The 45,600-nt window shown below is 37.4% G+C and carries 40 protein-coding genes and 1 pseudogene; 16 read left to right on the top strand and 25 right to left on the bottom strand.

Annotated features, from left to right (window positions below; translation table 11 throughout):
* Positions 1-36: 36 nt before the first annotated feature.
* The 6 genes from H5119_RS13905 to H5119_RS13930 all read right to left on the bottom strand — a co-directional run bounded on the left by H5119_RS13905 (position 37) and on the right by H5119_RS13930 (position 3,975).
* On the bottom strand, positions 37-273 hold the full coding sequence (locus H5119_RS13905; RefSeq protein ID WP_182702669.1) for a hypothetical protein: 237 nt from the start codon (positions 271-273) through the stop codon (positions 37-39).
* Positions 274-714: 441 nt separating this feature from the next.
* Positions 715-993, bottom strand: coding sequence for a peptidylprolyl isomerase (locus H5119_RS13910; RefSeq protein ID WP_077535091.1), 279 nt, complete (start codon positions 991-993; stop codon positions 715-717).
* A 101-nt stretch (positions 994-1,094) separates the two neighbouring features.
* Positions 1,095-1,517: a thiol-disulfide oxidoreductase DCC family protein gene (locus H5119_RS13915; protein WP_182702670.1), complete on the bottom strand. Its 423-nt coding sequence runs from the start codon at positions 1,515-1,517 to the stop codon at positions 1,095-1,097.
* A gap of 226 nt (positions 1,518-1,743) precedes the next feature.
* On the bottom strand, positions 1,744-2,271 hold the full coding sequence (locus H5119_RS13920) for a response regulator transcription factor (RefSeq protein ID WP_182702671.1): 528 nt from the start codon (positions 2,269-2,271) through the stop codon (positions 1,744-1,746).
* Entirely contained in the window at positions 2,268-3,509 is a 1,242-nt protein-coding gene (locus tag H5119_RS13925) for a HAMP domain-containing histidine kinase (protein WP_182702699.1), read from the bottom strand. Before H5119_RS13925 ends, H5119_RS13920 begins: the two co-directional genes overlap by 4 nt.
* A gap of 61 nt (positions 3,510-3,570) precedes the next feature.
* Positions 3,571-3,975 carry a DUF4440 domain-containing protein gene (locus H5119_RS13930; RefSeq protein ID WP_182702672.1) on the bottom strand — a complete coding sequence of 135 codons (405 nt, stop codon included), beginning with the start codon at positions 3,973-3,975 and terminating at the stop codon, positions 3,571-3,573.
* A gap of 316 nt (positions 3,976-4,291) precedes the next feature.
* Here H5119_RS13930 and H5119_RS13935 point away from each other — a divergent pair, with 316 nt between their 5' ends.
* Both H5119_RS13935 and H5119_RS13940 read left to right on the top strand, forming a co-directional pair.
* Positions 4,292-5,371, top strand: coding sequence for a ketoacyl-ACP synthase III (locus H5119_RS13935; protein WP_182702673.1), 1,080 nt, complete (start codon positions 4,292-4,294; stop codon positions 5,369-5,371).
* Between the two features lie 89 nt (positions 5,372-5,460).
* Positions 5,461-5,724: pseudogene (locus H5119_RS13940) on the top strand (VOC family protein); the annotation flags it as partial.
* A 43-nt stretch (positions 5,725-5,767) separates the two neighbouring features.
* Here H5119_RS13940 and H5119_RS13945 read toward each other — a convergent pair.
* Entirely contained in the window at positions 5,768-7,132 is a 1,365-nt protein-coding gene (locus H5119_RS13945) for a M17 family metallopeptidase (protein WP_182702674.1), read from the bottom strand.
* Between the two features lie 88 nt (positions 7,133-7,220).
* Positions 7,221-7,643, bottom strand: a complete 423-nt coding sequence (locus H5119_RS13950; protein WP_138583955.1) for a hypothetical protein — start codon at positions 7,641-7,643, stop codon at positions 7,221-7,223.
* 92 nt (positions 7,644-7,735) lie between these two features.
* Here H5119_RS13950 and H5119_RS13955 point away from each other — a divergent pair, with 92 nt between their 5' ends.
* The 3 genes from H5119_RS13955 (at position 7,736) to H5119_RS13965 (ending at position 12,342) form a co-directional block, all read left to right on the top strand.
* The gene (locus tag H5119_RS13955) at positions 7,736-7,912 is read left to right on the top strand and encodes an oxidoreductase-like domain-containing protein (RefSeq protein WP_404936257.1); all 177 of its coding nucleotides are present in this window, start codon (positions 7,736-7,738) and stop codon (positions 7,910-7,912) included.
* Between the two features lie 337 nt (positions 7,913-8,249).
* Entirely contained in the window at positions 8,250-10,826 is a 2,577-nt protein-coding gene (locus H5119_RS13960) for a TonB-dependent siderophore receptor (protein WP_182702675.1), read from the top strand.
* An 85-nt stretch (positions 10,827-10,911) separates the two neighbouring features.
* A complete protein-coding gene (locus H5119_RS13965; RefSeq protein WP_182702676.1) occupies positions 10,912-12,342 on the top strand; it encodes a sulfotransferase in 1,431 nt (476 codons plus the stop codon).
* On the opposite strand, the gene H5119_RS13970 is transcribed toward H5119_RS13965, so the two are convergent.
* Positions 12,339-13,247, bottom strand: a complete 909-nt coding sequence (locus tag H5119_RS13970; protein ID WP_182702677.1) for an alpha/beta fold hydrolase — start codon at positions 13,245-13,247, stop codon at positions 12,339-12,341. The two genes, H5119_RS13965 and H5119_RS13970, sit on opposite strands and share 4 nt — an antisense overlap.
* Positions 13,248-13,375: 128 nt before the next feature.
* Between H5119_RS13970 and rlmF the strand changes: the two genes are divergently transcribed.
* Both rlmF and ltaE read left to right on the top strand, forming a co-directional pair.
* Positions 13,376-14,308: a 23S rRNA (adenine(1618)-N(6))-methyltransferase RlmF gene (gene rlmF / locus H5119_RS13975; RefSeq protein ID WP_182702678.1), complete on the top strand. Its 933-nt coding sequence runs from the start codon at positions 13,376-13,378 to the stop codon at positions 14,306-14,308.
* 23 nt (positions 14,309-14,331) lie between these two features.
* Positions 14,332-15,336 carry a low-specificity L-threonine aldolase gene (gene ltaE, locus H5119_RS13980; protein WP_182702679.1) on the top strand — a complete coding sequence of 335 codons (1,005 nt, stop codon included), beginning with the start codon at positions 14,332-14,334 and terminating at the stop codon, positions 15,334-15,336.
* Here the strand turns inward: ltaE and H5119_RS13985 are convergent.
* The 6 genes from H5119_RS13985 to H5119_RS14010 form a co-directional block, all read right to left on the bottom strand.
* Positions 15,310-15,903: a thymidine kinase gene (locus H5119_RS13985; protein WP_182702680.1), complete on the bottom strand. Its 594-nt coding sequence runs from the start codon at positions 15,901-15,903 to the stop codon at positions 15,310-15,312. The genes ltaE and H5119_RS13985 overlap by 27 nt on opposite strands.
* Positions 15,904-15,951: 48 nt before the next feature.
* Positions 15,952-16,428 (bottom strand): methylated-DNA--[protein]-cysteine S-methyltransferase, encoded by a 477-nt coding sequence (locus tag H5119_RS13990; RefSeq protein WP_182702681.1) that lies wholly within the window; start codon positions 16,426-16,428, stop codon positions 15,952-15,954.
* Complete coding sequence (locus H5119_RS13995; protein WP_182702682.1) at positions 16,428-17,780, bottom strand: DNA-3-methyladenine glycosylase 2 family protein; 1,353 nt, start codon at positions 17,778-17,780, stop codon at positions 16,428-16,430. The genes H5119_RS13990 and H5119_RS13995 overlap by 1 nt, the downstream gene beginning before the upstream one ends.
* 74 nt (positions 17,781-17,854) lie before the next feature.
* Positions 17,855-18,466: a superoxide dismutase gene (locus H5119_RS14000; protein ID WP_182702683.1), complete on the bottom strand. Its 612-nt coding sequence runs from the start codon at positions 18,464-18,466 to the stop codon at positions 17,855-17,857.
* A gap of 12 nt (positions 18,467-18,478) precedes the next feature.
* Positions 18,479-18,985 (bottom strand): hypothetical protein, encoded by a 507-nt coding sequence (locus H5119_RS14005; RefSeq protein WP_182702684.1) that lies wholly within the window; start codon positions 18,983-18,985, stop codon positions 18,479-18,481.
* Positions 18,986-19,064: 79 nt separating this feature from the next.
* Entirely contained in the window at positions 19,065-19,544 is a 480-nt protein-coding gene (locus H5119_RS14010; protein WP_077535072.1) for a GNAT family N-acetyltransferase, read from the bottom strand.
* A 258-nt stretch (positions 19,545-19,802) separates the two neighbouring features.
* Here H5119_RS14010 and H5119_RS14015 point away from each other — a divergent pair, with 258 nt between their 5' ends.
* From H5119_RS14015 to bfr (H5119_RS14035), 5 genes are all read left to right on the top strand, one after another.
* A complete protein-coding gene (locus H5119_RS14015; RefSeq protein ID WP_182702685.1) occupies positions 19,803-20,681 on the top strand; it encodes a cation diffusion facilitator family transporter in 879 nt (292 codons plus the stop codon).
* A gap of 461 nt (positions 20,682-21,142) precedes the next feature.
* Complete coding sequence (locus H5119_RS14020; RefSeq protein ID WP_182702686.1) at positions 21,143-22,213, top strand: PepSY domain-containing protein; 1,071 nt, start codon at positions 21,143-21,145, stop codon at positions 22,211-22,213.
* 73 nt (positions 22,214-22,286) lie between these two features.
* Positions 22,287-24,422, top strand: a complete 2,136-nt coding sequence (locus H5119_RS14025) for a TonB-dependent receptor (protein WP_182702687.1) — start codon at positions 22,287-22,289, stop codon at positions 24,420-24,422.
* 462 nt (positions 24,423-24,884) lie between these two features.
* A complete protein-coding gene (gene bfr, locus H5119_RS14030; protein ID WP_007375598.1) occupies positions 24,885-25,355 on the top strand; it encodes a bacterioferritin in 471 nt (156 codons plus the stop codon).
* Between the two features lie 12 nt (positions 25,356-25,367).
* Positions 25,368-25,832, top strand: a complete 465-nt coding sequence (bfr, locus tag H5119_RS14035) for a bacterioferritin (RefSeq protein ID WP_182702688.1) — start codon at positions 25,368-25,370, stop codon at positions 25,830-25,832.
* 64 nt (positions 25,833-25,896) lie between these two features.
* Here bfr (H5119_RS14035) and H5119_RS14040 read toward each other — a convergent pair whose 3' ends face one another.
* Positions 25,897-26,091, bottom strand: a complete 195-nt coding sequence (locus H5119_RS14040) for a (2Fe-2S)-binding protein (RefSeq protein ID WP_002960627.1) — start codon at positions 26,089-26,091, stop codon at positions 25,897-25,899.
* A 635-nt stretch (positions 26,092-26,726) separates the two neighbouring features.
* Between H5119_RS14040 and H5119_RS14045 the strand changes: the two genes are divergently transcribed.
* On the top strand, positions 26,727-30,005 hold the full coding sequence (locus tag H5119_RS14045; RefSeq protein ID WP_182702689.1) for a hypothetical protein: 3,279 nt from the start codon (positions 26,727-26,729) through the stop codon (positions 30,003-30,005).
* 434 nt (positions 30,006-30,439) lie between these two features.
* Here H5119_RS14045 and H5119_RS14050 read toward each other — a convergent pair whose 3' ends face one another.
* Both H5119_RS14050 and H5119_RS14055 read right to left on the bottom strand, forming a co-directional pair.
* On the bottom strand, positions 30,440-31,027 hold the full coding sequence (locus tag H5119_RS14050) for a hypothetical protein (protein ID WP_077535060.1): 588 nt from the start codon (positions 31,025-31,027) through the stop codon (positions 30,440-30,442).
* Entirely contained in the window at positions 31,024-31,656 is a 633-nt protein-coding gene (locus H5119_RS14055; protein WP_259399028.1) for an AHH domain-containing protein, read from the bottom strand. The genes H5119_RS14050 and H5119_RS14055 overlap by 4 nt, the downstream gene beginning before the upstream one ends.
* Positions 31,657-32,241: 585 nt before the next feature.
* Here H5119_RS14055 and H5119_RS14060 point away from each other — a divergent pair.
* Complete coding sequence (locus tag H5119_RS14060) at positions 32,242-32,799, top strand: TMEM165/GDT1 family protein (protein WP_182702690.1); 558 nt, start codon at positions 32,242-32,244, stop codon at positions 32,797-32,799.
* Between the two features lie 88 nt (positions 32,800-32,887).
* On the opposite strand, the gene H5119_RS14065 is transcribed toward H5119_RS14060, so the two are convergent.
* From H5119_RS14065 to H5119_RS14075, 3 genes are all read right to left on the bottom strand, one after another.
* Positions 32,888-33,412, bottom strand: coding sequence for a DUF6436 domain-containing protein (locus H5119_RS14065; RefSeq protein ID WP_077535671.1), 525 nt, complete (start codon positions 33,410-33,412; stop codon positions 32,888-32,890).
* Entirely contained in the window at positions 33,396-34,862 is a 1,467-nt protein-coding gene (locus H5119_RS14070) for a methyl-accepting chemotaxis protein (RefSeq protein WP_182702691.1), read from the bottom strand. The genes H5119_RS14065 and H5119_RS14070 overlap by 17 nt, the downstream gene beginning before the upstream one ends.
* A 97-nt stretch (positions 34,863-34,959) precedes the next feature.
* Positions 34,960-35,514 carry an isochorismatase family protein gene (locus H5119_RS14075; RefSeq protein ID WP_182702692.1) on the bottom strand — a complete coding sequence of 185 codons (555 nt, stop codon included), beginning with the start codon at positions 35,512-35,514 and terminating at the stop codon, positions 34,960-34,962.
* Between the two features lie 165 nt (positions 35,515-35,679).
* On the opposite strand from H5119_RS14075, the gene H5119_RS14080 reads away from it, so the two are divergent.
* On the top strand, positions 35,680-40,188 hold the full coding sequence (locus H5119_RS14080) for an EAL domain-containing protein (protein WP_182702693.1): 4,509 nt from the start codon (positions 35,680-35,682) through the stop codon (positions 40,186-40,188).
* A 317-nt stretch (positions 40,189-40,505) separates the two neighbouring features.
* Here H5119_RS14080 and H5119_RS14085 read toward each other — a convergent pair whose 3' ends face one another.
* A complete protein-coding gene (locus tag H5119_RS14085; protein WP_182702694.1) occupies positions 40,506-41,399 on the bottom strand; it encodes a cation diffusion facilitator family transporter in 894 nt (297 codons plus the stop codon).
* A 213-nt stretch (positions 41,400-41,612) separates the two neighbouring features.
* On the opposite strand from H5119_RS14085, the gene H5119_RS14090 reads away from it, so the two are divergent.
* Positions 41,613-43,061, top strand: coding sequence for a diguanylate cyclase domain-containing protein (locus H5119_RS14090; RefSeq protein WP_182702695.1), 1,449 nt, complete (start codon positions 41,613-41,615; stop codon positions 43,059-43,061).
* Between the two features lie 24 nt (positions 43,062-43,085).
* On the opposite strand, the gene H5119_RS14095 is transcribed toward H5119_RS14090, so the two are convergent.
* From H5119_RS14095 to H5119_RS14105, 3 genes are read right to left on the bottom strand one after another with little or no spacing between them, the layout of a single operon-like run.
* Complete coding sequence (locus H5119_RS14095; protein ID WP_182702696.1) at positions 43,086-43,331, bottom strand: hypothetical protein; 246 nt, start codon at positions 43,329-43,331, stop codon at positions 43,086-43,088.
* Complete coding sequence (locus H5119_RS14100; RefSeq protein WP_182702697.1) at positions 43,328-44,923, bottom strand: PepSY domain-containing protein; 1,596 nt, start codon at positions 44,921-44,923, stop codon at positions 43,328-43,330. The genes H5119_RS14095 and H5119_RS14100 overlap by 4 nt, the downstream gene beginning before the upstream one ends.
* A complete protein-coding gene (locus H5119_RS14105; protein WP_182702698.1) occupies positions 44,920-45,207 on the bottom strand; it encodes a hypothetical protein in 288 nt (95 codons plus the stop codon). Before H5119_RS14105 ends, H5119_RS14100 begins: the two co-directional genes overlap by 4 nt.
* Positions 45,208-45,600: the final 393 nt, after the last annotated feature.

Raw genomic sequence — 45,600 nt, forward strand, 5'->3', positions numbered from 1 at the left:
GATTTTGACCCTAAGGGATTTTGACCCTAAGGGATTTTAACCACGTAAGGTGATTTTACTGGTAAACTTAGCTTGGTCGCTGAAATCTCTTGCCCATGTTTTGGCATCACGGCGCGCACCAAAAACATCAAAGCTCATGGTTTGCTCAAGTTTACCATTGGCATCAACAATAACATGAGTTGAGCCTAAATGGTCGTCTAGCATGTAGCGAGTAGTGGCTTGGTTATTCACCGTGGTGACTAACACTTTGCCTGCAATGTAACGCTTGCTCACCCAAATACTTTGGCCACCATAGCGAATAAATTCAACAACAAACTATCGGGGTCAGGTCTTGTTTTTTGCCACTAATTACATAAAGACAAAATGCAAGACCTGACCCTATTTACTTTTCTACTTTTTTAATAGTTAGACTTAAATTCAAAAATTAAGATGACACCCATCCTAATTCTTAGTTCGTCAAAGTTTAAAGTTTAGGATAGGTGATAAGATGAATTCGGGACGGCGTTAAAAATTAAAATGACACCCACTCTAATTACTTTGCAAATCGTTAGCTAAAAATGAAATAAACTAGATTAAAATGGGTGGTTAGATAAACGCTTCCCAAACGGCGTCAATGCCCAAACTGGTCAGTCAAACTCAGTTAAAGGCAACGCATAGCAAGCATTACTACTCTTTTTTATATTTACCGAGGATGACGTATTTAATTGCGAGTAATTAAGTACGATAAAGCACTTTAATGACATGCCAGCCGAATTTTGTTTTAACTAGGTGGGGCTCTAAAATTTCGCCTTTAAACGCAATTTTGTCAAATTGTGGGACCATTTGGCCGCGTCCAAATTCACCTAAGTCACCGCCTTTTTTACCCGATGGGCATGACGAATACTTTTTAGCTAAGGTTTGAAACTTTGCACCTTTGCCCAACTGCTTAATAATATCTTCTGCAATTTCTTTGTGCTTAACCAAAATGTGAAGTGCATGTGCTGTATTTGCCATGAAAAAAGCCTTTTATACCGTTAGCTAAAAATAAACGCGGCGATTTTAACACAACCCCATAAACCTAGCATCTACTTATACTGCAGTGTATAACCACTAATTTATAAATAATGTTTGCCATCATCTGGGTTGGGAATTCTGCAATACTGATACTTTCCAAATAATGTATAACGATTTAAAGCGATTTTATCGTATGACCAATTATTAAACCTATTTGGTAAAACACTAAATATATTTGCGAGCTTGTACGGATAACCAAGCTGCTTAACCACTTCAAAAAAAGCATGACTTTGCGTATACGCTTTACCATTTTCAACATACACCATTGAGGCGTATTCAATTGTTGAAAAACCAAAGTGTGTTAACAGCAATTTACCTTTAGGAGACTGCACGCTGCATAGTTTAAAAATAATCTTCGTATCGCTCGCAATAATAAAATTACACCACGCACTGCAAAGCTTACATTGCGCATCAAATAATATAATTTTTTGATTTTGCATTAGTATAGCTGCATCATCGTTCATAACACTTTCCTTAAATTAAGTAACCTGAACTCAGGATAATAAATCTATCTCGAGCAGTTATTTTAAGCGCTAACTGCGTTGAGTTTACTTGCAATAGGCCCGCTATTGACGCGTAAATTCGCCTTGTTTTCACTGAAAATCTCTGGCTAGAGGAAATAGATTTAAATATCACCACGATTCAATACGTTAGTAAACCTCTTAACCAGAGTTCAAGTTAAGTACTAAGTTACTGCTGCACCGGCTTTTTTTGTAGCTTGCGCTGTAAAGTGCGCCGATGCATATTAAGTTGCCTTGCGGTAACCGACACATTGCCATTATTACTGTGTAATACTTGCTGAATGTGTTCCCACTCTAAGCGCTCTGGCGACATAACAGTATCATCAATAGCACTAGGCGCAGACGTTACAGCCTTTGTGTTAAGCGCTTTTAATAGGGTCGTCATATCAACTGGTTTAGTAAGGTAATCGTTTGCACCTAAACGCATTGCCTCTACTGCGGTCGCAATACTTGCAAACCCAGTGAGTAAAACAATATGAGTTTGGGGGAGCAAACTACGCAGTGGCTTTATGAGTGCAAGTCCGTTATCGTCGCCTAGTTTCATGTCTAATAAAACAAAGTTCGGTAATAGTTTGCGTGCAGCGAGTAACGCATCACTTTGATTATGTGCTACTTCGCAAGTAAAGCCCTGCTTAGTTAAGCGCCTTGCTAGTGTGTTGGCTAAATTTATATCGTCTTCAACAATAAGTAACTTCATGAGGCTGTTTTCTCGGTGTTTACAATAGCAAGTTTTACTTTGGCGACAGCGCCACCATCTGTATGATTAAACAAGGTAAGCGAGCCATTTAAACGCTCAAATGTTACATTTGATAAAAGCACAGCAAGCCCCATTCCCTGAACGCTTGGCATAAGTTGCCCGCCCAGCTCTGCTAATTGTGATGCAGAAAAACCACTGCCAAAATCACGAATTAACAAATAAACACATTTGCTATGCAGGTTATCTTGCTGCCAACTTAGCTCTAATTGAGTTTGACCTTGTTTTTGGTTTGCGAGGGTCGCATTTTGTAATAAATTTAAAATTGCAGGCAATAACATAACATCGCTCATTAGTGTTGCAGCGATAGGCGGTGTGATCCACTGAATGTGCTGATCAGGGTATTGCAGTAAAAGAGTATCCGTGATCTGTGTTTGCAGGTGCTTTACAGTTACGTGTTCTTGTGAATTTTTAAGCCGTAACTGCTCCGAAAGCTTCCTGAAATCATTAAGTTGGTTACTACACTGAATCAGCGGCGCTTGCATATGCTTAACAATAGAATTGTTTGGTTGATCTTCTAGTAGCTCTTCAAATAATAACTGCAAGTTTGCGATGGGGGTCGCAAGTTGATGGGTTATTTGTGCAGCAGCTCCATCAAGGGTAACAAGCTGCTCATTACGTAATTGTTTTTCTCGCACGTTTGCAATAATTCGCTCTCGCTCTTTAAGTGCTCTGCTCATTGCGCCAATCACAAGTGCGATTATACTGGCACTTAAAACAAAATTGACCCACATACCAATAAAGTGCCCGCTCATATTCATTTGATGCATACTGTGATCGGGCATCTTTATCAATAAAAAACTGTAAGCTGCAATCGCTAACACAGCGATATACGCCAATCCCTTTTCACGTAATGTAACAGCAGCAATCATTATGGGAAGCAACAACAACGAGACAAACGCATTGGTTGCCCCACCACTTAGCGAAAGCAAAACAGTTAAAAACAACACATCAGCAGTGAGTTGCATTAACATACCAAACGGTTTAGCTTGGCTTACATTACGATAAGCAAATAGGCTAATTAGCTGAAAAATAGCCTCTAACGCAATAACAGTGAGTAAAGGCAGTAACGCAATTTGGTGATCAAGTAAAAAATAAACGCTTAACACTGCGATTAACTGCACAGCAATTGCGCCGCTTCGCAGCATTAATAGTCGACTAATAGAAGGGTCGGTTCGCATTAACAAAAGGTAATTGCCCAATCAAATGTTTAATAAGGTTATGTTAACGGTTATATGATTTTTAATCATCATCCATAGAAATTGTAAACGGTGAACAAGGGGTGCCTTGATGAAACACCATTTGCCATTGCTCACCTTGTTTACGCCAAAGCGACATACGCAATGAATAATTAAATTCACTGCGAGCAGTGCGCCTATAAGCGGCTTGATAACTTAGCTGCGCAACATCATCGCTTAGCATTCGACCTTTAAAATGTTGATTGTAAAACTGTGGCACCACTTCGGTAGGTAAACGGGTAAGCACTTGGTATTTATTAAATGTAGTGCCGTTGGCAGCAATTTCGATAAATTCATCATCAAGTAAAGCATCTAGCGCACGCTCAGATTGGCGAATTTCTGGGTCGAGTAACTGGCGCTCAGCATCAATCAAATGGTTAAATAACGACACTTTTATTTTGTTACTCATATGCTTCCCTATAATTTATAAACTTACCTAGCTATACCAACGTATTGCACAGTATTTGAGCATACGATTACTATTATTAGTTAAGTATCATAATCGCTGATACTGCCTGCCTGTCAACAGCTAAGCAACAAATAACAACCTAAACACTAACATTGTAATTCGCATTTGCTCTTTTTTAAATCAACTTATTTATAGATTGCCTTTCATTACAATTTATTACGGGGGAAAACACCTTATAAACTAGTCTTGAAAGGCAATTTTTGATATAACATCCCTATTAGTAACACACGTCAGACCACTTTTAAGAGAGCATACCATGTCTTACGCACACATCACTGGTTGGGGTAAATGCATTCCACCAGCAAGCATTAGCAACGACGAAATTAGTGAAATAGTTGATACCACCGATGAGTGGATAACCACGCGTACAGGCATTAAATCACGTCGCGTGAGTCATGTAAGTACTGCCGATTTAGCGACCATTGCAGCAAAACATGCAATTGCATGTGCAGGCGTTGATCCAAAAGATATTGATTTAGTGATCTTAGCAACCTGTACACCTTCCACTGTTGTGGCAAATACCGCCTCACAAGTACAAAAAAATATTGGTGCTATAGGCGCAGCTGCTATGGATACTAACGCGGCATGTTCTGGCTTTTTATATGCGATACAAGCCGCTACAGCACAAATTCAAGCGGGTATGATCAAAAAAGCGGTGGTCATTGCCGCTGAGCGCATGACTTGGTATGTGAACTGGGCGCGCCGTGATAGCGCTGTTTTGTTTGGTGATGGCGCAGGTGCAGTCGTACTTGAAGCAGCAGATACACCAGCCGGTTTGCTTGCAACTAAAACAGGGTGCGATAGTGAAGATCGCGATATTCTACACATCACAAATTTTGGTAGCAATTTAAATAAATATGAACCAATTGGCCCATCAGATTTGTTATTTGAAGGGCGTGAAATTTTCAAACGCGCTGTAAAAGGCATGAGTGAAGCGTGTGATGATGTACTTCAGCAAGCAAATTTAAGCTTAGATGATATAAACGTATTAGTTCCTCACCAAGCAAACTTACGCATTATTCAAGCTATTCAGCACCGTTTAAAAGTACCTGATGAAAAAGTGATGGTAAACATTGGTGAGTATGGCAATACCTCAGCTGCAACAATTGCCATTGCACTATGTGAAGCGGTTGAACAAGGGTTAATTAAGCCACATTCTAATATAATGTCTGCTGCGTTTGGAGCAGGTCTTACGTGGGCTGCAAGTTACATAAAATGGGGCGATCGTGTAACGCCTATTAATGTAAGCGATGCAGTATTACCACCGTGTAATAAAACAGGTTTAGAACTTGTAGCGCCAGCCGTTAAAGCGTGTAAAGACGCTGATCCAAGCTAACAAAACATGTAGTAAGCCACATATAAAACGCACTTAATTAAGTGCGTTTTTGCTTTTAATAAGCACCTGTTTTATACACTTGTGGTCGTTCATATAAATTAGATTTAGCCATGCCTGATGGTGGCCAAATTGAGTTGTTTTCGTTTGATGGATCGCCCGCAAGACCAAGCTACCCCGAAGCACAAGGCTTAAGACATTTAGCTTTTAAGGTAGCGGATGTACAGATTGCAAAAACGTATTTAGAGTCGTGCGATGTAAACGTTGAGGATATTAGAGTGGATGAAATAACCGGCAAAAAGTTTACCTTTTTTGCCGTTCCAGACAATTTACCACTTGAGCTGTATGAGGTTTAATACTCATAAACTCAAATTATGCACTTACTATTGAATTAAAAACTTACTTATTAAAACGATTTTGTAGGTAAGTAAATACAGCCCGAATACCTAATGCCTCACCACCGGTTGGACGACCTGGTAATGCACGTAAGTTCCATGCCATTACATCAAAGTGTACCCACGGTGTTGTTGGTTCAACAAATTCTTTTAAGTAAAGCGCAGCGGTAATTGCACCACCAAACGGTGTGCTTGCGCAGTTAGCCATATCGGCTACATCACTTTTCAAAAAGCTTTTGTATTGCTCAAATAACGGAAGTTGCCAAACAGGATCATATACACTTAAACCTGCATCAATAATACCATTTGCTACATCGCGCTCTGTTGAGAAAAAGCCCGGAAGCTCAGTACCCAGTGCAACACGACATGCACCAGTAAGAGTTGCAAAATCAATAATTAGATCTGGTTTGTCGTTTTGAGCTTCACTTAACGCATCACACAATACTAAGCGCCCTTCTGCGTCAGTGTTATCAATTTCGACCATAATACCTTTACGTGTTTTAACAACATCGCCTGGGCGAAATGCATTACGCGATACAGCGTTTTCTACCGCAGGGACAAGCACGCGTAGTCTAATTGGTAAGTTAGCGGCCATAATTAGCTGCGCTAGTGCAATAACATGCGCGGCACCGCCCATGTCTTTTTTCATATTGCGCATGCCAGAACTTGGTTTTAAATCAAGGCCACCAGAATCAAAGCACACACCTTTACCAACAAGTGTAATGAGTGGGGCATCGGTTGCGCCCCATTTTAAATCGAGTAAACGCGGTTTGTTTTCGCTTGCACGACCCACCATATGAATAGTTGGGTAGTTTTGCTCTAATAGTTCATCGCCAATCCACTGCGAAAATTCACCATTGTACGTTGCGGCTAAATCTTCCATTACTTGCGATAAATGCTGCGGCATCATATCCACAGCTGGAGTATTCACTAAATCGCGTGCAAGTGTAATAGCATCAGCTTGCTGGCTAATACGCTCATACATGGCTTTATCGCTAATGGCTAATTGCGCTTTTGCTGTTGGCTTTTCTTTGTATTCACTAAATTCGTACCCACCAAGCACAAACCCTAAAGCAACGTGCTCTACTAATACATTATCACCTTGAATTTGATAAGTACCCATTGGCAATGTATTTGCTAAATTACCCGCAGCCCAAAAATCATCACTACTTTGCATAAGGCAAACAACGTGACTTAATTCGCCAGTTTTGGCATCAGGGATTAGCGCTAATCCTTGCTTTTCAAAGCCTGTGTTGTTTAACCAGTTTTGTATAAACGCAGATTGCTGAGTTTGCCAGTCAGATAATTCGTTTTTGAGAATAAATGATAAAGGAATACCAGAAGAAGTATGACGAAGTAATGCACTCATTAAATAGCTCGTATAATATAAAAATGGTACTTAAGAGCATATCAATAAGCACACTTAAAAGGTATCGCTAATTTGAGGTTACATTAGATTACTTTTTTAATGACTCGTTGTGAGCTTTTTTTTGATTTTCGTGACTTATTTCAGCGTCAAGTTCTTTAATTGATTTGTTCATACTAAACGAGCTTGGCAACACATCAACACCCACTATACGACCGAGCTTTACCACTAAAGGAATTGTAAGCGGTGCAAAAGGTAAAACGGCAAATACGCCTAAACCTAGCCCTTTTAAAATATCAACAAACTGTTCATTAGCGCGTTTTAATTCTGCTTTATTCGTTTGCCCTTGAGTATAGCGCCTATAAATTGAGAGCATTTCTTTTGTTTCTTGTTTTTCTTGCGCAAGTGCTATTTTAAGCGCCACCATAGCACGGCGAAAACGCAGCTGTTGGCGCTTTTTACTAATTTTAACTACCCGCCACGGTGCACGGTGAATAACTTTATATAATCGCATAACGGGCATTTTCACACAGCCCTTCTCGTTCACAAAGAATAATTTACTTATCTGAAGCGTTACTTTATTCTTTGTACACAATGAGTGCCTAGATGAAACCTTTTATGCAACCAAATACAACGCTTCTAACAATCAAGCCTGAGCGACCAAAATCTGATGAATGTTGCGGTGGAGGCAGTTGCTGTCCCTGTGTATGGGATGAGTACAAAGAAAAATTAGCAGCGTGGCGTAATGCGCAAACCTCTGAAAAAACAACTAAAAAAGTCTAAGTAAAGAAACAAAAAAGCAACATTGAAAACCCAACCTTGCATTAATAATTCTTTTTACTCTGCAATTTCACCCATTCGCTTCGTTTCCCCCTTCACCTTGAATCATTATTGCATACAGTTACTAAGTTAACTTTTTTGTTATAAAACGGTTAATTAGCAATTGCTCTCCTTGTTTTTTATCTATAGTCTGTAGATACAACGTTACTAAAGGTTGCCTAATTAATTAAGCTTTAGAGGCTAAAACCTCAAATTAATATGCACTAATAGTGTGGTTGAAAAATAAATGATGTGAAATTTAACATCGAAGTAAAAATTATTCTAACTGGGGAAAATTAGAATGAAATTAAAAAACAATGCGCTAAACCAAGCAATAAAATTTGCTCTAGCTACAACAACTGCAGGGTTGTTTATTTCAAGTTCTGCTATTGCAGCCGATGAACAACAAGTTAAAGTGAACAAAAATGTAGAGAAAATTGCCGTAGTCGGTACGCGTTCAGCTCCTCGTTCTATCGGTGATTCACCCGTTCCTATTGATATTATTGGCGGTGAGGAGCTTGAAAAGTCAGGCAACACCGACATGCTTGAGCTTTTAAAAGGCTCAGTACCTTCTTTTAATGTTCATCAAAATCCAATTAGTGATGCGGCATCCCTTGTTCGCCCTGCTAACTTACGTGGCTTACCTTCAGACAGCACGCTAATTCTTTTAAACGGCAAACGTCGTCATCGTGCATCTGTAATCGCATTTTTAGGCGGTGGTATTAATGATGGCGCACAAGGTGCTGACATTTCAGTTATTCCAAGCATTGCAATTAAGCAGGTCGAAGTACTTCGTGATGGCGCTGCTGCACAGTATGGCTCTGATGCAATTGCCGGTGTAATGAACTTCCAACTAAAAGATTCCTCAGAAGGCGGTAAGTTAGAAGTACGTCATGGCCAATATTACGAAGGTGATGGCGACACAACTCAAATTTCTGGAAACGTTGGCTTACCCTTTACCGACAGCGGTTTTGCTAATTTAAGCTTTCAATATAAAACGTCTGATGCAACAAGCCGTTCAGTACAACGACCAGATGCTGCGTCGCTTTCTGCTGCGGGTGTACCAGATGTCTCTTCTTTGGCTCAAGTTTGGGGCGCACCTGAGATAAATGACGATATTTCAATTTTTGGTAATGTTGGCCTAGAGCTAACTAACGACTCTGAGTTTTACATGTTTGGTAACTACTCTGAGCGTGATGTACGTGGTGGTTTTTATTACCGTAACCCGCATACTCGTTCAGGTGTGTATTCAAACGATGACGGAGGCACTCTACTGATTGCAGATTTAACTGACGATATGAGTGGCAATTGCCCGACTATCGCAATAGACGATAACGTTTTAAATAACCCAGACTACATAAGTGGTGTTGCTAACAACCCAAACTGCTTTGCTTTTAACGAAATGCTACCGGGTGGTTTTACACCAAACTTTGGCGGTAACATCACCGATACTTCTTTAACCATTGGTACTAAGGGTGAATTTACTGGTAGCTTCTTAAAAGGTGTATTCTATGATTTAAGCGGTACTGTTGGATTAAATGAATCTCGCTATTTTATCTATAACACAGTAAATGCGTCATTAGGTCCTGACACACCTCGTGATTTTAGCCCAGGTAAATACGAACAATTAGAAAAGAACTTTAATTTAGACTTATCTAAAGGGTTTGATTTTGACCTTGCTTACGATGTAAACATCGCCGGTGGTTTAGAGTGGCACGAAGAAACATTCACTATCATCGCGGGTGATGAAGCATCATACACAGCAGGCCCGTTAACATCTCAAGGCTTTGGCATTGGTTCTAACGGCTTCCCTGGCTTTAAGCCATCTCAAGCAGGTGAATTTTCTCGCCGCAATTACGCTGCATTTGTAGATATTGAAGCACCGTTTACCGAAGAATTTTTAATGGGCTTAGCCGTTCGTTTTGAAGATTACGACAGTTTTGGCACAACAACAAACTATAAAGTAATGGCGCAGTATCATGTAACAGAAGACTTAAATATACGTGGTTCGATTAGCACAGGTTTCCGAGCCCCTACCGTTGGTCAAGCAAATGTAAGTAATGTACAAACAAACTTAAGTGACGGTGTACTTAGAGACTCTGCCTTATTACCACCAACAAATCCAGTTGCAGTTCAACTAGGTGGTACAGAGCTTGAACCTGAAGAATCACAAAGTTATACATTTGGTGGTGTTTATACCCTTGGCGATTTATTTTTAACTGTTGATTACTACAATATTCAGGTAGATGATCGGATTAGCCAATCTGAAAAAATAACATTAAGCCAAGCAGATAAAGACTCACTTACTGCTGCTGGTGTACCTAATGTTGATGGCCTTGCTCAAGTTAGCTTTTTTACTAATGACTTTGACACGACAACGCAAGGCATTGATGTGGTAGCTAATTATACAGCTGACATCTTAGGTGGTAGCTCTACACTTAGCCTTGCATATAACTGGAATGAAACTGAAGTAACCAAATTCAGTAACATCACAGGCCCATTTAAAGTCAAACGCTTAGAAGAAGATTTACCAAACCATCGCGCTACATTTACATGGGCTCAACAATGGGAATCTATCTCAGCATTCACTCGCCTAAACTACTACGGTGAATACCAAGGTGTTCACGTGGATTACGATGCAACAGCAAAAACTGCTGACGCAGCTGTAACTATTGATGCTGAAATCACGTACTTTATGAATGAGTCTATTAGTTTTTCTTTAGGCGCTCAAAACCTGTTTGATCAAGATGCTGAAAAACTTGATTTTGCTGAAGCAGCCGGTGCGCCGAATAATAACTGGGGCGGTAAGTATTACGAAACATCTCCGTTTGGTATTAACGGCGGTTTTTACTATGCAAAAGCAACATATACTTTCTAACACCTTTGCATAAACAGTTAAGGCGAAATGTTAAGACATTTCGCCTTTTTTATTTTATAGTAAATAAAAAAATCAATGCACAGTTATGCTACTTAAAAAAGCGAATCAACTACTCGAGCAAGGCAAACTCAAAGAAGCTGAGTTTCACTATAAAGCACTGCTAAAAAGCGATCCTGACAATGGTGAAGCCTTATTCGGCTTAGGTAAAATAGCATTAAGGTTAGCGCGTTTTGATGCAGCTGTGTATGTACTGCAAAAAGCATGTGAGCGTCTACCGCGTATGCTTGAGCCATTAAATGCGTTAGCTGATGCGTTTAATGGAGTTAACTCACCTAAAGATGCATTAACCGTCCTTGAGTATGCACAAAGCATAGCAACCAATAACCCTGAACCTCATTATTATTTAGCACAACACTATCTAACTCATGGCAATTTAGATAAAGCGCATAGCACTTTTACACATGCACTTAGTATGGGTGTTCACCCTGTTACTGCCTATATTTTATTTGAATTAGTCCAATTAGGACGTTTTGACAAAGATCATAATTATATAAGTAAGTTGCATCATTTATTAACCCAAACTAATAACTTACACCTTAAAATGGTGTGCTATTACGCGCTGGGCAAAAGCTATGACAAGCTTGATGATACTGAACAAGCATTTAGCTATTTTGTGCTCGCCAATAAATTACAACACAAGTTAAGTAACTTTAATACTGATGAGCTCAGCCCCTTTTACGATGAAATAATTAAACACAACACGCGCTCATTTATAAACAGCGGCGATAAGCAATTAATTAGCCAAATCACCCCAGTATTTATAATTGGTATGCCTCGCAGTGGCTCTACTTTACTGGAGCAAATGCTGGCAAATCACAGCCAATATTCAAGCATTGGAGAGAGTTCGAGTGTCGGTAATGTGGTTGCATTTTTAGAGCAAAAGACGGCAGTTTCATATCCTCAATGCTTAAAACACTTAACACCTGAGCTAATTAGCAAAGCACGTGACATTTATATAAATGCACTAAAAACCGTCACACCTATTAAGCCATTTATAATAAATAAGTTACCAAGTAACTATCAATCACTTGGCCTTATTTATGTGTTGTTTCCAAATGCTAAATTTATAAATTTAACACGCGATTTTAATGCGACTGCTTTTTCTATACTTAGTAATTATTTCGCAGAAAATGAACCTTACTTTTGCTCTCTTGTAGAGTTTAAGCAATACCATGCATTATACGAAAAACTAATGCTTCATTGGCAATTGCTTAAAGGTATGCCAATTTACAACATCAGTTACGAAGCATTAGTAAACAACCCAAAAGAGCAACTAACTGCATTACTGAACTTTCTAGATTGCTCGTTTGAAGAAAATTGTTTAGCATTTTATGAGCGCAAATCGGCGGTTACCACTCTTAGTAAGCATGCTATTCGAGAGCCGGTTAATCGTTTAGCCATTGCAAAATGGGAGCGTTATAAAGCGCCCCTACTTGAATTACTTGATGGAAGTTAACTTATAGGGTGCGAATTAAACCAATTAAGTAAATCTTTAAATTGATCATCACGCGCACTTGGGTGAGTAAGCATATTAATATGATCGTAATCAAAATTATGCCCATGCTTACGGCCATAAATACGCATTTTTTGAACCCCCAACCCTGATTCGTCCATAAATTTTCGAATATCAATTGGCTGCGCTAATGCCTTATCGTTTACTGCAGCAATATGCAGCGTAGGCGGCAAATGCAGACTACTAATAGTGGTTGCATAATCAAAGTTATCATCAGAGTCTATCCACGGTGTTTTTTTAGCCCACTGCATACTTTGAAAGTGCGACTTTTGAGTTTCATTATCACTGCCCCACTTATAACCTTTAGCATTTAAATAGCCATGCTTTTTAGCCAGTATAGGTGCCATAAAATACCAAATAAAATTGGCTTGCAGTAACTTTTTAGGATGGTTGTTAAACAATGAGCGCTTAGAGCCAAAATAAACACAGGCCTTGACGTTATTTATGTAATCAGGGAATCGTGCGAATACACTGTTCATCAACACGCCTCCCCAAGAGTGAGCGACCCAATAGTCGGGTTTTTTACCTTCAATCAATTCTATTTGATTAATAAAGGCTGGTATATCTTCCAAAATGGCTTCTGTTTGTCCATATTCAGATTCACTCGAAATAACGGGCTTGCTATCACCTCGTCCACGTAAATCAGCCACATAGCATCGATAACCGTGCTCGGCTAAAAAAGGGGCAAGTCCTTTATTAGAGTGCGTGTAAAATATTTTTCCGTTTTCTACAGCCCCATGCATAAAAAACACCACAGGCCCTTGCTGGTTATCATCGGCTATACGACGTAAGTGTAGTGTTTGCTGAGCTGTAAAATTGATTGCTATTGATTGCTGAGAAATGGCCACGGTTGTTCCTTTTTATTTTTACCAACTCATCCTACCAGCAATATCCACGATACCAAAGAAAATGTCTGCACTTTACTCACCAGCATTTGTTACAATTGCCACATCATACCTGTTGTTAAAATTAAGCCATGAAAGAAAATAAAACACGCTCAAAATTACACCCTCGTAACCTACATAAAAATGGCTACGACTTTGATTTATTAACAGCAGCGCTTCCTGCTCTACTGCCTTTTGTTATAACGACACCAGCGGGCACTAAAAGCATTGATTTTAGTGATAACAAAGCCGTTAAAACACTAAACCAAGCACTTTTAAAAGCACACTATAATGTTGATTTTTGGGACATTCCTGAGCATAGCTTATGCCCACCTATTCCAGGGCGTGTTGATTATATTCATTACTTAGCTGACTTATTAAGTGATGATAATCAACAACAAATACCGCTAGGTAAGCAAATTAAAGTGCTTGATATTGGTACTGGCGCTAACTTGGTTTATCCACTTACGGGCACAAGTGAATATAAGTGGCACTTTACGGGCACTGATATTGATGTAGCCTCAGTAAAAATAGCAAAACAAATTGCCCAGTTTAATGGTTTAAAAATAACTCTAAAACAACAAAAAAATGCATCACATATTTTTAAAGGCGTTATTAACCAAAAAGATTTATACCATTTAACACTCTGTAACCCGCCGTTTCATGCAAGTGAAGAAGAAGCAACTAAAGGCAGTGAGCGTAAATGGAAAAACTTAGGAAAAGCCCCCAGTAACACACTAAATTTTGGTGGTCATAATAATGAATTATGGTGTGAAGGCGGTGAAGTTCAATTTATCTCCAATATGATCAAAGAAAGCGAAAGCGTTGCAGAGCAGGTACTTTGGTTTACGTCTTTGGTGTCTAAAAAAGATAACATTGCAGCCCTTGAAGAAGTATTAAAAGCTCACCCAATAGCCGAGTATAAAATAGTTGATATGGCACAAGGCCAAAAAATTAGCCGCTTTATTGCATGGAGCTATTTTGATAAAGAAACCCGTGAACAAATATGTAGTGAGCTTGCTTAAGCTATTAAAAGGATAAAGCCATCATGATAGATTTTCGTTCTGACACAGTGACTAAACCAACAAAAGCAATGCGCGATATTATGTATAACGCACCGGTTGGTGACGATGTATATGGTGATGATGAAAGCGTAAACCAGCTAGAAGCCTATGCATGTAAGCGTTTTAATTTTGAATCTGCAATTTTTTGCAGCTCCGGCACACAAGCTAACTTGCTTGCATTAATGGCGCATTGTGAGCGAGGTGACGAATACATTTGTGGCCAAAATGCTCACAATTATAAGTTTGAAGGTGGTGGCGCAGCTGTTTTAGGCTCTATTCAACCACAACCTATCGAAAACGATGCTGATGGCAGTATCCCTTTTAATAAAATTACGGCAGCAATAAAACCAGATGATTGCCACTTTGCTAAAACTCGCTTGCTCAGCCTAGAAAATACTATTGGCGGAAAAGTACTTCCTCTTGAATACTTAGCCCAAGCACGCGACTTTGTTAATACACATAATTTAGCACTGCACTTAGATGGCGCTCGTGCATTTAATGCAGCTATTGAGCTAAATGTTGATATCACTGAAATTACAAAACACTTTGATTCAGTTTCTATTTGTTTATCAAAAGGCTTAGGCGCCCCCGTTGGGTCTTTATTATTAGGCTCGCAAGCGCTTATTAATAAAGCAAGACGATGGAGAAAAGTACTTGGTGGTGGTATGCGCCAAGCCGGAATGCTTGCAGCGGCTGGGCAGTTTGCACTTGAGCACAATGTAGAGCGTTTAAAAGACGATCATGCAAATGCACGTTATCTGTCTCAAAAATTAAGTGAACTGAATGGTTTTACTGTCGATATGAGCAACACCACTAACATGGTTTATGCAACGTACGCTAGTAGTAAAAACATCAAAGAGATTGCTGAAACACTTAAACAACAAGGCATACTATTTAGCCCAAGCAAGCAGCTTAGGCTAGTAACCCATTTAGATATTACCCGCGAAGATATTGATACATTTTTAACTACTTTGTCGGCCCATATTTAACGCGGCTTTATAATGTTTGCGGCATACCGAAACATATCGGTCATTGCCGCCAATTTCTACTTGATTGCCATCGGCTATTGCTCCACCGTTTTCATCTGTACGCAGCACATGGTTAGCTTTTCGTCCACAGTGACATACAGTTTTAAGCTCTACTAACTTATCAGCCCACGCAAGCAAGTATTGCGACCCTACAAATAGCTCGCCTCTAAAATCGTTACGCAAGCCATAGCACAGTACTGGTATACCTAACTCATCAACCACATCGGTTAATTGCATGACTTGTTCTTTTGATAAAAATTGACATTCATCGACCAACACACAGTGGCGCTTTTTATCATTATGGAGTAATTGAATAAGATCAAATACATCTTTGCTAGCATCAAATACATGCGCATCAGCCTGTAAACCAATACGAGACGATACTTTACCCACGCCTTGTCTATCATCAATAGCAGCAGTAAGGATCACAGGTTCCATGCCACGTTCTTTATAATTAAATGCAGATTGTAATAACGTGGTTGATTTACCTGCATTCATTGCAGAGTAGTAAAAGTATAATTGAGCCATTGCAGTGCCATTTTATAAAAAGTGCGCTTATGCTACCTTAATATTAAATTAATACAAATTTAACCCTTCATGTTTTAATAACCAGCGTTTTCTATCCAAACCTCCCGCATAACCGGTCAACTTTGCATTTGCGCCAATAATTCGGTGGCACGGTACAATAATACTAATCGGGTTTTTACCATTCGCAGCGCCTACCGCCCTTACTGCTTTTGGGTTATTGAGTTGGTTAGCAATATAGCCGTATGTTTGCGACTGCCCAAAAGGAACTGTTAATAGTGCTTGCCATACACTTTGCTGAAATACCGTCCCCTTTGTATCAAATGGTACATCAAACGTAGTACGCTTTTTTGCAAAGTACTCGTTTAACTGTGCAGCGCAAATAAGCACCGCCTTGTTAGTGACTCGCTCAAATGGCGTATGAGGGTATTCAACTGACGGATAAAACCCAACGTAACTGACACCTTTATCGGTTGCCTGAATAATTATGTCGTCTATTGGGCTTGAAATTGATGTTTGAATTATCATTATAATTGCTGCCAAAGTTGAAAGGTTAAGTAAGAGCGAAAAGGAGCGCAATTAGCAGGCTCAAAAGGATTTGCCGCCGCTTGAGCTTTTTTAACACCCAAATCGCCATCAAGTAATATATCGGGTTGGCTTTGCCCTCGCAGCTTTGCATAATTTACCGTCCAAGGGCCAATTCCCTTTAAACTAAGCCATTCGTCTAAATCGTCGTTTTGAGGGTTTAGCGCACAGAACTGCGCTAAATTATGCAGCGCATTTTTGCGCGCTTGTGGCATTTTAAAAAAGGCAAAATCACTATTAACAACAACTTCAGCTGCGGGGAAGTAAATAGCATTGCCCTCTTTTTCACCTAATTCATCAACTAACTTTGTTACTAAATTATGCGCCGCAGTAACACTCACTTGTTGCCCAAGTACCGCTCTTATTCCGGCTTCAAAACTTGACCAAATCCCTGGAAGCCTGAGCCCTTCACACACTGTAAACGCATTGTTTATATTGGCGCTTAAATGCGTTTCAATTAAATTAATGTCGGCGTCTAAATCAAGCACACGACGTATATTGTTTATAACAGGTTGTAAGTAGGCCGTATTGTCTATATTGATAGATACACTAAAGTGGTTTTTACTCGCTATAAATTCAGCGGTAAAGCTTCCTTTATATTTCTCACTTGCAAAAGTACGTCCGTAGCTCGTTTGCGTTATCCACTCTATTGGTTTGATCAAACGTTTTTGTAAAAAGCCCTGCAAAGCAGGCCAATTATAAGGCGGCCTAAATGGTAAGGTTAATGTGAGTGTTGACGTTGGTTTTTTATCGCCACTGCGCAGCTTCGAGGGAGCTATATTTAACTGCTGTAAAAATGCATCATTAAAGCGCCTAATGCTTTTAAAGCCAGCAGCAAACGCTATTTCGGTAAGGGGTAGATGTGTTTCTTGAATCAGCTTTTTAGCAAAATGACATTGGTTAAATAATCGATATTGCGTAATCGACACGCCAAAATACTGCTTAAACAACTGCCTTAAATAACGACTACTTATACCTAAACGAGCTGCTAATTTTTCGCAGTCATGTTCTTCATCTTGATCTATTAACTGTTTTGCTCTAAGTGCAGTCGTTTTTGTACCCTGCCATGCTGCGCTACCTGGGGCACTGTCGGGCCTGCAACGAATGCAAGGTCTAAAGCCATCTTGCGCCGCGTTATGGGCAAACTGATAATAAGCAACGTTTTTTTCGTGAGCCGTTGGTGCAGGGCAAATAGGTCTGCAATAAATACCGGTACTTTTTACCGCGACGTAAAAAAGTCCGTCAAAACGAGGATCGCGACTCTGACGTGCTTTTTGCCAATGTGAAGTGTCCATAAACGGCCCTATAAATTAACCTTATAGAGCCTAGCTTATACAAAAAAACTTACATTACTAGCCATATTCGGCACTCAACCAATAGCCAATAAATAACGCCTTTGTACTTCTTGCCAATTAATTACATTATAAAAAGCGGCGATATAGTCAGGACGTTTATTTTGATACTTCAAATAATAGGCATGCTCCCATACATCAAGCCCCAGAATTGGGGTATTCCCCTGCATTAAAGGGCAATCTTGATTAGCGCTATTTTCTACAATCAACTTCTTATCTGGGGTCACACATAGCCATGCCCAACCACTGCCAAATTGGCTAATTGCAGCAGCAGTAAATTGGTCTTTAAACTTATCAAAACCGCCAAGTTGCTCATTTATAACCTCAGCTAAAACACCTTCAGGTTCACCTGTGGCTTGTGGGCTCATTACTTGCCAAAATAAACTGTGATTAAAATGCCCTCCTACATGCTCTTGTACTGCTTTTTGCAAATTACTAGGCAGGCTGTTTATTCCCTTAAGTAATTTTTCAGCATTTACGTTTTCATATACCGTATCGGCTAAAGCAGCATTGGCTTTATTGATATACGTTTGATGGTGCAAAGTATGATGAATATGCATCGTTTTACTATCAATATGAGGTTTTAGTGCATCGTATTCATAATCTAGTTTAGGTAAAGTAAACGTCATAAATAGTCCTTTTTAGTGCAATTGTTTGTTTGAAGGTGTGCTTGAGCTTAAACAAAAATTAACTTGCTCAATCAGTTCTGGAAAAGAATGGTACCGGCGTGCAAATGCGACAAGTTCAGCAGATGTTTTGAGGTAATGATGCTTACTCGCTTTTTGAACTTCATAATGAGTATGCTTAATTAATGAAGAGAGTGTTAGATGTACTTCGCATAGCCATTTGCATGCATTTTCAAGCTGTTGCATAGCTATATAGGTATCAGCTAAATTATGCGACGCAACAACAAGTGCGGGTATACAATGCTCAATAGCATGAATGACATTATTATTAATTTGTGCATATAAAAACTGCTCAAGAAGATGATCTGCAAGTGTTTTGGCTAATAGGTATTTATCGCGGGCTTCGAGAAGTGCACCTTGTTCAAATGCATAATTACCTTGCATTATGTTCGACTGCCAAGGACTTAATGCTTGCTCAAGATAGAGTAAATCTGAGTTAGTTTGTTTTTGACTTGAGATCATATAATCATCTGCACGTTTATTTATGAGTGTGTATTTAACTTACACACCCACAAAACTAAATGCAAATGATTTTCATTAACTACTTGGCGAAATCGATTAACTCCTGCCCTGTTAAGCGATATATAATCCATTCGTTTTGAGGCTTTGCACCAATGCCATTGTAAAAATCGATAGCGGGTTTATTCCAATCAAGCACTACCCATTCAAAACGACCACAATTATTACTAATGGCCTTATTAGCTAAATGTTTCATAATCGCTTTGCCAGCGCCATTGCCACGGCTATCTGGGCTTACGTATAAATCTTCAAGATACAGGCCGTTTTTACCTAACCACGTAGAATAATTATAAAAATAGACTGCAAAACCAATTGGTTCATCCCCCTCTAAACAAATTATACTGTGCGCAGTTGCGCCATCACAAAATAGCGTATCTAGTATCGCTTGCTCACTTGTTTTTACAGCTTCAGGTTCTTTTTCATAAATAGCTAATTCATTTATAAAATGTAGAATTGTTTTTGAGTCACTTGGTTGTGCATCACGAATAATTGGCTGGTTCATTATTTTTCACCTTAGGGCATACTGCTTTATTTTAAAAGCTGAATCGGACTATGAAAATATACTTTCATAATGCATTAAATAGGAAGAGACGCAAGCATTGGGCTTTAAAAGCTTTGAAACATAAGCAATTAGTGTCATTAATATAGTTACACCTAATTTTATAAAACATGCTTTGATCGTGTTTTAATAATAATCGTTTACTTGTTTTACACTTAAAATTTATGAGTGCTACTTTTTAAATATAGTTTAGAGGGATTTATGGGACACAATCATTCACATAGTCATGTAGACGAAAATCAAAGTAATAAACAGCTTACGGTAGCTGTTGTCATAAACGTATTACTGACGATAGCGCAAGTCATTGGCGGGATATTTTCCGGCAGTTTATCACTTATAGCCGACGCTCTTCATAATTTGAGTGATGCTGGTGCTATTTTCATAGCCTTGGTAGCACGTAAAATAGGCAATAAGCCTGCTGACGGCACTCATCATTTTGGTTATAAACGTGCTGAAATACTCGCTACGTTATTTAATAGCAGCACGTTAATTTTAATTGGTGGATATTTAATAGTTGAGTCTGTTTCGAGTTACTTAAATCCTCAACTAATTAATGGCTGGATTGTTGTATGGGTTGCCGCTATCGCATTAGTTATTGATTTAGCTACCGCATTTTTAACCTACCGTGCTGGTGCAAATAACAGCATTAATATAAAAGCAGCCTTTATTCATAATGTCTCAGATGCAATGGCATCTATTGTGGTCATTATTGCGGGCACCTTAATTATTTTATATCAATGGTATATTGTTGATTTAATTGCCACTGTCCTTATTTCTATCTATTTAATTTATCATGGCGTTTTACTATTAAAACAAAGCTGCAAAATTTTAATGCAGGCAGCGCCTAACAACATTGATACACACACAATATCAAATGCTATTTGCAGTAAATTTAATATCGAATCGGTAATCAGTATTAAGCTTTGGCAATTAGATGATAAAGAAAGTTACTGCGAGCTTGTTATTAGCACTCAACACCTAGTTGATTTACACGTAGTAAAAAGCTTTTTGCACGACAATTTTAATATCGAAAATTGCATAATAGAAATCCAACCGATCGCAAATAAAAGCCTCACATAATGGTATTAATAATAAACCTGAACTCTGGATAATAAATCTATCTCGAGCTGCTATTTTCAACGCTAACTGCGTTGAATTTACTTGCAATAGGCCAGCTATTGACGCGTAAATTCGCCTTGTTTTCACTGAAAATCTTTGGTTATACCAATCTGCTTATATATAGGGTCTATTTAACATTAAGAAAATTACGCTAGAACTAGGCAAAAATTTTTGTATCTAGTTGTTTTAAATAAAAAATTTTTAACGACGTTATAGTGCAATTTAATTCGTTAAATTGATCAAAGATTTATGCAGATTGGTATTAGAGAAAATAAATTTAAATACCATCATGATTCAATACGTTAGTAAATCTCTTAACCAGAGTTCAGGTTAATAAGCAAAACCAAATACATGACTATTAATTAAAAACAGCTCGTATTATCATTTACAATATTGCTATTAACTCATAATGAGATACTTTTTTGAAACTTTGGTTACGTAGAATTCACTTAAGCCTTGCCCTTATTAGCGGACTATTTTTATTCATAGTGAGCTTAACCGGTGCGGTTATGATTTACGCAAAAGACATACAGCACTTAATAGAGCCTGCAAAATGGCAAGTAACACCCCAAAAAAACTTAATGCCTTACGGTGAGCTTATACAAAATGTACAAGCTCAAACTAAGCAAAAAATCACCTTTTTTATGCCTGAGCAAGCGCCAAACTCAGCATGGCAATTTAGGCTGACCAATAAATACTACGCCAGTGTTGATCCCTACTCAGGAAGTGTACTAAACGTCTATGAATCAACAGATACCATTTACGGGTTTGCTCAAGGCTTACATCGCTGGTTGTTATATGAAAACAGTCAGGGCGAAAAAACCTTTAGAAATTGGATGTCGGTGTGTGCTTTGCTACTTTTAGTCAACGCCTTACTCGGCTTTTACCTATGGGTTAAACCAAAAAACAGAATTAAACGGTTAGCAATAAAACCAAAAGCCAAATTTAGAGTGCTCATGTATCAATTACATACTGTGCTTGGCGTTTACTTTTTAATACCGCTTGTGCTTATTGCCTTTACTGGCATGGCGTTTAATTGGAAAACACAAACTCAATCGGTCTTAGAATTATTAACTTTTAACACCGTAGAGCAAAGACCAAAAGCACCAAAAATAATCGCACCTTTAAAAGCGGCTTTAAACTATAACGAAGCAATCAAAAATGCAGAGAACGTATTCCCAGATGGTAAAATATATAGAATTTATTTGCCTAAAAAAACCGACGAAGCAATAGCGCTGAGAATGCAAAACCCTGGCGAAAGCCACGCTTACAGTTGGGTTTGGAGCAACCCATTTACTGGCAAAGTCTTAAACTCATTTGACGCAAGTAAAACCAACTTCACAACACAAGCATGGAACTTTAAATATAAATTTCATATTGGTGATTTTGCAGGCCCCATAGTGCAATTTATGTGGTTATTAATCGCCCTTTCACTCGCATTTTTTATTGTAAGTGGTGTCTATTTTTGGTTAAAACGCCATAAATGGAAATAAATCTTATTAACACTTGCGCCATTAGTTGATAATAATTACCATTACGGTAATTATTATCAACTAAGAACCCTCAATGTTAAAAACTTCACTTTGCCTTCTTGCTGTTGCAATAAGTGCTAACACGTTCGCTGATGAAAGTAATAAAAATGAATACACTGCTGATCAGTTAGAGCATGTCATTGTGTCTGGTAGCCGTATAGCTGAAAGTATTGACGAAGTACCCGCCTCAATTACGGTTATTAATCAACAACAAATACAACAGCATTTAAAAGTAAGTTCAGAACTAGGTAGTTTACTAGCGCAAATGGTGCCAGGCCTTGCCCCCGATACCGGCAGCTCAAGCAATTCAGGACAAACACTACGCGGCCGTGCGCCTTTAATAATGATTGATGGCGTGCCGCAATCAACCCCTCTTCGTAATGGCTCTTTAGGCGTAAAAACGCTTGATGCAAGTGCTATAGCGCGCATTGAAGTAATAAAGGGCGCAACGTCTATTTATGGTAATGGTGCCTCAGGTGGCATTATTAACTACATAACAAAACAGGCTCGCAGTGATGGTAAACCTGAAGGTGAAATAAGTATTTCAAGCCGCTTTAGCGCTGTTAAATTAGCAGAAAGTGGCGGCGGTAGACTATCGGCGGCCGTAAACGGAAAGCTCGACAAACTAAGCTACCTGTTAAGTGCAAGCTATGAAGAAAACGGCGTACAACGCGATGCACAGGGTGATATTTTAGGTTTGCAATATGGTTTATCTGACTCCGAAACGCAAAACTATTTTACCAAGCTAACCTATGATTTTGATGACGAAAAACAGTTGCAATTTAGCTACAACTTTTATAGTTCACAACAAAAAACGGATTTAGGCGATGTTACCGGCGATGGCAATATAGGAGAAAAAACATACGCTATACACGTCCCTTTAGAACTGCAAAAACAAGGTAAACCGCAAGGACCAGAAGGTAATGAAAATATAACCCTTAAGTATGTTGATTATGCGTTATTTGATAACACACAAATGACCCTCGATCTTTATAAACAAAATATAGAAAACGTATTCTTTTTCTCAACCGCGTTAGCCAATCTTGATGAAGGTTATAGCGGTGGTCAGTCTGTCATTAAATCAGACAAACAAGGGGCAAGAGCTACTTTTAATAGCCAGTTTGATTTTGAAAACGTAGCAGCTACGCTGATCTATGGTATTGACGCGTTAAACGATAAAACGTCGCAACCTTTGGTTGATGGTCGTGTTTGGGTCCCAGAGATGGACATGGAAAGTGTTGCTGGTTTTTTACAAACAAAATGGGTAATAAACGACGATATTATTATAAAAGCAGGCGTAAGAAACGAAAGCATTGATTTGAGCGTAAGTGATTATCAAACATTAAAGCTATGCAGAACCGCGTCGCAGTGTTCGGTGCCGTTAAACGTAAGTGGTGATACTATTAATTACGAGGCGACAACGTATAACGCAGGTATAAAATACAATCTAACTGACGCGTTTAGCCCATTTTTTAGTTACTCTCAGGGATCTGATATTTCAGATATTGGTCGTTTACTTCGCGCCGCGACCGTTAACGATATTGCACTTATTCAAACACAAGCCTCCATAATCGATAATTATGAAGTTGGTTTTACCTCACAGTTTGAAGATGTGCACTTTGAATTTGCCCTTTACAGAAGTACCTCAGAGCTTGGCACCAGTAATGCGTTTAACGAAGTGACTGGAGTTTACGAACCCGTACGCGCACCTCAAGAAATATGGGGTTACGAAAGTTTAGTAAACTACACTATTACTGAAGATCTTAAATTGAGCGCCACTTACAGCTACGTTGAAGGCAAAAACAGCAAAGCTAATGAATATTTAGGCGCAAGACAAATTAGCCCACCTAAAGCGACGGCCAATTTAACATGGCAAACGAATGACAAACTATCACTTGCGATGAGCTTTTTATATGTAGGCGACAGAAAGCGTTTTGAAAAAAATGCACAAGGCCAATACTCTGGCGATCAGGGCCCTGTTAGTAGCTACAACACATTTAACTTAAGTGGCCAGTACAATGTTAACGCTCAATGGAGTGGTTATTTTGGGATAGAAAACCTATTCAATAGCGATTACTACCCTGCCCGAGCACAAGCATACACCTACGGTGGGTACAATATTAAAGGGTTAGGCACAACTGCAACGTTGGGCGCTACATACCAATTTTAATGAATGAATAAACACTATAGGCATGCCCTGCATGCCTATATACTTAACCTGAGCTCTGGTTAAGAGATTTACTGACGTATTGAATCATGGAGATATTTAAATTGATTTTCTCTAGCCAGAGATTCTCAGTGAAAACAAGGCGACTTTACGCGTCAATAGCTAGCCTATTGCAAGTAAATTCAACGCAGTTAGCGCTGAAAATAGCTGCTCGAGATAGATTTATTATCCAGAGTTCAGGTTAATTAACAAATCCCACATAAATAAACGTCTCACTTTTTCTATCAATCATAATTTTGCATTAGATGCTAATACAAATAAAAAACTGTCCATAAACCAAGCAGTAACGCAAACTTAAATAAGAATCAAAACCAATAGTAAAGCAATGATTTTTATAGAGAAAACTTGCAATTCATTCGATTTATACTACACTGCCTACAATTGAAATAGTTAAGGCGATTTATCATGAAAGGTAATCAAAAAGTAATCGATGCGTTTAATACATTGTTAGCTAACGAGTTAGCGGCAATCGATCAGTATTTTATACACTCGCGCATGTATGACGACTGGGGTTTAAACAAACTATACGAGCGCCTTAACCACGAAATGGAAGAAGAAAAAGATCACGCAGACTGGCTTATTAAGCGCATCTTGTTTTTAGAAGGTGTACCAAATATGACTAAGCGCCGTGATTTACTTATCGGTAGCGATGTAAAAAGCATGATGCAAAACGATTTAACACTTGAGCTTGAAGTAGTAGCGTGTGTTAAAGATGTAATCGCAATATGTGAAGAACAACAAGATTATCAATCTCGTAGCATTTTAGAAAAACTGTTATTTGATACCGAAGAAGACCATGTTTACTGGTTAGAGCAACAACTTGGCTTAATTGATAAAATTGGCTCTGAAAATTATCATCAAGCACAAATGGCTTAGTAGGAGCATATTATGAAAGGCGATAAAGACGTTATTGCGGCGCTTAACAAAGTACTCGCTAATGAGCTTGTTGGTATTAACCAATACTTTTTACACGCACGCATGTTTAAAGATTTTGGCTTTACGCAACTAGATAAAGCAGATTACAAAGTATCTATTCAAAAAATGAAAAACGCCGATCGTTTAATTGAGCGTATTTTGTTTTTAGAAGGTTTACCAAATCTTCAAGATTTGGGCCGATTACGTATTGGTGAAAACAGCGAAGAAATGATTGCAGCTAACATGAGTTTTGAACTCGATACAATTGACGAGTTACAAAGTGCAGTGAAACTAGCTGAAAGCAAAAAAGATTATATTACTCGTGAAGCCCTTGATCACATTTTAAATGAACAAGAAGAGCAAATTGATTGGTTAGAAACCCAACAATTACTTATTAAAAATACGGGTATTAAAAACTACTTACAGTCTCAACTGTAAATAGTAACAAGCATAAAAAAAGCAGCTATAAGCTGCTTTTTTTATATCTAAATTTTATATGTAATTAAGCTACTTGATCCGTTACATCTGCAATCTGAATCAGCCTGCGATTTAGTATCTTTTTAGTACAGCCACAACACTTACCGCATTGGCTGCCCACTTTAAGCTCTTTAGTTAATTCACGCATGGTTGTTGCACCATCGTCAATTGTTTGCTCAATTTTTTTATCAGTCACACCGTGACATAGACAAATATACATGAATACAAACCACTCTCAATTACATTTAGTACGTACATACTAATCTAAACGAAAATAGTTATCAATTATTTTATTGACTAATAAGTCTCTTTTTTAACTTATTTGGCCAGCGCCACTTAAGTTGAGAATTCGCGGCAGCTTGAGAATAGTTTTAATTTTAAGCAAGGCGTGGCACTCAGATTGAGATTTATTAATTAGAGTCTACCTTAAATTTAAGTAAGATTAGGTTTAGGTAAATATTTGAATGGTTCAGAATTAATTACTTTAAGGCTTTAAAAATCTTAATGTATAAATACGAAATTTATGGATGGGTGATTTCCGGTTTGTGCTGTGAGCGGTCATTGAAGTGTAACTCGATTCTGCCCCAAACTGCGTTAGAACAGTAGCTCAATTGCAATATGTTCATATCGATTTGCCATAGATTTTCTCATGAAAGGATGTGAATGTGTTCCTCACTCATGATAATGAGCAATAATGAATCTAAAGTGATAGCCACAATTGATTGTATCTACAGCTCAAAATGTAAGGGGTAATAGAGTTATACCATTGATTAATCATTATTTTAGGGTAAAGTGGTTTGCGCAATTCGCACCTGTCTGAGCTGGTAGTATAAACTAGTAACTGGAGTCACTTTAGTGTTTGTAAAAATAGAGAAACTGTTAAATTCACTTCAGTATCATGTAGATAAAAATATTAATGAGACTCTTTATCAAAACAAGACGTTCCTATCTAGTAGATGGAACATTGTAGAACACAATATATTACGCTGGTCTCAAAGACATAGTTATTACACCTTTCTCACCGTCGTCTTAGCTAGTTTACTTGTAGCCAACTTATTGCTCTGGAAAGAAGAATTTACCCCATTTGCTATTGAATATTTCCCACACTGGGAAAAATTAATTGATTGGCAAGGAGGGTTTCTTTCTGGTCAGTTAACCATTGTCGGTGTTGTGTATCCTCTTGTTATTGGTTTGATTGGTGTACTTTTTCAAAATAAGTCAGCCAAAAAGACACTATTTCCTATTTATCAGGTGTTTTCTGGCTTCATGTTTGCTGGGTTAAGTGGATTGTTTTTGTCGTTTTTTATAATTGTAGGATATTTCCTTAGTGCCAGTATGGAACCATCAACTTATTTTGCGATTTGCATAACCACAGCGCTATGGTTGATGTTTAACGTCCTATTAACAAGTTGGTTTTTTACAGCTACATTCTTGATGTTGGATGAAGCGAAACGTGACAGGTTAGTTGTTCGATTCACTATTCATGAACTATGTGAGACTGATATCAGGCGCAGAATTCATGAACTATTAATACTAAACTCTGTGCAAAATCGGAATCTTGCCAATCCAAATGAAGAAGTTCTAAAAGTAAGCACCCTTAAGTATTCTGATGACAAATACAACAGCATTATAGTTCCGTCAGCAGATCAAATTCACGTCACTAATATCTACTTTGCAATCATCAATATGGTAATCCTTTACCACATCAAGCAGCTCAAAATACTTCGTTGGCTTAATAGTCAAGACTTGGGGAAGTGGTTAGTTTCAAGGAGAGGTTTTGGCTGGCTAGGCTTAGATTTAAATGCTAAACCTGAGCTCGTAGTACAACCTATTTGGACTAGAGAAAATGAAACAGGTCTCGTGGTTGTAAGATATTTTGGTTTTGACCTAGGTAGGCTATCTAAGGCTATTCTTAAAAATAGTTTTATAACCAAAAAAATTGAAGATATTAATGATAAGAGCCTGACTTCCATGGTGTTAGGCTTTGTTGGTTCAGCGAATGATTCTATACGAGAAAAAAATATTGGAGAATTTAAATACGCTTTAGACAACATCGTGAAGTGGCATATCGAGATAGCTTCTGCCTTAGCCTTCTTAAACGACAATAAAGAAGAGGATAATTGGTTGTTGCTGCCAACAGCTAACTTTTTCAGTAGAAGCTATCTTGATGAAATTTTGACGGAGTATTATAGAATTGCAAAAGCTGCTGTTGAACTAATTCCTGAAAATATTGAATTCTTTGACGAAGTGATTTATTTACATAAACGACTCTTTTCAAGTCGAGAAAACTTGGTAAAGCGTGAAGGTTTTTTATTGATCCAAGGTAGTTACTTTGCTTGGTCATTATTAATGGAATGGCGTTCATATAGCTCTTCATCATCGGATATTCGTGTAGCCAACAAATATGAAGACGTACTTTTTGATTTTGTTGGGTCATGGGAGTCGTGGCTGGATTATATTGAACCAAGAAGTAAGCGGCTTGATAATTTTACTGATTCAGTACCATTGTACCTTGCACACTTAGAGTTTACAGCTCATACCACAGTATCAGCATTGAGGTATAACAATGTTGAAGCTGCTGGTTGGGGAGTAGACATGTTAAATAATTGGTTCGACAAGCTTTCTGTAGATGATTATGGCCATGGTTTTGAAGAGTATGCATGGCATTCAGAATTGGTGACCCATGACATGTTACTTAAAAGCTTCGATGAACCTTCATGGATTACTGCTTTGAATGGTAATGAATTTAAGCTTCAACCTGCTTTTAATATTGCACTAATGAATGCTGCGTTTGACTTGAGAATTATTACAGCTTGCTACATTCTGCTCAAGCCTAACTTAAACGATGACGATAGAATAAGACAATATATTAGAGCGCTAATTGCTAGTGATTCAATCCATCCAACAGGTTCAATTGGTGGTAGAACGAAGTCTGCATCTAATGCTAGCGACATCCTTGGAGCATATATTAGGCATAGAGATTACCCCAATTATGGTGGCCGTAACTACGGCTCATGGCTTTCAAAAGTTCTTGACTCCTTTGGGCGAGTTAATGAAAAGCGAAGAGTATCAGGACGTATCTATTCAGGATGGGGACGCAACGATCCTCATAGTATGAATAGTGCTTATGTTGAAATTGCCGTTTCATTTTCAAATAACCAATGGCAACTTGATCATAAATGGTTCGATATTATTTTTTCGGATGCGTTTCGCCATCAAGATCAACAATCCCTTGTTCGTGACTTACAAGAATGGCTTAAATTGTCTGACGAAATCAAAGAGCCATTCCTTATCTCTAGAGAAGAGTTTGATAGTAACCTTGATAATTTTAAAGTTTCAGTTCAACAGATTATTAAGCAAATAGACCAACAACAGAATGACATAGTTAAAAATGCTGAAATTGATGAAGAGATTCTAACAAAGTTTGGGTTAATTTGTTCCGAGGCTTTTACAGGCGAAGACCATAACTTGGCATTCCCTATGAACCTATTTAAATCTGTTAGTTTTAATGGTGCCCCTGTGGAGGTTAATTTATGCAAATTAAACATACAGGGGTATTTAAAAGAGAAAATTGCTAAAAATATTGATACCAATAGAGCTATTAACGAGGAAGGTTGGCTAAAAGAATCAACAGGAAAGAATCTTAAACTCAATATATTGAGAAAGCTGCTGCAGTACAAAACTTCTGATTCAAAACTGTATGCCAATGTAGAAGATAATATAATTGACATTTCAGAGTTAAGCAAAAACATTTTAAATCCTGTATTGTTCTCAGGAAGCTCGGAGTTAAAACAATTACTTCGACAAGCAAAGTATAAACAAGATTTAGCAGATGAATTTGATATTTCGTTTATCGATGGTTGTGGACGAAGTTATATCTGTCATATCGGCAATATTATTGTATATAGCATTAATTTTTTGGATGTTAACTTCAGCTTGCTGACAACTAAGGATTTATTCGAATCTATCGAAATTGGTAAGGTTACGAAAAGGCAGTTTGTTAAAGTTAATTATGAACCATCTGAAAACGAAAACATTGGTGAATTATCAATAAATTATTGGATGCAAGTTGCTTTAGCAGAAGAGCTACCTTGTATTAAAACAGAAGTAAAAAGCATGGAAGAAGAATGTTAAATGTTACAAAAGCATAGTAAGGGGCTGTCTTGCATTTATCTTTTCGTGTTTTGACCTACTTTTATTAATCTTAACTTGGTGAACAAGAGCAAAGATACTAGCTCATTCCTGTCCAAAAACGAGTTTACCCGACCGTCCGCTCCTCGCTCATTAGGGACTGTCAGATAAGATCAAAACCCTCTTTTCAAACTAAGATGAGGACTACTACAAATTTGTTATTAAATTTTTATGTAAGAAAAATTGGTAAAAAACAACCACCAGATAGGCTGTTAAAGTTTATTGGCATATAGCATCCGATTTATTTCAGTCATTAAAATACCCACATCCATGTGGGTATTGAAATTACTAAAATATAATAGTTGGTTTTTAAAAGGTAGTTTTGATTTTCGTTTTATATAACGCTGCCTAATAATGTTTTCTTTATCTAAATGAACTTAATTAGAAAAAATATTATCGAGATCTTCGTCAATATAAACACCCGTTAATCCATTATCTTCTACAGCAGATTTAAACTTATCTGTACAATACAAACGAGAACCACCTGTGAACTTACTTTTAAAAACAGGCTTATTTTTTACATCATCATTTATGAAAGCAATCTTGATATAATCTAAAGGATAACCGTCTAAATATTCGCGTTCACATTTTGCTTCATCTTCTTGTCCAAATGTACGTAAGTAAAAAATTACAATTGGTTCACCATCAGCTTTTGTTTTAATAAACTCACCTAAAGGCGCTAATAAATCTTTTAAAGCTTCATAAGCATTCATCCGAAGAGCGATAAACCCATCCATGATACTTATATCGTAGTTATCTTTTAGATAACCAGGTAAAAAGGACAACTCATAACCTTCAGGCCAATACTCTAATAATGAGTCATTATTCATATGGATATCAAGTAGAAACATGCAAGCATCTTGATTAGATGGCAACATTGGTTGTATTTCTTCAGCGAATGAAAGTATGTCCCACTCAACCATGTCGTAAGAGTTAGTAACAGGCTTTAACGAGAACAACTTCATGATTTACCATCCCAATTAGCATTTTTACGCATCATAACGCTGGCTGGCATCATATGATTTTTAATTTTTATTTTCACGCCACGTAATGCATTTATGAAATCGAGCTTATTTACTTTGGTTCTTAAACTAGTAGACACCCACACTTCATAATTATGGCGATGCAACCTTCTGTGAGAAGCAGTGTCAGGCGTAGCCCAATCATCTGACTTGTTTTTTTCAAAGTTTCTTAGCCATACCCCATTCGTAGGATCATTAATACCAATACCAAACGAGTGCATTCTTAAACGTGTGGCATATGTAAGACGTTGTCTATAGCGCCCTTTACCACACACAATGTGATGTGCCTCATGATATGAAGTCGGTTTTGGCTCGCCTGCCGCTCGTAAAAACTTAGCAAGTTTTTCCGTCGGATGATGCTCTTCTTCTGCTAGCTCTTTAATAGAAGTACCTTCGTTTTCTGCGCGGTAAGACTCTAAGCTTTGTTGCGCAATAAGCAAGTGCTCTAAACGCTTGCGTTCTTTTTGTAAGTGGTCGTAATCTCTTTGCAGCTTTTCCTTAGATGCAGCGGATTTAGGGCGCTTATCGTCGTAGTGTTTTTTGGCTAGTAATTCATAATTATAAATAGCCATTTCTAAAGGGCTGAGGTTACTTGGTCGTTATGGCATTGGGTAGCGCTGTAGTTGAATCATCCTTAAAATTTCCTTTTATTGACGAGTAAAATAGCAAATAGAATATTGAGGTGCAATTATAAACGTTACACACCTAATAACTGTAATCAGTTTATTGCTAACAATGAATATCACAGCGGTCAAATTTTCAGTTCAGGCAACACAATTTTAAGTGACTAGTCTTCGCTCTCTTCTGACTATTAACTAATTGCCAAAAGCTAATTTTATTGTTCCTAAATAAATTAACTATGTGTAATTCTTAATGTTTACCGAGCAAATATTTTATGAAATAATGCATGCCTCTTAAGGGAGTAGCCCGCTCAGTCTGTCAATTTCACTAAACAAATAACTAGTTAATACACTCTAGGACGTATGTTTTAATAAATTGATAAACGAGTAAACTTATCAACATAATTGCACCTCACGTGCATGGTAAGTTTGTAATGTTGTAGCAAGCATTATCGGCGAGACTTAGGTGAACACTATCCTCGAGGCGGGAGATGGTTGTTTACCTTCGTTTAACACTCCCGCCTGAAAGTAGTTTTAATGGAAGTTTTTCTTACCTCAACCGTCACTGTTACCCTTGCTGAAATAGGCGATAAAACACAGCTTTTATCATTACTTCTCGCTGCTCGTTTTCATAATAAAATTGCACTTATTATAGGTATTTTAGCTGCAACAATTATTAACCATACTTTGTCTGCGTGGTTAGGCGATTGGCTCAGCGGTAACTTTACAACTCACTACATGCCATTGATTGTCAATATCAGCTTTATTGTTGTAGGCTTTTGGCTGCTTATTCCAGATAAAGATGAAGAGGTAACTCAAAAATACGATCATTTTGGTGCGCTTTTAGTCGCTTTCGTCTTATTTTTTATTGCTGAAATTGGTGACAAAACACAAATAGCGACAATTTTGTTAGGTGCTCAATATCAATCTGTTTTTTGGGTAACACTGGGGACGACGGCTGGTATGTTAATAGCGAATATCCCTATTATTTATGCTGGCAACGCCTTGCTCCAAAAAATTCCACTAAGCAAAGTACGTGTTATTGCAGCAAGTGTGTTTGTACTGTTGGGTATATATGGTTTGATAGCACTTTAAACTGTAAAAGGGTTTATTTTAATACGTGGGATTTCGTCTTATATGATCTAATAAAGTTTGTTAGATCATATAAATACACATAATTGCTCTATACTTTATTAACGCAGTAACAGCCTTTTGTATCGGTAATTAAAAGTTTTGAGTTATATCCTGCAACTAAGTTGTTTATCACAGCTTCAACAAACCCACTACCTTGCGCGCATGCTAATCCTTCAGAAAGCGGTCCAACATAAACAAAGTCACCGCTTTTGTCGATAATAATCGCAGCGGGAGTTGCTGGCACAACAGCCTTAAGCTCTTGTGTAAGTTGCAGTTGAACTACATCCAATCCTTTAGTTTTGGCTAAGGTTGTAAGCGACGAAATGTGCGACTTAGCTTGCTTAAAACATCCACAGCTTTGCTCTGTAATCAATATTAAGGATGCAACTTCTTTATTTTTCCATGTTAACTGCTGTTTAAAATTATTAAACCAGCTGTTTTTTATCAGCATTTGCGTGCTATCAAATGCTTTCAGTTGCCCTACCTGAAAGTAAATAAACCCTGCTATAACAAAAAAAAACCAGGTTACAATCACTGTAATAATTAAATAATTAGGTCTATTTGAACTTTGCAATACTTTGCTCTAAAACTTCAATACTGACATCAATAAGTTGAACTTTAGCCGTCAACTGTTTCACTATACTTGAGTCTACATATTGGTTTTCAAGCATCTTATTGGTACTTTGAGCTATTTGCTCAGTGTTACCCGCCTGCTCTGCGACCACTTGCGCGACTGAATTTGCACTACTAGATACAGCTTTGATCTGCTCGCTCATCGCAGATATGTTTTCTTTCATCGCGGTGCTTATTTGAGTAAGATCAACAACGAAATCTACGCATTGGCCCATAGACTGCGTTGATGTTTTACTATTACTCACTAAATTTTTAAGTGTAAGACTAATTTTATCTGTCGTTGCCTTACTATTATTAGCAAGAGAACGTACCTCATCAGCAACGACCGCAAAGCCCCTACCGTGCTCGCCCGCTCTGGCCGCTTCTATTGCTGCGTTTAAAGCTAATAAGTTAGTTTGCTCTGCAATACCCGATATTTCATTAAGTAAACCTGAAATAACATCCCCCGCACTAACTAAATGGTTGATCTGCTCTTCTGTATGATTAAGGAGTTTTAACAATTCTCTGCTTTTACTGTCCGTTTGTAAAACATCGTCTAAAGCACCACTTGCTGCTTGTGTAATGTTATCAACCTGAAGCTTTAATGCTTCACTTTCTTGTTCAACTAGCTTGAAACCCTCAGCAACTTGAGCACCGGAATTTGCAATATCATCTGTTTGCTGTGTACGCTGTTGAGCCGCATCAGCTAATTGATCATGAACTTGAATAAGTTCTTGTGAATTAGTTTGTAAAGATCCTGACTGGGTTTTTACTTGCTTAATTACATCAGATAAATAATCTAATAATGTATTAAAGCCATTCACAGCTTCACTTTTTACATCATCAGCTCTTAGTGACAATTTAATGTGTTTAGGATCTAACATAATTTGCTCAGTTGCAAAACTCAGTGATGAACCAGCACGACGTTCTTGCTGCAATGTTTTAGCGATATAGCCTACAACAAGCACTTCAACTATTGCATAACAAGCGTGTATAAGCACGGTAGAAAAAGCAAGCCTATCAGGATCAAATACATAAAAACCTGTATTTTGAGTCTGTAAATAATAAAAAGATAAGTGATGAACCGCCACAAATACGATGGCAGTGATAAATACACGCCATTGTACAAAAACAATTAACATTGGCATTAAAATAAATATCTCAAAATGTACTTCGATTAAACCGTACGCTTGTTGTATATGCAGAAAAGAAAACATCATAATCGCTGCTGCAACTATGTGTGGTGTTATTTTGCTATTAGCTTGAGTATTTAAAAGCCAAATAGGCAGCAAACTCAGCGGTAAACCAATAATAAATGCTTGCGATAATGTCCCGAAATATAAACCAATTCCTATGGATTCGATGAATAGCAAACTAAAAATAATTGTAAATAATCGACTAACATTGGACATAAAAAACCTTTAAATGTGTATTGTTTATTTTGCAACTCAGAGTACTTGGCCATTTCGTACGTAATAAAACAAAAATAAGGACATAACTTCCCGATATTTATTTAACTATAGGTAATATTTCTTTAAATGTAGGTGTTGCTGCATTTTTAGTCCATTGAAATATAATTGTTTCCGCGCACGAAATAATAGCACCGGCTTGTCGTAACTGATCAAGGGCTATGCGTACGTGCTCTTTATTTCGAGAACCGACAACATCCGCAGCGATAATAACGTTAAAACCATTTTGCAATAAATCCAAGCATGTTTGTAATACACATACATGTGCTTCAGTGCCAATAACTATAATCTCTGAACGTGCGTAGCTTTGCAATATTTCTAAAAAATGGGGCTCTTCACACGCACTAAAAAACGTTTTATTAATGTATTCGGCCTTTGGTAATGCATTTTGTATTTGTTGATGTGTCTCCCCTAGTCCCTTTTTATACTGCTCAGTAATTAGGGTTGGCACATTATGAATCTGGCTTGCGTGTGATAACTGTAGTGCACAATTTAAAACGCCCGAAAAATTATCAATTACAGGCGCTAATCGAGCTTGCAGATCAATAACCAAGAATAAGCTTCGGGTTGCATCTACATTAAAAATTGTACTCATAGTGACCTCATAAAATTTTAAGTTATTGTCTTATATAAATTAGTTTAGCACCAAAAAGAATACTGTTTTAACTTAGCATCTGTTTTTGTAATTCAAAATAAAAAATACATGCTATATTTAGTACCTACCTATAACTCTAATCTATGTTAATGAGAGAATTTATTAGTGCGTTTGAATAAATGGCTTTTTATCCTCAATACAATTGCTTTAGTTTGCTTTGGAAACGTTTTCGCATCGCAAAACTATGCTCAACAGTTACAACGCATTTCTACCGATGAAGGCTTATCGCAAAGCTATGTTACAAAGTCATTACAGGACAATTTAGGTTTTATATGGATTGCGACTACGCAGGGCTTAAATCGATTTGACGGACATCAAGTTAATATCTTTGATGGAGGCGTTGGGTTAGAGCGTTACAACATAGCAAATTTATTTAAAACGCATGATGACAAAATTATTGTATCAACAGAGAGCTCTGGTGCTTATTTAATCGATCCTATTAACTTGAGCACTGTAAAAATTTATTCCCAAGTTGCCTCTGAAAAATCAAATTATATTCCGCCCATTTTAGCTGTAGAGCAAATTCAAGATGTCTTTTATTTTGCGATACGCAATCAGGTTTACTCGTTTCGTATTAATAGTCAAACACTCACTTTAGAGGCTACCATCGATGATGAAACTAATCATATTCGCGCATTACGTGCGTACAAAAATGACTTATTCATAGGTGCAAACAAAGGACTGTATTTACAAAACTTGGCTAATAAACAACTAACTAAGCTTGAGCTACACGATCGCACGCAAAACACTCTCGATAATAATGATGTTAAATTTTTAAGTATTGACTCTCAATTAGGTCTACTCGTGGGCACTGTAGAGGGGCTCTATGCCGTAGCACTGGATGACAATACTCTTTTAAACACTTCAAATATATCCACAATTATTCCTGAGTATAATATTTGGGATTATAAAAAAACCCCCTACGGAGAGTTTATAGCCACAGAGCAAGGGCTATTCCAGTATCACCGAGACACAGATAACACTGAATTTATTTTAAATTTTAGCGAAAGTAAGTTTAATATTACTGAAAATACAATTAATGATTTAATGGTTGATGCAACGGGTATGTTTTGGCTTGCATCACGTACGCAAGGTATTTTTACATGGGCTATTCAAACAAGGCGGTTTAACAAAATAAAATTACCTGCTAACAACGTTATTAATACAATTTATCAAGATAATGACGATTCAATTTGGTTTGGTACAGATAACGGCATCACCCACGCATCTGCTGATATGAAAACATCTGAAAACTATTTAGAATCTGACGATAGTAAAGCCGTTTATGGAAAATTTTCAGTATTTGATATTATCCCAGCTCATTTAGAACCTGAATCTCAATATTTATGGCTAGTTCGCTACTACGACCTCATTTTATTTGATAAAAAAGCAAAGAAAATAGTTTCAAAACAAACGATAGATTTAGAACCAAATAACCCGATTGATTTTTACGGTTTTTCTGAAATTGCAAACGATACGTTTGCATACTTCAGTAATGAAAACTTTTTTATCTATAACGGGAAAACAAAAAATGTACGGATAATTAAAGGGCTAAAAGAGCAAATTGACCCATTCGATGCATATACGTTTCTTCGCCCTTTGGATACCCACCCTGATGAATTACTGATCAGCACGTATACGCACCTATTTCGTTATAATGAAAAAAACCAAACACTTACAATAATTTACGCAGCCCAAAATAGAAAAGGTAATACGCTCTACACCATTGATGATTGGCTCATTAATAACAAAATATTATGGCTTGCTACCAGCCAAGAAGGCCTTATTGGCTTGGATTCGACGAGTTATGAGAGAAAATATCATTTTGATATGAGTGATGGCTTAAAAACTGAGTCTATGTACTCTTTACAGCTAGATGAATACGGTTTCTTATGGATAAGCAGTCAAAATGGCCTCTATCGCCTCAATCCCCAAACTCAAGCCTTAACTGTTTACACTGTTAAGGATGGCCTTTCGGTTAATCAATTTAGTGTTATTGGCGCAAATAAATTAAATAATGGTAATTTAATTTTTGGCAGTAGTTATGGAGCAATCTCATTTGATGCCGCTGACTTTATCGAACAATCGCAACAAGCCTCCACTTTTAAAACGTTAATAACTGATATTACATTGCTATCAAGGCAAGTGAATTACCACCCAATGCAATACGCATCAACCCCATTATCACTGAACCATGACGACATTGGTCTTGAAATAAGCTTTTCAAATTTTGACTTTCACAATGCCGATAAAACCTATTATGAAGTATCTTTAACGGGTACTACGTCACTCAATTATGATAATTTGAAATCAAATAAAATATTCTTTACTAAACTCCCCCCTGGCGACTACGTTTTAACCGTGTCTTCACATAGTACAAATAGCTCTAAAACAAGCGAGAGTAGCACGCTACTATTTAATATTGCTTATGCACCTTGGCAGTCACCATTTGCATACACTATTTATACTTTAAGTATTATCAGCATTTTGTTTTTACTTTTTTGGCAATATCGTCATCGTAAAATTACAATTGAAAATGCGCATCGCGCAACAATTCATTCTCAAAAGCAAACCGAATTAGCACTGAGAAATAATAAAAGTGGTGTTTGGGATTACGATTTAAAAAGCAAAACAGTAAACACATTGCGAGGTAATGAATTAGGCTACACTAATTTACCCGAACGTATTGAATTAGCCTACTTTATTGCCCTTATACATCCTGATGATCGTAGAAGAGTCGAAAGCTTATGGAATATGTTCATTCAAAAAAATGAACCGCAGCAAAACTGGCAAGCGACTTATAGATTACATCATAAAAATGGCCATTGGCTATGGTTCCAAGACATTGGCCAAATTATATATAGCTCTCTATCAAACGAACCTTTGTATGTATCTGGTATATATACAAATATTACCGAGCAACGCGCCAATGAGCAGCAAGCTAATGTTCTTGGTGAAGCATTTAGCCAAATAAATGATTGGTTACTTATTCTCGATACTCAGTTAATACCTTTCTCTGCTAACAATAGTCTTTTAGACGCGTTTTCAAGCAGCTCAGCTAAGGCAAAATTAAGCACTAAGTTATTGATTAAAGCGATGGGCAAAGCAAAATGTAAAAAATTCGCAGCCAAGCTAAAATCGTTGAAACCAAAACAAAATTGGCATACGGATACTTATATTAAAACGAAAAAAAATCAAAACCACCCTATCCAACTTAGCGTTACAGCTGTTGCCAAAGAGGATAATAACGTTAGCTATTATGTGGTTGTTATCTCTGATCTGACGGAACAAAAACGAGCAGAAAACGAATTACGCTATTTAGCAAACTACGATCCTTTAACTCGCTTACCTAATCGCAGTTTAATGTATCAAAAAATAGAAATAGCCATAGAAAAAGCGCAACAGAGCGCTTCTCAGTGCGCTATTTTATTTATCGATCTAGATAAATTCAAACCTGTAAACGATTCTTTTGGCCACGCCGTGGGTGATAAACTACTGTGTAACATTGCTGAACGTGTAAGCGCGATATTAGGCGAGTACTCTACATTGGGCCGCCAAAGTGGGGATGAATTTTTAGTTTTAATAGAAAATACCAGCTCGGTAAAATCATTAAATCACATCGTAAAAGAAATCAGCGCAGAGCTTGCAAACAAAGTTATTATTGAAGACTTTTCTATTAATATATCTGCCAGCATAGGTGTTGCATTATATCCTTTCGATGCTGAAACAACCGATATATTAATTAGAAATGCTGATGTTGCAATGATGCATGCAAAACAAAATGGCAGAAACGGGTTCAAGTTTTTCAACGAAAAAATGAATGAAAAAATAAAACAAAAGTTAATTCTTGAAAATAATTTAAAAGATGCCGCCAAAGACAACTTGTTTTTTAACCATTATCAACCAATTGTCGATATTGAAGCAAAAGTAATCAACGGTGTTGAACTGCTTATGCGCTGGGAAAACGATGGACAGCTCATATCACCGGCTCAGTTTATCCCTATTGCAGAAGAAACTGGCTTAATAGAAATGCTCACTGAGCAAGCTTTAAAACGTGCCTTATCTGAATTGGCACCCATTCTATCCAGTAACCCGTTATTTTATGTTTCTTTAAATTTATCGCCAAAGCATATTCTTAAAGAAAACATAGCCAAGCGTTTACTCTCAATCCTAAACGACAACCAAATAAGTCCGATGCAGCTTCGCCTCGAGATCACCGAAAATACATTGTTGGATGATAAAGTTAAGGCTGCAAAACAGCTACAAAAGTTACAAGCGCTTGGATTCAAATTGCTCCTTGATGACTTTGGGACAGGCTACTCTTCATTAACTTACTTGAGTCAATTTCCTATTAATGTGATTAAAATCGATCAAAGCTTTGTAAACAGCATTGGCATAGATAAAGGTGATGAATCTATCATTAAGAGTATATTTCAACTTGCTAACAACCTTGAGTTATCTTGTATCGCTGAAGGTGTTGAAACACGAGAGCAGATGGTATTTTTAACTAATATGGGATGCTATGCACAACAAGGTTATTATTTTGCTAAGCCGATGAAAGCTGAAAAGCTGTGTGAAAGTGACTGTTTCAACAAAATAATTAACTTAATTTAGAGCCTATACCTGCGTATTGACTCATCAATGAAGATATTTATACCAATTTGCTTAAATATAGAGGCGATTAAACCCGTTAAATGGTTCAAATACTGATGCCAATTGGTATTACTTAACCTGAATTCTAGTTAAGAGATTTACTAACGTATTAAATCATGGTGATATTTAAATTTATTTTCTCTAGCCAGAGATTTTTAGTGAAAACAAGGCGAATTTACGCGTCAATAGCTGGCCTACTGCAAGTAAATTCAACACAGTTAGCGCTGAAAATAGCTGCTCGAGATAGATTTATTATCCAGAGTTCAGGCTACTTACTACTAGCTGTGTTGGTGCTCGGCATGACTTTCTATTTGTAATACGCTGCTTTTAACATTAAATTTTAATGACAATAGCTGTTCTACTTTTAAACGACAGACCTCATCATGCTTTTCGATAGTGCAATGCTGTTTAAGTACCACATGGGCTCCCACTACGGCCTCTTTATCTTTACGCGTAACAGTTACGTTGTGTACGCTATGCACATGCTCTATGTGAGTTATTTCGTATTCAATATCAACCACTTTTGGAAGCTTTTCTTTATTTAAACGCAATCCTTGAATGCAACGAATAATGACCTTAATACCTGTAAATAAGACGAAAAATGCGATAAGCATACTCGATAAAATATCAATAACATCCCAGCCAGTAAAATAGATAAGCATACCAGCAATAAAAGTCGATACAGTTGAAATTAAATCAAAAAACGAATGTAAAAATACAGCGTAAATATTAATACTGGCTTTACGACCTTTGTACAAAACCCACGCTGCAGCGCCGTGAAACAAAAAGCCAATACCCGCAATAGACGACATCAAGAAGCTATTAATGGCAAGCTCATTGCCCTCATGATGATGAATAAAACGCTCCCCCCCTTCATATAAAATAACTAAGCTAATGGCTAAGTATAAAACGCCATTAATAAGCCCACCAAATAATTCTGCTCGTTGGTGACCATCGTTGTAAGTTTTAGCAAAGTGAATAGCAAGGCTTGAGGCTATTAACGCAATGAATAGCGAGCTGTTATGGACAAATAGATGCCCTGCATCTGCAAGTACTGCAAGTGAATTTGCGTAATATGCGCCAATAACTTGAATGACCATGAATGAGCATGTAATTGCTAATGCAATTAATAACCGGCGGCGGGACGCCTCGTGTGTAGTGATCTCTGTCATGAACTGTTTGAATTACCTATACTTAGAATGCAAATAAGCCTATAGACAGGCTTAGTGAGAAAAGAGTAATGATATACAGTATCAATTATAATACGTCGGTAATTCAAACGCACTAAAAAATTAGTAAAATGAAAGATAATGTACTAAAAGTAGTAGAGTAAGTATAAAATATACCTTACAAAACAGTATAATTTAATAACGCGGAGTGAATAAGTGGGTTTGCATTCAACACAAGAAACATGGAGTACATTAAAACATCTTCCATTTGCTGTTTTACTTCATGATACGCAATCGCAAACTTACCAGGCGAACGCGCACGCACAAACATTATTTGATTTAAATACAAATTCCCCATTAACTGAAAATGACTTTAACCATCTCACTTTAATAAACCCTCTCAGCAAAATAATTTTCTCTATAAAATCACTGTTTAACGATTACTTACTGCCGCATACAAGTAACCAAATACTTATTGAAAAACAAGGTAATACGTTTTTACTAAATGTAAGGCTTGCACACGTTAATGAGTCGCTTTCAATGCTCGTATTTGAGCTAATTAAAAATAACGTAAATGAAGAGTATAATTTTGATAAAGTGATATCTAACATATCAACCGATTTAATTGATATACAAATTGACGATATCGATAAGCATATTGACTATGCACTGAAAGCCATTGGTACTGTTGCAAATGCAGATAGAAGCTACTTGTTTAGATTCAATAAAAACAATACAAAAATAAGCAATACGCATGAATGGGTGAATGAAGGCATTTTACCTTTCAAAGATACATTACAAGATGTTCCTAAAAGTGCATTGCCGTATTTTTTCAGCTTAATGAATGACACATATTTATTCAGAGTAAATGATACATCGACCCTTCCTAAAGCAGCACTCAGTGAAAAAATCGAATTTGAACAACAAGAGATAAAATCGGTATTGTGCATTGGTCTTCGTTATGAAAAAGAACTTGTTGGGTTTATCGGCTGCGATAGCGTAAAAGAATATCGCGAATGGACCGATTTAGATTTAATAAGGTTAAAGCTTGTAGGTGAAATACTGACTAATGCATTTAAAAATATAGACTACAGAAAAAAGCTAGAATTAGCTCAACAACAACTCATTACTGCCAATAAAAAGCTAAATGAGTTAGCAAATACTGATGGGTTAACAAATATAGCCAATCGACGTAGTTTTGACCGCGCACTTAAAAATGAAATCAGGCGCTGTGTCCGCAATCAGCATCCCATAGCACTAATCATATGCGACATTGATTTTTTTAAACATTACAACGACAACTACGGACATCAACAAGGTGACGAGGCTTTAAAAATAGTTGCAAGCACACTTAATAAGTTATGTAATCGTCAAGGCGATTTAGCTGCGCGTTACGGTGGTGAAGAGTTTGTTATTATTTTACCCGCCACTGATGCAAAACAGTGCAAAGCGTTTACTGCGCTTATTCAAAAAGAAATTGAGACCTTAAATATTGAGCATCACTATTCAAATATTGCTAAGCGCCTTACTGTTAGCATGGGGTTTTATGCTTTAATTCCCAATACAAAAACACTTCCAGAAGATCTTATTAGTAATGCAGATTCCGCCCTATATAACGCAAAGAAAACAGGGCGAAATAAAGCATCCGAATTTATATCCGAATAGTGTTTACTGCATTAATTTCGTAGCTTAATTTGTTAATTGTATTGCTTTTCCAGCAATAAATGCAGTTAGCAATCCTGCAACCATTGCACCGGAAAAAGTACAAATTATACCGCCTATAACATCATAAACGCCTACAAAACAGCTTGTTGCTAATATAAACAAGCCTATTACCAACGGTAATTTAATCAACATTGTTAATGTGCTTTTACGAATGCAGAACATCATAACGAATAAACTCATCATCGCCGTAAATATCAAAAATTCATTCATGCAGTTTTTGCCTCTATATACGCTTTTGTAGAAGCTTTTATTTTCAACGCGTAGCCAATACACATGGCCCCCACAAACATAAAGCTAGCATCAACAATAGCAACTAAGCCACTGTTTAAATTAATAATATTACTGTGACTCAATAAAACATTTAATGGCAGCACAGCACTCAATGCTAACCCACAGAGTAAAAGTGTCTGTTTAAAATAGGTTTTATAATCTACAGGCAATAACCCTATTAATAGCCAGCCTAACCAAGTATAAAAGAATACAGGTCCAAAATAGCTATTTTGCGCAGCACCAATGACATTGTGATTAAGTATTATCTGCAGCGGGAAAAGCACAAAGCTTGCTAACACTAAACCACCGCAACTTCCTATAATAAAGCGGTTCCAACGCGCGTAAGCAACCTCAGATAAACTAGCATTAATCCCTCGCGTACGTTTTGCTAGCCACATCATCATCCCAGACACTGGTAAAAGTGCAGTACAAAAACCAAGTAACACCCATAGTAGTTTGATAAAAATGCCTGCAAAATTACCAAAGTGCATTGGAAATACAAGTTCTATTACTTTTATTGATATCCCTGATATATCACCAAAACTACTCATCGATTTTACAAATTCGCCATTTCCACGATAGTGCAGTAACTGAGAAGCCACCGCTTCTCCACCAAGTAAACGTAAATACACCTGCGCGTTAGCGTCATTGTTAGCCATTATTGTTGCATCTATAATCACTGCTTTTGGATAACGGCTATGTGCATTTTCTAGTATGGTGTCTAGCTGTGTCGGCTGTTTAGTATGGCTTATTACTGTTTCTGGTATAGCTGTAAAAGTTTCTATCAGCTTATTTTGATCGCCACCAAAACTCACAAAAGCGGCGGCGGGCAATAAAATAACTGTTGCCAGTCCCAAAAAAGCCCCTGAAAAACCAATCACAATATTAAATACACTTCCCCAAATACCCATTACTTTATGGCCATCACTAATCGCAATATTGAGTCCTTTGTCGCGTCTGAAAGTAAATAACTCTTTTATCAATTTGCGATGAATAAATAAGCCTGTTATCGCACTCACTAATAACGTTAACCCCAAAAAGCCAGTGAGAATTAACCCAATAGGACGACCTAAATGTAAATCAGCATGAAATTCACCAATATAGCTCGGGGCATCAGTTTTTTTATTTGCATAAAAATCTTTGCTAGGGCCGTAGTAAGTATTCACCAAAGCAAGTGTATCGGGATGAAACTGAAATACTCTGGCAACTTCCTCGCTGTAATTCTCATCTCCGTGGTGCGATTCGAATACAAGGGTTAACAGATAGAAATTATGGCCACTTGGCATAAATACATGAATGTTTTCCCCAAATTCATTGGGCACTTGTTTATGGTACTCATTGACTAAGCGGTTAACTTGAACACTCGCAACGTGTTGGCTAGATTGTAATTCAGGGTTTGCCCATATTTTTAACTCAGGGCGAGAAAGTACTGCCAACGCACCACTAAACGCAATAATAAATAATAATACGGCGGTTATTATCCCAACCCAGCTATGTAATAAAAATAGCTTTTTTAAAGTAATTGACTTCATCCTTGCCCCTGCGTTAACGCCCAAAAACTAAATAATCCGTGTGTAGCACACAATAAACCCATCACCACAAAAGGCTGCCATACTTTTTCAGCCAAATAAGCATATATAAATAACGCTGTCCAAATGATTGGAAACAACAAAATAGGCAGCAAAATTTGCTCACTCATCTCAAAGGGTAAATAAGTGGTCATTCCAGGAATTATGATAACCGCAGTAATAAGTGCCATCACGCAGGCTAATAAGTGTCGCCGACGTGTAGCGTTAAACGTTTTTTTATTATTCATTGTTTGCTCATTAAATTTACTTAAGCATATACCAAACAGCGTATGCAAATGATAACAATTGCTATTATATTGTGCATTTGCTATTTAATGCAATTCATTAAGCACGTTTAGTCACTTTTATATTAAAAAATATTGTTGATATGACGCATTAAGGGCGGAGTCTTTTGAGATTAAATTTACAGCGGTCTCTGGATTCGATTTGCTTAAACGGCCTAACGGCTCTTGCCATAGGCTTTTTAACATCTTGTATAATCGCTTATTTTATAATTAACCTGAACTCTGGATAATAAATCTATCTCGAGCAGCTATTTTCAGCGCTAACTGCGTTGAATTTACTTGCAATAGGCCAGCTATTGACGCGTAAATTCGCCTTGTTTTCACTGAAAATCTCTG

Source organism: Pseudoalteromonas sp. SG45-5, assembly GCF_014164085.1.
Lineage (GTDB): Bacteria > Pseudomonadota > Gammaproteobacteria > Enterobacterales > Alteromonadaceae > Pseudoalteromonas > Pseudoalteromonas aliena.

Excerpts from the sequence above, each read along its gene's own strand:
- H5119_RS14100 (WP_182702697.1), bottom strand. The coding sequence starts at position 44,923 with ATGAAGTCAATTACTTTAAAAAAGCTATTTTTATTACATAGCTGGGTT.
- H5119_RS14055 (WP_259399028.1), bottom strand. The coding sequence starts at position 31,656 with ATGGCTATTTATAATTATGAATTACTAGCCAAAAAACACTACGACGAT.
- H5119_RS14000 (WP_182702683.1), bottom strand. The coding sequence starts at position 18,466 with ATGACGTTTACTTTACCTAAACTAGATTATGAATACGATGCACTAAAA.
- H5119_RS13935 (WP_182702673.1), top strand. The coding sequence starts at position 4,292 with ATGTCTTACGCACACATCACTGGTTGGGGTAAATGCATTCCACCAGCA.
- H5119_RS14025 (WP_182702687.1), top strand. The coding sequence starts at position 22,287 with ATGTTAAAAACTTCACTTTGCCTTCTTGCTGTTGCAATAAGTGCTAAC.
- H5119_RS13995 (WP_182702682.1), bottom strand. The coding sequence starts at position 17,780 with ATGGACACTTCACATTGGCAAAAAGCACGTCAGAGTCGCGATCCTCGT.
- H5119_RS14050 (WP_077535060.1), bottom strand. The coding sequence starts at position 31,027 with ATGAAGTTGTTCTCGTTAAAGCCTGTTACTAACTCTTACGACATGGTT.
- rlmF (WP_182702678.1), top strand. The coding sequence starts at position 13,376 with ATGAAAGAAAATAAAACACGCTCAAAATTACACCCTCGTAACCTACAT.
- H5119_RS14070 (WP_182702691.1), bottom strand. The coding sequence starts at position 34,862 with ATGTCCAATGTTAGTCGATTATTTACAATTATTTTTAGTTTGCTATTC.
- H5119_RS13920 (WP_182702671.1), bottom strand. The coding sequence starts at position 2,271 with ATGAAGTTACTTATTGTTGAAGACGATATAAATTTAGCCAACACACTA.
- H5119_RS13990 (WP_182702681.1), bottom strand. The coding sequence starts at position 16,428 with ATGATAATTCAAACATCAATTTCAAGCCCAATAGACGACATAATTATT.
- H5119_RS13915 (WP_182702670.1), bottom strand. The coding sequence starts at position 1,517 with ATGAACGATGATGCAGCTATACTAATGCAAAATCAAAAAATTATATTA.
- H5119_RS13945 (WP_182702674.1), bottom strand. The coding sequence starts at position 7,132 with ATGAGTGCATTACTTCGTCATACTTCTTCTGGTATTCCTTTATCATTT.
- H5119_RS14085 (WP_182702694.1), bottom strand. The coding sequence starts at position 41,399 with ATGACAGAGATCACTACACACGAGGCGTCCCGCCGCCGGTTATTAATT.
- H5119_RS13960 (WP_182702675.1), top strand. The coding sequence starts at position 8,250 with ATGAAATTAAAAAACAATGCGCTAAACCAAGCAATAAAATTTGCTCTA.
- H5119_RS14095 (WP_182702696.1), bottom strand. The coding sequence starts at position 43,331 with ATGAATGAATTTTTGATATTTACGGCGATGATGAGTTTATTCGTTATG.
- H5119_RS13985 (WP_182702680.1), bottom strand. The coding sequence starts at position 15,903 with ATGGCTCAATTATACTTTTACTACTCTGCAATGAATGCAGGTAAATCA.
- H5119_RS13955 (WP_404936257.1), top strand. The coding sequence starts at position 7,736 with ATGAAACCTTTTATGCAACCAAATACAACGCTTCTAACAATCAAGCCT.
- bfr (WP_007375598.1), top strand. The coding sequence starts at position 24,885 with ATGAAAGGTAATCAAAAAGTAATCGATGCGTTTAATACATTGTTAGCT.
- H5119_RS14105 (WP_182702698.1), bottom strand. The coding sequence starts at position 45,207 with ATGAATAATAAAAAAACGTTTAACGCTACACGTCGGCGACACTTATTA.
- H5119_RS13950 (WP_138583955.1), bottom strand. The coding sequence starts at position 7,643 with ATGCGATTATATAAAGTTATTCACCGTGCACCGTGGCGGGTAGTTAAA.
- bfr (WP_182702688.1), top strand. The coding sequence starts at position 25,368 with ATGAAAGGCGATAAAGACGTTATTGCGGCGCTTAACAAAGTACTCGCT.
- H5119_RS13930 (WP_182702672.1), bottom strand. The coding sequence starts at position 3,975 with ATGAGTAACAAAATAAAAGTGTCGTTATTTAACCATTTGATTGATGCT.
- H5119_RS13925 (WP_182702699.1), bottom strand. The coding sequence starts at position 3,509 with ATGCGAACCGACCCTTCTATTAGTCGACTATTAATGCTGCGAAGCGGC.
- H5119_RS14060 (WP_182702690.1), top strand. The coding sequence starts at position 32,242 with ATGGAAGTTTTTCTTACCTCAACCGTCACTGTTACCCTTGCTGAAATA.
- H5119_RS13965 (WP_182702676.1), top strand. The coding sequence starts at position 10,912 with ATGCTACTTAAAAAAGCGAATCAACTACTCGAGCAAGGCAAACTCAAA.
- H5119_RS13910 (WP_077535091.1), bottom strand. The coding sequence starts at position 993 with ATGGCAAATACAGCACATGCACTTCACATTTTGGTTAAGCACAAAGAA.
- H5119_RS14040 (WP_002960627.1), bottom strand. The coding sequence starts at position 26,091 with ATGTATATTTGTCTATGTCACGGTGTGACTGATAAAAAAATTGAGCAA.
- H5119_RS14015 (WP_182702685.1), top strand. The coding sequence starts at position 19,803 with ATGGGACACAATCATTCACATAGTCATGTAGACGAAAATCAAAGTAAT.
- ltaE (WP_182702679.1), top strand. The coding sequence starts at position 14,332 with ATGATAGATTTTCGTTCTGACACAGTGACTAAACCAACAAAAGCAATG.
- H5119_RS14075 (WP_182702692.1), bottom strand. The coding sequence starts at position 35,514 with ATGAGTACAATTTTTAATGTAGATGCAACCCGAAGCTTATTCTTGGTT.
- H5119_RS14005 (WP_182702684.1), bottom strand. The coding sequence starts at position 18,985 with ATGATCTCAAGTCAAAAACAAACTAACTCAGATTTACTCTATCTTGAG.
- H5119_RS14010 (WP_077535072.1), bottom strand. The coding sequence starts at position 19,544 with ATGAACCAGCCAATTATTCGTGATGCACAACCAAGTGACTCAAAAACA.